Here is a 56,247-nt window from a genome sequence, read left to right on the forward strand (position 1 = left end):
CAAGGCTGAACGCCATAAGCATTGACGAAAAGCTCAGGGGAAAAAACCTTGGAAAACGGCTGCTTGGCCTCACAATCGCCGAACTTAAAAAATCGGATGTTGAAAAGGTTTTTTTGCTAGTCAAAAGGGAGAATGCCGTGGCAAAAAGCATTTACAGCCGCGTGGGGTTCAGGTTTGCGGGATTCCACGACAGCAAAATAGAAAATTCAACCGTGGAGCGCATGGAACTCGAACTCAGCCGGCCCGCGATTGCAAACTAAGCGGCAATAGCAGAACAAGGGATTCTGAAACGCATTTGCCAAAAAAATTGCCCAAGCCAAAAGGGGTCAATAGCTTTTCGCAAAATACGCCTTTTTTTCCGCGCGCTTTCCGCACACAACGCACTTTCCGCCGGAAGGCTTTTGGCCGAATGGGACGCAGCGGCTTGACGCGGTTGTTTCCGCCTTGATTTTTTCCTCGCAATCCCTTGACATGCAGAATGGCGCCAGAACCATTTTTTTTGCTTCAAGCGCCTTCACAAGTTCGGGGTGCGATGACGCTTCGCAGGTGTTTTCCTTCAAAAACCTTTGCGCGTTTTTGAGCAGGCATTCCTGCATTTCAGCAAGCGCTTTTTCCGCTTCCGCGGCGATGGCGGAGACGCTGACAAACTCTTTTTTGCCCGTGTCGCGCCGGACAATGACCGCCTGCTTTTTTGCCATGTCCTTGGGGCCGATTTCAATGCGCAAAGGAATCCCCTTCAGCTCCCATTCGTTGAATTTCCATCCCGGCGAATAGCCTTCGCGGTCGTCAAGAACCGGGTTGAGCGATGCGAGCTTTTTTTCAAGCTCCTTCGCCGCCGCCAGAACCTTTTCCTTGTCCGTGTCGAAATAAATGGGCACAATGACGCACTTGTTGAACGCAACATTTGGCGGAAGCACAAGGCCCTTGTCGTCGGAGTGCACCATTATGGTTGCGCCAATCAGCCTTGTTGTGAAGCCCCACGAATTCTGCCAGGCAAAATGGCTTTCCTTGTCCTTTCCGAGAAATGAAATGCCGAACGCCCTTGCAAAATTCTGCCCGAGATTGTGCGAGGTGCCCATCTGCAACGCCTTCCCGTCAGGCATCAGCGCCTCGATAGTGAAAGTCTGCTTTGCGCCCGCAAATTTCTCCGACTCGGTTTTTTCGCCGGTAATGACGGGAATTGCAAGCAGTTGCCCGCACAATTCCCGGTATTCCTCCAAAAACATCAGAGCTTCCTTCACGCACTCTTCCTCTGTTTCGTAGACGCAGTGGCCTTCCTGCCACAGGAATTCCCTTGTGCGCAGGAAAAGCTTTGTCTGCTTGACCTCCCAGCGCAGAATGTTGCACCACTGGTTGAGGCGCAGGGGCAAATCGCGCCACGAGCGAATCCACTTGGAATATGCGTCGTACATTATGGTTTCGGACGTCGGCCTGATCGCAACCCTTTCACCCGAGCCTTCCTTTCCCTCGACCCACGCAAGCTCGGGGGCAAAGCCTTCCGCGTGCTCGGCTTCCTTTGAAAAAAACGATTCCGGAATCAGCAAGGGAAAGTACGCGTTCAAAACGCCTTTTGCCTGGATGACTGCGTTGAATCGGTCCTGAATTTTCTGCCACACCATGTAAGCGCGCGGCCTCACAATCATGAAGCCGGCTACCGGCGCGTAATCCGCAAGCTCGGCCTTGAGCACGACCTCGTTGTACCAGTCCGAAAAGTTTTCGGACTTTTTTACGGTCATGCCCTCGGTGTTTTTAGCGTTCTCAGAAGCCTTGCCGCCCGCCATGGCTTTTGCATCGTTGCCGTGGATTTTTTCCTTTCCAGCCATTCCAATCACTTCAGGAAAAGCGTTCCGTTCTGCCTGCCAGAAAAAATTTTTCCAAGCGCGCCGGTTTCGCCTTTCGTAATGATTAGGGGAATCCCCTTTTTTAAAACGATTTTCGCGGCCTGCATTTTGGTTTCAAAGCCGCCCCTGCCCAAAGCGGATTTCCCTTTCAGCGATGCCCCGACTTTTGAAATGTCGGAAACCACTGGAATGATTTTCGCGTCGCCGTTCGTCAAGGGATTCTTGTCATACAGGCCATCCACATTCGTGAAAATTACAAGCAAATCAGCTTTCAGGTGCACTGCCACGAGCGCGGACAAAACGTCGTTGTCGGAAAAAGCCTTTTTCGATGCAAGCTCTTCGACAGCCACGGCGTCATTTTCGTTTACGACCGGCACTACGCCGAGCCTGAGAAGCTCCCCGAAAGTGTTTTTCAGGTTTTTCAAAGCTTTCCGGTTGTCAAAGTTGTGCTGGGTAAGCAGGATCTGCGCTATTTTAAGCCCCGGCTTTGAAAACGCCTTGCCGAATTCGCGCATCAGGATTTTCTGGCCCACCGCCGCAACCGCCTGCTGCAATGGAACGGGCATGGGCTTTCCGTTCAGGCCAAGCTCCTGCGCGCCCAAACCGATTGCGCCGCTTGAAACAATGACGAATTTCCTGCCATTGGCACTCTGCTCCGCAATGGTCTGCGCAAGGCCCTCCGCAAAAGAAAAATTGAATGAGCCGTTCTCGACCGCAACCTGCGTGCCAAGCTTGAGCACGACAAGCCTTGCGCCCGCAAAATCGTTAAACTTGCGCACAGTCATTCCCTCACCTGGCCGTGGCCTTCAACTATAAACTTCACAGAAGTCAACTCCTTCAGCGCAAACGGCCCCCTGCAATGCAGCTTCTGAGTCGAGATGCCCATCTCCGCGCCCAGGCCGAAAACGCCGCCGTCAGTGAAACGCGTGCTTGCGTTGGCGTAAACCGCCGCCGAATCAACGTTGGCCAGGAATTTGCGGATATTTTTTTCGTCCCCTGAAACAATCGAATCCGAATGGTGCGTGCCATGCGCATTGATGTGCGCAATCGCCTCGTCAACGCTTCCGACCTGCCTGACGGCAAGAATCAGGTCCAGGAATTCGGTATCGTAATCCTTCGCCTTCGCAGCCTTCACTCCGGCAAGGCCCTTAAGCAACGCCAAAGATTTTTTGTCAACGCGCAGTTCAACGCCTTTTTCCAGCAATGCCTTCGCAGCAACGGGCAGGAAAGACCGGGCAATTTTTTCGTGCACAAGCAGTGATTCCATGGCGTTGCAGACCGAGGGCCTCTGCGTCTTCGCATTCACGCAAATCCTGACAGCCGAAGCAGTGTCCGCGCTTTCGTCGACGAAAACATGGCATATTCCGGAACCGGTTTCAATTACGGGCACACGCGAATTTTCGACGACAAAGCTGATGAGCTTTGCTCCGCCACGCGGAATAATCAAATCAACCATGCCGCGCGCGTCGAACATTTTTTTTACCGCCCCATGCCCGGCCTCGCCGAACAATTGCACGCTGCCGTCAGGCAGGCCGGCTGAAGAGATTGCCTTGCGCATCACTTCAACGATTTTCCTGTTCGAATTTATCGTCGAAGACGAGCCGCGCAGAATGACCGCGTTCCCGGATTTCAGGCACAGCACCGCCGCATCAACCGCAACGTTCGGCCTCGCCTCAAAAATCATGCCAATCACACCCAAAGGCACGCGCACCTTTCTGATGTGCAGGCCGCCTTTCTGCGAGTAATCCTCCAAAACTTCCCCGACCGGGTCCGGCAGGACAACGATGTCATTGATTGAATCCGCAATCGCCGCAACCCTCTTTTCGTCCAGAGACAGCCTGTCAACCAGGGAATTCGAATCGCCCCGCTTTCGCGCAGCCCTGACATCCAGTGAGTTGGCCGCAAGAATCGCCTTTTCATTTTCCCGCAACGCACGCGCAACTGCCTTGAGCGCGCTGTTTTTTTGTTCCGTTGACGCCTGGGCCAAGGCAAAAGCCGCTTTTCTCGCGGCACGCGCAATTTTTCCGAACGTCATTCTCCCAGCTCCCTGGAACGCCTGACAGCCGCAAAAACCGCTTCCCTCAGCTTTTCACGCACGCCCGCATCCTGCAAAACCTTCAATCCGGCCTCGGTCGTTCCGCCCCTGCTTGCAACCATTGCAATCAAATCACCGGCGGACAGATTCTTTTCAAGCAGGATTCTGCCTGTGCCAAGCATTGTCTGCCCTGCAAGCAGCCGCGCCTCATTCTCGGACAGGCCGGATTCAACCGCGGCCTCGCAGAACGCCTGCATTGCAAACGCGAAAAAAGCGGGGCCGCTTCCGGACAAAGCCGTGACCGCGTCAATTTTTTCCTCGGCAACCTCGACGATTTTCCCGCAGCTGCCGAACAGGAATTCGACAAGCTTCCTGTCTTTCACCGTGGCCTTTCCCCCAAGCGAATAAGCTGCCGCCATCTCCTGCACAAGGCAGTTCACGTTCGGCATGACGCGCACGACACGCGCACCGGAAAGCCTCGGCTCGATGAACGCAATGCCTTTGCCCGCGCAAATCGAAATGACAAGATGCTTTCCGGAAACCGCCCCGGAAATTTCATCCAGGACTCCGGCAAGGTTCTGCGGCTTGACCGATAAAACCACGACAGACGATTTTCCTGCAAGCTCAACGTTCGACGAAACCGCATTGCACTTCACTGCTTTCTTGAACGCGCCAAGCCTTTTCGCGTCCACGTCGCTGGCAAGAATGTCCTTGGCATGGCACCGCTTGCCGGCAACAAAGCCTTTCGCCAGGGCCTCAGCCATTTTTCCCGCGCCAATGAAACCGATCTTCATCGCACAACACTTTGCATTCCATTGCTTTTATTTTTTTGCATGCATGGGAGAGAGGAGATTCGAACTCCTGTCGCTGCCACCCCAAGGCAGTATACTGACCAGGCTATACTACTCCCCCTCGCCGACACGTCCGCAGCCGATTTCGTCCGGCTGGTCCGACGACGGGTACACCGCTGCGCGCTGTACCCATCTGCGCTGTTAATTTGACTCATCACGCACCCTACAAAAACCCTGCACGCGTGGTATCGCAATGCGATACCACAAGGCTCCACACGCGCGAGCAGGCGCGTTGGGGCTGCCGGCTTCAAACGCAGGGGGCTCCGCCCCCTCGCACGCCCCTGAAACATTTAATACTGGCCTACTCGGCGTGTCGCATCGGCGGCACGCCTTGGTTTCGGCACACGCGCCCGAAAGCGCGTTGGGGCTGCCCGGATTTGAACCGGGGTCGCCAACTCCCAAAGCTGGTATCCTGGACCAGGCTAGACTACAGCCCCGAAAAGCGCCCGAATGGCTAAAGCAAGCCGAAAAATCTGATGGCTGCCAAAAACTCCGAAAATCAGCAAAGGTTTGCGTGCACGACTGGAAGTCGCTCACTTTGGCAGTTCATAAGCAAGCTTTTGCCGGGAAAAGTATTTAAAGCTTGGTTTGGGCAATTCATTTGTTATGCGCTTTGAAAAGGCCGCGGAAATGTTTGAAAGGCTGGAGAAGGTTTCCTCGCGCCTCGAAATGACCGCCATCCTGGCGGAAACGTTTTCCGAAGCGAAAGCCGAAGACGTGGACAAGATTGTTTACCTTTCACAGGCAAGGCTCGGCCCGGACTATAACACAAGGGAAATCGGCCTTGGCGACAGGCTCGTGCAGGAAGCCATAGCAAAGGCAAGCGGCTTTCCCCGGGAAGAAGTGGAAAAGCTTTACAGGGAAAAAGGCGACCTCGGCCTTGTAGCGGAGCACTGCCTTGCAAAAAAAAGGCAGAGAAGCCTTTTCTCCGAAAAGCTGTCCGTTTCAAAGGTTTTCGAAAACCTGAAACGCATTGCCGGTTCGGAGGGAAAAGGCAGCCAGGAACTCAAACTCAAGCTGCTCGCGGAATTGTTCAACAGTTCGACTCCGCTTGAAGCCAAATTCATTGCGCGCATTCCAATCGGAAACCTGCGCCTGGGCACGGGCGAGCCGACGCTCATGGACGCGTTTGCAATCACGTTCATTCCGGAAATAAAAAAGGACAAAAAGCTTCTGGCAAAATTCGAAGCCGAACTGAAGGAAAAGAAAGAGGAGAAAAGGGACGAGGAACTGGACCGAAAAATAAAGTTTTTCGTGCGCGAAAAAATCGAGGAAAAATTCAACGTGCACCCGGACATCGGGAACATCGCCAAAGTTCTGAAAGAGCACGGCCTTGCAGGACTGGAAAAAATCAAAATCACGCCCGGCGTTCCCATCCGCCCCACCCTGGCGGAACGGCTGCCGAGCGCGGAAGAAATCGTCAAAAAGCTCGGCAGGTGCGCCGTGGAGGGAAAGATTGACGGTTTCCGCTTCCAAGTGCACAAAGACGCGGATAATGTGACAATTTTTTCGCGTAGCCAGGAAAACATGACGCACATGTTTCCAGAAATCGTCGAAGCCGTGAAAAAGCAGGTCAAGGCTAAAGAGGCGATTTTCGAGGGCGAGGCCCTTGCATACAACGAGGAAACAGGGGAATACCTTCCGTTCCAGGTCACCATCCAGCGCAAGCGCAAATACGGTGTCGAGGAAAAGGCGAAAGAGTTTCCTTTGAGATTGTTTGCGTTTGACGTGATGATGGTTGACGGCAAAAACACAATGGAACTTCCATTCATTGAGCGCCGCAAAAAGCTTGCATCCATAATCGCGAAAGGCGGCACAATCGAACTGACACAAAGCATTGAAACCGATGACGCGGAAAAGATCGAGGCATTCTTCAATCTGTGCGTGGAAAAGGGGCTTGAAGGAATAATTGCCAAGGACCTGCATGCAAGGTACATTGCGGGCGCGAGAAAGTTTGCGTGGATAAAGCTGAAGCGCTCCTACAGGGGCGAACTGACGGATTCGATTGATGCCGTGATAATAGGTTATTACAAGGGAAAAGGCAAGAGGACGCAGTTCGGCCTCGGCGCCCTGCTTTCCGCGGTTTACAACAAGAAGGACGACTGCTTTGAAAGCATTGCGAAAATCGGCACGGGCATGACGGAAGAACAGCTTGTCGAACTGGAAAAAATGCTCAGCAAACTCAGGGAAAGCAAAAAGCCTGCGCGCGTCAAATCCGGGCTTGAGCCTGACGTCTGGGTTTCGCCGAAAATCGTGATTGAACTCGTCGCCGACGAAATAACGAAAAGCCCTGTCCATGAATGCGCGAAAAAGGAGTCCGGCGAAGGCCTTGCCCTGCGGTTTCCGCGCCTGATTTCAATCCGCCTGGACAAGAAACCGGAGGAAGCAACAACCACCAAGGAAATAGTCGGCTTGTTCGGGCAGCAGAAGCACGTGCAGTTGGATGAAAGGCAGGGCTGAAATTTGTTTCCGCTAAAGCTGTTTCGCAAACCTTTTCCAAAGGTTTCCGCTAAAGCTGTTTCGCAAACCTTTTTGCAAAACCTTCAGTTTTGCGAAACCAGCAGAATCTTCGATTCTGCTTGGGTTTCCAAAGGTTTCCGCGAAAGCTTAAATAATGCGGCAGACTAATTTTATCGCATGGCAGACACTTTGAAAATCGTGGTGGTTGCGATTGCCGCGGCCGCGCTTTTAGGCATTTTTGCCGCAACCTTCGGACCGCTTTTCAACAAGGACCAGGCGATAACCCTTGTCGTTGAAAGGCAGCTGACTGCTGCAGAGCAGAGGCTTGGCGTTGAAAACACCGTTGAAAACGTGGTCATAAAGCCGGATGAAACAATCCAGGCTAAAACCTACGAATCGGACAAGCGGAGCGTTGCATTCGAATGCAACAATCCGCAGGTTTGCTGTCCGAAAGGCCAGGCCTGCGGCAGGATTAAATGGGACGAGCGGAGCGTTGCGTTCAACGAATTCAAGGCAATCCGGACAAGCTCTAGGTGCGGCCTTGAAAACGGAATTTTTTTGTGCAAAATCTATCTCGGCCAGACGCCGGCGCAAATCGACCTGAATGTTTCAATCGAACAGGCAACGCTTGACCTTGGCGGGCTTTATGAAGGGAAATCCTCCGTGGAATTGGATTTGAACCTGCCGAAAAAGCTGCCGTTCATCGACCTCGCCAAGGGGGAAGCCCTGACACTCAGGATTCTGGTCAAAAATTCCGGCAGGACAATGCTGCCGTTCGCAAAAATCAGTGCGGAATTGTTCAGGAAAGAAACGCTTTACGGCCAGTTAAAGCTTGAAAAAAGCGACGGGCAGGCAACGACAACCGCAAACATCCTGCCTGATGAAGCGAGGGCGATCCGGCTGCAGGCGCAGATCAGAAGCCGCAAGCCCGGCGAATACGTCGTAAAAGTCAGGGTGGACGGCGAGGATGCGGGCTTCAGGGAACAGGAAATCCATTTCCAGGTCGTCGACTCGACGCCGAGCAAATGCGCCGCGGTTGAAGCCGAGGAAGCCGACGTGATAGAGGACATTGAAACCGGCAAATGCAAGTCATACCTCGAATGCAGCGAATGCAGCGCATCATACGAATGCGCGGACAGGTGGAAGGAAAAACTGCCCGAAACGGAAATAATTTCCGCGGATGCCGGGCATGCCTGGCAGATAATGCCCAGGCTCGAAAACGGCCTGTGCAGGGCGGATTACACTGAAACTCCTGAAGACATTAAGATGTTCTATGACGCGGAGCAGCTTGCGAAACTGCCTGAGAACGCGACGCCGGAAGAAATACAAAAGTTCAATTCAAGCCAAGTGTGGGTCGTGCCGATTGCCGGAGCGGCAAAAGTGTCCTTTGCCTACGGCGTGAAAAGGGCGCGCTATGCGGCAGGATACCATACCGGGGCAGACTTTTCGGTTCCGAGCGGCACGCCGGTTCTCGCGGCGGGCGACGGCATAATAACCGAAGTTTCTTCAGACAGCTCGTTCGGCAAATATGTGAAAATAAAGCACGGCAACGGCCAATACACTTTTTACGCGCATTTGAGCGAACAGCTCGTAAAAAAAGGCGATTTTGTCAGAGCCGGCCAGACAATCGGATTGTCCGGGGCAACGGGCAATGTCAGGGGGGCGCACCTGCATTTCGAACTGAGGAACGCGCCCGGCGGTTATTACGACAACACGAACCCGTGCGTGCTGTTCCCGCAGGTCCAGAATTGCGGCGCAAAATGAACAAAAAGCTTTTCGGGAACGTCAGGCAACTTTTTCTACAAACTCTGAAAGCGTTTTCTCGAATTTTTTCATGGACGCGATGCTTGCAAACTCGTCTTTCCCGTGCAGGTTTTTGCCGTCAAAGCCGAAGACCGCTACTGGAAAGTCGCGCGCGGAAAAAAAGCGCTGGTCGCCGGCGCCGTGCTCTTTCGCAAACGAAGCCTTTTTTCCGACATTCTTTTCAAAGATTTTTTTCAGCAGCAGAAGCCTTTCATCAGCCTCGTCAATTGAAAGGTTTGGCGTGAAGCGGAAAACCGAAACATTGACGCCTTTCAAAGGCTTTAATGCGCCGCGGATTTTTTGCACGATTTCATGCGGATTGTCATTTTCGGTGTAGCGGATGTCCAGCGTCATGCTGGCCTTGTCCGGCACCTTGTTGGCGGCTTCCCCGCCGGAAAAAATTCCGAGGTTGAGGGTCGGAAACCAGTTTTCGCCTTTCACCGAGGTTTTTTTGAACAGCTTTTTGATGCGCGGAAACGCAAGCAGCAGGCTTTCGATCGCATTTTCGCCGAGCCAGGGCTGCGAGCCGTGACAGGCTTTTCCCTTTGCCGAAACAACCAGGCGGATGACGCCTTTCTGCTTCGTCACTATTGCCGCATGAGAAATGTCAACCGACAGAACGAATTCCGGCTTCAATATTTTCGCCAGCCGTTTCGCGCCGTTCTCGCCGCTTGTTTCCTCGTCGGAAGTCAAAAGCAATGCAACCGATTTTGCCTTGCCCGCGTTCCGGAGAGCGTTCAGGCAGCAGGCGGCCTGCCCTTTCATGTCGCTTGAACCCCTGCCGAAAAGCCTTCCGCCTTTCACGAAAGCCTTGAACTGTTCCGGCTCCGCGGGCACAACGTCAACATGCCCGATGACAAGAAGCTTCGGGGCAAGCGTTTTTCCGGTGCAGGCGTAAAGGCTTTCAACGCCGTTGAAGGAAAACGTTCTGAAATAGAAGCCGCTGCCAAGATATGCCTTGCAGAAGGAAAGGCATTTTTTTATTTGAGCATTCTGCCCGGTAACCGTTTTGAATGCAATGAGCTTTTTTGCGAGTTCAACCGAAGGCAATGCTTTCAACCGGACACCAAAAAAAATCAGGGACAAATTATATTAAAAGAGTTGGTTAATTAGTCTTACAAGATGGCTGTCAAGGACCTGCTGAAAAAGCACGGGCTCAAAGAATCCGATCTGGTTGAAATAGCCAGTGGCAAAACCGTCCTGAAAGGCACGATCATTCCGAGCAAAAACCCGGAAATACTCGAACTGAAGCTTTCAAGCGGCTACAATGCAGGCATCATCGCAAAGGAAATTTCCGGGATAAAGAAGCTGGGCGAAGGCAAAAGCGTTTCGAAAGCCAAAACGCAAAGCTTTCCACAAAAACCCGGCCTGCCCAGAATCGCAATCCTGCACACCGGCGGAACGATTGCAAGCCGCGTGGACTACAGGACGGGTGCGGTCTTTTCAAGCTTCCAGACCGAGGACCTGCTGACGATGTTTTCCGAACTGCACGCAATCGCGAACATTTCATCCGAGCACCTTTCAAACATGTGGTCCGAGGACATGCGCTTTGACCATTACAAAATCATGGCGAAAGCCGTCGAAAAGGAAGTGAAAAAAGGCGTTGACGGAATCATCATCGCGCATGGCACTGACACGATGCATTATTCCTCGGCCGCATTGGCATTCGCATTGGAAAACGTTCCGGTCCCGGTCATACTTGTAGGAGCACAGCGCAGTTCGGACAGGGGCTCAAGCGATGCCGCCATGAACCTGGTCTGCGCCGCAACATTCATGGCAAAAACCGATTTTGCGGGAGTCGCAATCTGCATGCACCACTCCGCGTCGGACGACAGCTGTGCAATCCTGCCTGCATGCAAGACAAGGAAAATGCACACTTCCCGCAGGGACGCGTTCAAGGCGGTCAACGGAAAGCCAATAGCGCTTGTCGACTTCAGGTCAAGGAACGTCGAGTTCATCGAAAAAAATTTTGCGAAAAAGGGTGCCGGAAAGCTCGCTGTCAAGGACAAGTTCGAGGAAAAGACCGGCATTTTGAAGGCGCACACCAACATGTTCGCTGAAGAAATAGACTTTTACAGGAAGCAAAAATACAAGGGCCTTATCCTGGAAGGCTTTGCTCTTGGCCAGTTCCCGATTGCTGCGCCGAACCCGCAGGCGAAAAAAAACCTTGAAGTGAAAAAGGCGCTTGAAAAGCTCATCAAATCCGGCTGCGTTGTCGTTATGGCCTCGCAGTGCATTTTCGGGCGCGTCCATATGCACGTTTACGACAAGGCGGTTGACCTGCAGAACATGGGCGTGGTTCCGGCGGAGGACATGACATCCGAAACCGCGTTCATAAAGCTTGCATGGCTTTTGGGCAATTATCCGAAAAAAGAGGTTGCCGCCCTGGTCGGCAAAAATCTGCGCGGCGAAATATCAGACAGGACGGAATTCGAGGAACAATTTCCGGGGGACTGAAAATTGATTGACGAAACAAGGCTTCTGGCAATCGGCATTGCCGGCATTGCACTGCTGCTGCTTGCATTCGTTCTGGAGCACAGGAAAGGATTGCACAGGAAAGGCGTGTATTTCAACCTGCTCAATTTTGCCGGCTCGGAGCTGCTTGCATGGTATGCCTTTGAAAAAAGCGACATCGTTTTCCTTGTGCTCAACGCGGTTTGGGCGATGATTGCAGCATACTTCCTGCTGAAAATCCTTTGGGCGAAGCTCGGCAAGAGGCGCTGGGACCCGGACGACGTGATGGACGACGAGGGCCTGGAAAGGCTGCCGGGCGCGTAAAAAAAGTCAATCCCTTTCAACGACATGATAAGGCAGCTGGCTCTGCTCGCGTTCAAAAGCCTCAAGCAGTTCCCTTGCCTTGGCAAGGTCAAGCTTGGCCTCATCAGCCGCCTGCTCCAATCCCTTGCCCCGCCTCATTTTAGCTATAAGTGAAAAAAGCTTTCTTCCCTCGACAGCGCCCAAGCCAAGCCGCACCGTCAAATCAGCCCTCATCGCGTCAAGCACCGCGCCCTGCACGCGCTGGCGAACATATGCCTTCAGGCTTGCCTCGCTCTTTTCCCGGTCGGCTGCGGCCGCAATGCGATAAGACAGCAGCTCAACATCATTGCCGATTTCATCAAGCATTTCCGGCTGAACCCAGTATCTGCCGCCATACGCCCTCAGCGCGGTTCTGGCAAGCGGCATCACTGTTTCCGCCCTGACCCGTTCCTGGGGCATGGAAAGCTCAGGCAATGGTTTTGCGGGCTTTCGCTTAATCGGCGCCACATATGAATCATACTTGTCGCCCCCGATCGCTTTCCGGATTAGTTTTAAATCATAGACAACCGCCGGCACCGACACGCCAAGAATCCGTGCTGTTTCAACCGCGTTCCGCCCGTTCTTTAACTGCTCGAAAACCCGTACCCTGCGCAGACCGCGCTCTATGCCCTGTCCGGTTATTGCAGTTGGAGAGCGCTGTCCTTTCATGCGATTCCCAGATTCCAACAGATACTGGCTGACACGCCCCTCACTCACACCAAGCCTTTGGGCTATTTCAACATGCGTCATATGCTCGTTTGTGCTCATCGCGACCGCACGCGCCATTCTTTCCGCGGCAACCCGCCTCTGGCGCAAACGGCTGGCATTGTCAAACATTCCGCGCTTCCATGGCACGACGCCTCGTTTCAATCCGCTTAAATAATGGTCAACGCTACTCGGGTTAAAACCGGTTTCCGCTATGATTTCCGGCCTGGATTTTCCTTCCCGGGCAAGGTCGAAAACCCTGTTCATTTTCCAGGCCCTGGCCTCAACAGCTTCCCGGCTTGCAACACTGCGCCGCTTCATGCAAATAATAGACTCTTAAGAGATTAATAAAAACCGACCCAAACAAGTTTCAATTAAAAGGCTTTTCCTGCCAATTTTTTTCTGGTTTGCCGATGGAAACTGATTTGCAGAACCCCGGCCTGAAATGCGGCCTCGAAGTGCATCAGCAGCTTGACACAGGAAAGCTGTTCTGCAGGTGCCCGTCGGTGCTCAGGGACTACAAGCCCGATTTTTCCGTGAGAAGGAAGCTGAGGCCGGTCGCATCAGAACTCGGCGAATTCGACCTGGCCGCATTGGAGGCATTCAGGAAAAACCTCGAATTCGTTTACGAGGGCTACAACGACACGACCTGCCTCATAGAGCTTGACGACGAGCCGCCGAAAGCCGCGGACAAGGATGCGCTTGAAACGGTTTTGAAAATCTGCATCATGGCTGGCGCGGACATTCTTGACGAGGTCATTGTCATGCGCAAAACCGTGATTGACGGCTCGAACACTTCCGGTTTCCAGCGCACGATGCTCGTTTCCCTGGGCGGAAAATTGAAACTGAAAAACAAGGAGCTCGGCATCCAGACCATTGCTTTGGAGGAGGATGCCTGCAGGCCGTCGCAGAAAACCGGCAGCGAGGTTTTTTACAGGCTCGACAGGCTCGGCATTCCCTTGATAGAGCTTGCCACGGAGCCAGGCATAAAGTCGCCGGAAGAGGCCAGGGAAGCCGCATTGAAGATCGGCGAGCTTTTCCGCAGGACGTGCAAGGCGAGGCGCGGCCTCGGCACGATTAGACAGGACCTGAACATTTCGATTGCCGAAGGGGCGAGGGTTGAAATCAAGGGAGTGCAGAACCTTGATTTGATGGACGAATTCGTGCGAAGGGAAATCCTGCGCCAGCAGAATCTCATCGAACTGCGCGAACAACTCCTGATGCTCGGCGTTTCCGAAGAGGATTTTGCGCTTCCCCCTGAGGACATCACGCCTATTTTTGCCGGAACCAATTCGGGGCTGCTGAAAAAAAGCCTTGAAAAAGGCGAAAGCATTCTTGCAATCAGGTTCCCGAAAATGGTGGGCCTGCCGGGAATGGAACTGCAGCCGAACCGCAGGTTCGGCACGGAACTGTCAGACCATGTCAAGGCGAAAGCTGGGTTGCATGGCCTGATGCATTCCGACGAATTGCCCGCTTACGGCATTTCGCACGAAGAGGTTTCGGAAATAAGGAGAACGCTTGGCTGTTCCGAACACGACGCATTCGCATTCGTGGTCGGCCAAAAGGAAAAATGCGTTTCCGCCTTGCAGGCTGTTTCGGAAAGGTGCGTTCAGGCGCTGAAAGGCGTGCCCGAAGAAACGCGCAACGCATTGGATGACGGGAACACTTCCTACAGCAGGCCTCTGCCGGGCGCCGCAAGGATGTATCCTGAAACGGACATTGCGCCTGTCCGAGTTGACAAAAAATTGCTGAAAGAACTTGAAAAAGACCTGCCATTGACGGTTGAAGAGCGCCTGGACCTTTACAAAAAGCGCGGCCTGAGCGGCAAGCTTGCGAACGAAATGGGGCTTGACAATTTCGCGGCCTTTTTCGAATCATTGCTGAAAAAAGGCTTCAATGCAACAACCGCGGCAGTGTTCCTGCTCGAAGGCCTGACACAGCTGAGGCGCGAAGGCCTTTCCGTCGACGGCATTTCAAATGAAACGATTGAAAAAATTTTGTCGGCGGAAAAATCCGGAAAAATCCTGAAAGACGATCTGCTTGAAACCGCCCGAAGCGTGCTGCAGGGCAAAAGCCTCGATGGCGCGGTCAGGGAAAAGGCGGACGGCAAAGCGGGAAACAAAGAAATAGAGGAAGCGGTCAAAAGGATTGTTGAACGGAATGCCTTGCTCATCAAGGAAAAGGGAACCGGCGCGTTCGCCGCGCTCATGGGCGACGCTATGAAAGAGCTTGGCGGAAAAGCGTCCGGAAAGGACATTTCAGAGGCGTTGAAAAGGGAGCTGCGGAAAAATGCCGGAACCTGATTTCGAAAAGCTTGCGCGGAAATTCGACAAGAGCGCAATGCTTGCAAAGCTTGACGGTTTTCCGGAACAGGCAATGGATGGCTGGATGCTTGGAAAACGCTTCGGGGCGCCGGAAGCGCTGGCCGGAAAAAAATTCGGCAAAATATTTTTCCTCGGAATGGGCGGATCGGGAATAGCGGGCATGATTGCCAAAAGCCTGCTGGAAAAAAAATGCCCCATTCCCGCATTCCTGGCCGGAACGTATTCCCTGCCGGCTTTTGCGGACAAAAATTCGCTCGCAATAGCTTTAAGCTATTCCGGCAACACTGAGGAAACGCTTGCCTGCGCAAAAGACGCGAAGGAAAAGGGCATCGAAGTGATCGGCATAACCTCAGGCGGCCTGCTCGCAAAGGAAAACCGGCACAATGTAACCGTGCCCGGAGGGTTTCCGCCGAGAACCGCGACCGGCTACACGCTTTTCGCCTTGCTTGCAGTGCTTGAAAACCTCGGCATAGCAAACTTCGGCCCTGACGCGGAAAAAGCAATCGCCCTGGCCGGGAAGAAAAGGGAACTGTTCAGGACGCGCGGACAGGAAATCGGCAAAAAGCTTTTCAAAAAAATTCCGGCAATCTATTCAAGCGAATGCCTTGAACCGATTGCATACCGGTGGCACACCCAGCTCGCGGAAAACTCCAAGACGTTCTCGCATTGGGCTGTCCTGCCGGAACTCAACCACAATGAAATCGTGGGATACATGCCTTTCGAGGAAAAACTGTGCTTTGTTCTGCTCCGCTCCGGAAATGAGAACGCGCGCATGAAGGAAAGGCTTGACCTCACCAGACGGATTTGCGCAAAAAAAAGCCTTGTGGAAGAGGTTCTCGGCGGAGGCGAAACCAGCCTTGAAAGGAAAATTTCGCTCATGCTCATCGGCGATTACGCGTCATATTACCTTGCCCTGCTCAACGGCTTGGACCCCACGCCGGTTGAAAACATCTCTTTCCTGAAAAAAAGCATCAAGGAAAAAGGCTTTTTCTGAACAGTTCCTTAGTGCAGCCTGAAATGGAAGTTCCTGTGCTGTGCGAAAAAATGGTAGTATGCCGCGCCCGCGGCGATTGCCGCGAAGCCGGCAAGCATTACTTCAAGCCTGAGGCTCGCCATCAATGCAAGCGAGGCGATTATTCCAAACAGCGGCAGAACCGGGACATTGAAAATTGAAATCGGTATCCTGAAGCCCCTTTCAAGGTCCGGCCTTGAAAACCTGAGCCAGATGACGGAAAAGTTGACTATTATGAAGACCGCGAACAGCAGGAAATCCGTTGTTTCGGCGATGAATTTTATGTCACCTGAAAAAATTGACATCCAGGCCAGGCCCGTGACAAGGAAAACGGAAAGCCACGGCACCTGCGCCTTCTTGCTGACCATGCACAATTGTTCCGGCAAAGCGCTGCCCTTCGCCATGCCGAAAACAAGGCGCGAAAGCGACAGCATCAAAAGCAGTACAGTGCTGCCGGTCGACAAAAGCGCGAGCAAGCCGATTACTCCGAAAGCATTGGCACCATAAGCCTTTGCGGCCACGTCCGCCAGCGGAGCCTTTGACTCGGCAAGGCCATGCGCGCCCAGGACGCCCAAGGCCGAAAATGCGACCAGAATGTAGATGACAGTGCTTATCACGATTGCAAGCAGCAGGGCCCTTGGAACGTTTTTGCGCGGGTTTTTCGCCTCCTCGCTCATGCGCGTTATTTCCTCAAATCCCAGGAAAGCGAAAAAGACCAGGGCCGCACCGGACAAAATGCCGCCCGCCACAGGCTCGGATGGAATGATTTTAACGTTCCCGAAAAAAGGCAGTGAGATGGCGATTATCGCAAGCAGGCCCAGGACCTCAAGCAAGGTCAGGGTTATGCCGATGCGCATGGAAAACTTCACGCCAAACAACAGGACAAGGCAGCCGAAAATGATTATCAAAAACGCTGCCTGAAAAGCCGGAAAGCCGAAAACGCTTTCAAAGTAGCCGCCGAAGCCCAGGGCAACTGCCGCAATTGACACAATGCCCGCAATAGCCGTCATCCAGCCGGCAAGAAAGCCGAACCTGCGCGAAAACGCATGCCTTACATACTCGAATTCGGCCCCGGATTTCGGGAACATCGAGGAAAGCTCGGAATAGCTCAAGCCGGTTAAGCCTGCCACAATCGCGGCTATGACAAAGGAAACCCAAAGGCCGTCGCCCGCCAAAGCCGCGGCCTTGCCGATGAGCACGTAAATGCCCGCGCCCAGAATGACGCCGACGCCCATCAAAGTCAGGGACAAAAGGCCGAGTTGGCGTGAAAGCCTTGCGTCCCTGCACAACTTGTTGACCATAATGCCACCGGCAAAAAAAAGCAATCCAGCTTAATAATAAAAACACTCAACAGATATTAAATATGCGCTCCGAATCCGGGCAGGGCTCGCTTGAATATTTACTGCTTATCGGCGCGGCCGTCCTTCTCGCTGCAATCGCAATAATACTGCTGTCCGGCGCGGCACAGATGGGAAAGGAAAAAACCGAAAGCTCGGAGCAGGAGCTGGCAGACGCGAGCGCGCCGCTCAGGGCCCTGGCCACAGGCGAATTCGGCACGCCGACATTCCAGGGGCTCATATACCACTGCGAGTTCGATGATTCGCTGGAATGCGCGGATTTCGACAAAAACCCTGTTTTTCCAGGCCAGTCAGCCGGAACAACCTACGTGCCCGGCATAACGGGAAAGGGCCTTGTTGTTGATGACGCGCACGCCACAATCCTGGCGTACAATACTGCCGGAAACTTCCAATTGGAAGGCGGAACCGTACTAATGTTTTTCAAGCCGGCGTGGAACCCCCTTGACGGGAAAGCGCACACTTTTTTCGATTTGAGCAAAGGCGGAAAATACTTTTACCTGTCAAAAAGCAGTTCGAACAATGACGTGACAGCGGTGGAGAAAATTGTTTTCGGCCTTGAAACCTCCGACGATTCGGATTACAGGCTTTTCGCCGACCCCGCGAAAATAAAGCCGAACCAGTGGAATTTCATTGCCGCCACATGGAAATACGGTTCGGGCGGAAAAATGGTTGTCTACCTCAACAACGAAAAGATTGCCGAAGGCGACACTTCAAGCCAGGGACGAAAACTATCCGATCCGGGGCAAACGCACCCTGAAGGCCAGGTCAACAACGAAATGTTCGTAGGATACACCACAAACCTCTACAACAGCGGCCCGTTCAATGCCCAGACATTAGGCATAAAAGGAAGAGTCGAAGGCGAAATAGACGAACTCCAGATTTACAGGCGCCCGCTCATTGAAACCGAAATAAGGCAGATTTACAACCACTTCAACAAATAGCGGACAACGCCCAAGGCAAAAAAAAACTGCAATCACACCATCTTGCGCGCGCCCTTTTTCATCGAGCGCAAACACTTCTTGTGCCAATACTGGCCCATCCACTTCTTGTCCGAGCCGGAGCCGCCGCACAAGGAACAGGTTTCATTGTACTTGCCCCCGCCATCACCGCTTTCAGCATTGGCTTCATTGCCAGCAGGCTTTTTCTCTTCCGCGCCATCCGGCTTTTTGCCGAAAAGTTTTCCAAGCAGACCCATGCTAACCGGAAAAGAAAACGCATTCAGGATTTTTAATTATTGCGCATGCAAAGGCGAAAACTCATTCCGAAACTTCAACTTTGCCGGAAGCCTTTTTCACGCCCGAAGAAGGCCAATAGCTCGTGAAAGTGAATGCCTTGTCCGCTACGAATTCAACCGACTGCGATTTTTGCGCATCGCTTTTCCGGTATTTCACCGAAAAATAATCGCTTTTGATGTCAAGCCCGCCGTAGTATATGTCCTCGTCATTGAAATTGAAAGTTATCTTTACAGTCTCGCCCCTGCTCACGCTAATGGTTGAAGGGTCAAACCTGTGGTCGTCGGCGAGAATTGAAAACTCCTTTGTTTCAGGCGCGGGCTGTTCCACTGCAACAGGTTCCTGCACGACGGTTTCATCGCCGCCAGTTCCGCTTTCCGGCGCGGGCATCGCATCTTCAACAACAGGCTGTTCCTGTGCCCCCGCTTCGGGCGAAACGTTTTCCTGGATTGCCGGCTTTTCCGCTGCGGGCGCCTGCGCCTGCCCAGAATCACTGCCGGATTTTTCAGCCGCTTTCTGGCCCTGCGCGCAGCCGGACAACAGCAAAGCCAAAACAAGAGCCAACGCAAAAAAGGCAAAAGCGTTTCGAGAAAAATGCATGAATACAAAACCTGCAAAACCGTATTTAAGAATTTTTCCAGATTAGCCCTGGAGAGATTCGAACTCCCGTCTTCGGGTCCAAAGCCCGACATCCTTGGCCGCTAGACTACAGGGCTTCTAAACGCTCCAAATTCGCTTAAAAAGATTGTCTGGAAGATAGCTTTTATAAGTTAATTATGGGGGATTATTTCCTGCGGACAATGGGAGTGTAGCTTAGCCTGGTGGAGCACCCGACTGATAATCGGGCGGTCGGCGGTCCAAATCCGCCCACTCCCAAGCCCAGAACCTGTGCAAATAAATAATAGTTCGCCCTATTTTTTTCAGCTTGTGGTTTGCATGGCGGAATCCAAAAAGAAGGCTTACGTTGTCGACAACCTCAGCGTCAAGGATTATGGCAAAAGGCTTGAGCTGAGGCTTTCCGCAAAAAAACCGGGCAAAAAGAAGGCAAAGGAAGCCAAAGTGAAAAAAGCCCGGCCAAAAAAATCTTCATCCAGGGCCGCGCCAAAGCATTCGGTTGAGACTTTGAAAAGGCTTATAGCGCAAAAAGCTTCATCTCCAAAGCGGGGGGCGGGTCAGGAGTTCCCTAGAACTGGGGAGGGGGGCACCCCCTCCGCGGTTCGGCTGGAGGCGTTTCTGAAAAAGGTTGAAAGGCGCGTCAAGGCGGGCAAGGCAAAAAAGCCTAAAGCTTCTGCAAAAGCTGTTGCGAAGAAAAAAGGCAAAAAGCCCAGGCATCACAAGGCAAGGGTTATAGTTTTGATTGAATCTCCGCCCCAGCTGAAAAAGGAGAAGGCTGTCATCAGGCGCACGATTGGCGAGATTGTCGACAGGAAAGAGGATTATCTGCCGAAAGGCAGCAGGCTTGTCCTGGCAAACAACGACATTGCAAGGAGATGGCACCGCTTTTACCGCGCTTCCGGGGTTCCGGAGCCGTTCTGGTTTTTGTACAGCGTCATCCGCTCCGGAAAAGTCCAGCCTTCGCTTGGGCTCATAAACAATTATTACAGGATTTTCCCCTTCGATTTGGAGTCAAGCGAATTCAGGCATGAAATCATTGCAATCCGCGGGCGCGAGAGGATTGCGCCTTCGCCGGGAGTCCTTGACAGGAAACCCGAATCGGAAAGGGATTTGCATGATTTGGAGGAAGGCCTTGCCTTGCGCGAGGTTGTGAGGTTCAAGGAAGAACAGCAGCGCTATCCGGGCGAGGACGAGTTTGACAGGATTGCGGACAACATTGTCGAACAGCTGCAGAAATCCGCTTTGGAGCCGGAGAATGAAACCGAAGAGGAAAGCAAGGCGATTCTCGACGAAACCCCGAAACCCAGAAGGCACAGGCACAGAAAATAAAAGGGCGTTTTTTTGATGAAATTGCCAAAGCCGGTTTTTTTCGCTTTTGCATTGCTTGTCCTGCTTTCGGCGGTCTTCGCGCAGGTTTCTGTTGTCGAAGTGTCTCCGCAGCTGAAAGCCAAAAACCTTGAAATCGAAATAATCCTTTTGAACAAGTCGGATTCTGACGAACAGGCGCGCATAAGCTTTTTTTTCGACGGGCAGGTTTCCGACAACTTTGAGAAGATTCCTGGCCAGGGCACCAAAAAGCTGACTTATGAGGTGAGAAGCGTTTCCCCCGGCAGCGTGCTATTGGAAATTGAAAGCGACGAGAACAAAAACTTCGAGTTGATTGTGCCATTCGACCTCGCCGACGGAAAGGTTGCGGTGAAGGAAATTTCCTCGGAGGAAAAAAGCGCGTTGTTCCGCTCGCAGAAAGGCGAAACCGAAAACTTTGAGAAACTGAAAAGCGTTTTGCGCGGCTATCTCGGCGAAGGGTACGCAACAATAATCTTTCTCGCCCTTGTCTTCATTGCAATAGCCCTTGTCGTCGGCTTCAAGGCATTGAAAAAGGACGCCGATTATGCGAAAAAGGAAAAGGAAGTAAAATCAAACATGCTTCTACTCGGCGAATTGGACAAAATAAAGGAAAAAAGGGCAAAGGAAAATTAGCGGTTACCTGCGCCAAAAAAATTGGTCAAACATTATCCCAGACCTGGACAAAGTTGTCCACGAGCTCGTCGACAAAGCTTTCCCTGTAGCCTTTGAGGAGTTCGGCCGTGCCTACGGGATCTGAAATGAAATAGGCTATTTTGCGGCCGCGCTTGCGCTTGCCGACAATGCCTTTCGACAGCAGTTCGTTCATGTGCCATGAAACTGTTGAAGGGGACAATTCGCATTTTTTGGAAATCTGGTCGTTTGCCGCGCGCTTCTTTTCAATCAGGAAAAGGACTATCCTCCGCACTGTCGGCTTCCTGAGGAACGACATCAAAACCTGCTTGTCGCCAAGCTGCGGCCCCCTCACGGAATAAAACCTTGAGAACTTGCCGGTTTTTTCAATCCGCACAAGATGGTGGCGCTCAAGCACCTGTAAATGGTATTGCAGTGAGCCGACTGCCATTCCGCTCCGCCTCTGGAGCTCGCGGAAATGCAGGCCCGGGTTTTCCTCTATCGCCTTGTAGAGCCTGTCCCTGCTTTGCAGTTCCAGCGCCTTTTGGCCTTCGTCAACTGGTTCCGGCATTTTGGTCACTGCTTTTTGAGCACCGCGAAAAACAACGCAGCCAATATGAACAAGTCAAAAAGGCTCAGCGTGGTTTCGGACATGAACCTGCCCGGGCTGAAGAAAATGTCGGCCAGGGTGAGCAGGATTTTCAGCGAAAACAGGCCGAACGCGCCGGCGAGGAAAAAGAATTTTTTCGAGCCGGTTTTTTTCAGCGCAAGCCATGACAGCGCGAGAAGCGCGGATGAAAACAGCAAAACCACGAATTTGATGGGCACTTCCAGGTCGAGGGCAAGCTGAGTCACCGGCCGCAGGAAGTCCCACGCCTTGCTTTGCGCAAAAGCGGCGGACGACAGCAAAACCATGAAAGCAATCGGCAAAATTCTTTTCGACAAAAACATCAGGAATCCTCCGGAACAAATTATTCCAATTTTGATGCAAATAAAATGAACCAAAAAAAAGAAAAGGGCGGAGGAAGGGAAAAAAAGCCTTCCAGCCAGCCTTTTTGGGATTGTGAGGTGTCCAAAAAAGCAACCTATACATATAGGCTGCCGGGCGCTTATAAAGGAGTTTTGGTACAATTTATGCCCTGGTACAAAAACCGGAATTTGCCTATTTGAGCAGTTTGGCGAATTTTTCCCCGAGCTGCTTTGCGTCGGCCTTTCCGCGCAGTTCGCGCATCGCCAATCCGACCAGGAAGTTCAAGGCCTTTTCCCCGCCATTTTTGTAGTCTGCCGCGGCGGCAGGGTTTGCCGCGACAACCCTTGCTATTGCCGCATCAACATCCCCCGAGCCGGCGTCCTTCAGCAAATCGTTCTTTTTGAGGAAATCCAGCGGCTCGGCTTTTTCATTGACGTACGCAATCATCGCTTCCTTGGCGTTCTTTTCTGAAACTTTTCCCTGTTCGAGCAGGCGCAGTAGCCCCGCAATCTTGGCTGGTTCAAGGTTCAGCCGCTTCAGGTCTAGGCCCGAGCGGTTTGCGATTGCAAGAAGCTCGCGAGTCAGGAAAGAGGCTGCAAGCTTTGGCTCAACGCCTTTCGCTGTTTCCTCGAACAGCCTTCCAAGCGTTGCGTCGGATGAAAGCACTTTTGCCGTATAATCGTCCAATCCGAATTCCCTGCCGAAGCGCCCCGCCTTATTGGAATGCAGTTCCGGCAGGCCTTTCTTGATTTCATGCAGTTCCGCTTCCAAAACAACGGTTTTGACCAGGTCGGAATCAAAAATATAGCCGTAGTCGTCCTCGGTTTCCTTCAGCCTCAGCCTTTTCGTCACAAGGCCTTTCTCGTCAAACGACCTTGTTTCCCTTTCAACTTTTTTCCCCGCTGACAGAACCTTTCTCTGCCTCGCAATCTCGAATTCTAGGGCCTTTTCGACAAACCGGAAGCCGGAAATGTTCTTGACTTCGACGCGCTCGGAACCCTCGATTGAGGCGTTCGAATCGACTTTCAAAGTGTTCTTTCCCTGCTCGAAAACTTCCAGGTATTCGAGCATTTTGAGCAGTTCGTCCAGGAATTCGCGCGTTTCCTCCGGCTTTCCGAAATCCGGTTCCGTGACAATCTCGCACAGCGGAATGCCGGAACGGTTGTAGTCGATAAGGGAATAGGCCGAGCCGTGAATGCCGCCCTCGTGCACCAATGCCGCGGGATCCTCTTCCAGGTGGATGCGCCTTATGCGGATGGTTTTGCCGGATGGCAGCTTTACACTGCCGTTCTCCCCGACCGGAATCTCGAACTGCGTTATCTGGTAGTCCTTCGCCAGGTCGGGATAAAAGTATGTCTTGCGGCTGAAAAAAAATTCATTGTTGACCCTGCAGCCCAGTGCAAGGCAAAGCTTCAATGCAAAGTCGACGGCTTTCCTGTTCAGGACCGGCTTGCTGCCCGGCATGCCAAGACAGGTTTCACAGCAATGCGAATTCGGCTCAGCTTCGGCAGTGGAACAGCCGCAGAAAAGCTTTGACTGCGTGTCCAGCTGCACGTGCACTTCTAGGCCCATGACTGGCGCGGGCCCGGAAACCTGTTCAACCGAATAATTGTCAACTGCATTGAGCAGTTTTTGCGGCGCAATTATTATGCCCGCGGTTTCAATTCCGGCATTGAAGCTTATCTCATTGTTTGAAAACAATGGTTTGTCGAAAATTTTTTTCACGCCATCAATCACGGGCGGGACGAGGCCTACAACGCAGCCGGTGTGCTTTTCGACTTCCTCGGAACTTGCAAGCCGGACAAGCTTTGCATTCGCGATTTGCACCAGCCTTTTCTCGTCAACGCTCCGGTCACCGGACAGGACAACCAGCAACGGCTTTCCGTCCACGATGTACAGCAGGGTCTTGGCAATCTGCCTGAGCTGCACGCCCCTGACACGCGCACTGTCAACCGGTTTCCTGGCGGGCGCGTGCTCCAAAAACCTGAACTGCAGGCCTTTGCCTTCAAGCCAGCCTTTCACCCATGCGCCCTGCTTCTGCCCTTGCATAAATCATCCCTTCAGGTCAAATTTTTTGTAAAACGCTTCAGTGACTTTCCCGTTCGACGCGAAAACAAAGCTGTCGCCAGGCTTCCACTCCAATCCTTTTTCGTTCAAGACCTTTCCGCCGGCTTCCCGCACAATGACGGCGGCCGCGCAGATGTCCCACGGCTTGAGGCCGAAGCACCAGAAAAACTCGCTTTTCCCTTCCCCTACACTGCAGATGTCCAAGGCCGCGGAGCCAAGCACATGCAATGATGCAACCTCCGAATTGAATCTGCGAAAATTTTCAGTGTTCTGTAACGGCTTTCCGTAGCGCCTTCCCGGAAAACCCGTGCGGGCAAATGCATCGCCCATGCGCGAAATTTCCGACACAAAAATCTTTTTCGAATTCAAAAAAGCGCCTTTCCCCTTTTCCGCCGTGAAAACCTTTCCAAGCTGGGGCGCGAGCACCACACCCAAAACCGGCCGGTACGCTTCAACAAGCGCGACGCAAATGCAATGATGTTCAAAACCGCGCGAAAAATTGTGCGTGCCGTCAATCGGATCCACAACCCAAACTTTGCCGGAAAAATCGTCGTGCTTTGATGAAAACTCTTCTGCACAGAAAACCGCATGCGGAAAATCCTTTTTTATTACGGACATTATTTTCTTTTCAGCCTCAAGGTCTGCCTCGGTGACTATCTCCTTTTCGGTCTTCATGCGCGACACCGCGTTTCCAAAAAAATTTTTCACGATCTTTCCAGCTTCCTTCGCCGCCTTCAGCGCGGTTTTCATTTCAGTTGTATAAGTCACTTTACCGCCTCCGCGCTTGAAGCAAGGCTGAAAAGCGTTTTTTCCTGCAGGTGATTTGCCATGAGCATCATGCCGACCGGCAGGCCATTTGAGAATCCGGCATTGACGGAAACGTGCGGTATGCCGGCCAGATTCGCGGGAACCGTGCACAGGTCCATGGCATAGTTTTGCATCGGAGACAATTTTTCGATTTCAGAAAACTTGGGCGCAATTACCGGCATTGTAGGGCAGAGCAGTGCGTCGAATTCCTTGAAGGATTTCTTGAATTCCGCAATCAGTCTGGTGCGCACCTTCATCGCCTTGAGGTAATAAGCATCGCGGTAGCCGGACATCCTGGCAAACGTTCCAAGGATTATGCGGCGCTTTGCCTCTTCTCCAAAATGTTTGCTCCGCACTTTCGAAAAATATTCGTCGAAGTTGCCTTCAAGGCTTTCCTGGCAGCCGTAGCGGATGCCGCAGTATTTTGCGAGGTTGGTCGAGGCCTCGGAAACCGCAATCAGGTAATACGTGGAAACTCCGAACTCCGAGTTCAACGGCAGTGAAACCTCGCCCACTTTCGCGCCGTTTTCCTTCAGCCGGTCAACGCCCTGCATGACAACGGATTTGACTTTTTCGTCAATGCCTTTTCCGAAAAATTCCTTCACAAGCCCTACCTTCAATCCCTTCACGCTTTTTCCGGCGGCAGCCAAAAAATTTTCCGCGGGCTCGTTCAGCGAAGTCGAATCGTTTTTGTCGTGGCCCGCAATGCATTCAAGCATCAGCGCGGCGTCTTCGACGGTTTTCGCCATGGGGCCGATTTTGTCAAGCGAATTCGCATAATCCAGCAGGCCGTACCTTGAAACCCTGCCATAGGTAGGGCAAAAGCCGACAACGCCGTTGAATGAAGCCGGTGCCTCAATGCTGCCGCCCGTGCTCTCGCCGATTGAAACGTGCGCATGCTCTGTCAGGGCAGTGAAGCCTCCGCTTCCGCCGCTGCTTCCGCCGCACGACCGCGTTTCGTCAAAAGGGTTTTTTGGAACTTCAAAGCCGAGGCCTGTGTTCACGCTGAAAGTGCCGAAACCGAATTCGTCCTGCACGGTCTTACCGATTATGACTGCGCCTTCAACTTTCGCCCGCGCAATGCAGGCCGCGTCAAACAACGGCTTGTAGCCGGAAAGAATGCGGCTCCCCGCCCTAGTCTCAACGCCTTTCACGCACAGGCAGTCCTTCACTGAAACCGGCAGGCCGAAAAGCTTTCCTTTGGCCCCGCCATCCTTTCGCGCCTTGTCAAGCAGTTTTGCCTGCTCCAAAGCCTCTTTTTCGGAGACAACGCAGAAATGGCGGAATTTTTTGTTCGATTTTTTTATTTCTTCGAGGATTTTGTGCGTGTGCTCTTCAACCGAAACATTGCCACGCAAAGCGTCTGAAACGAATTCCCTTGCGGACTGCGGTTTCCTTGTTTTCAATCGCACCACGTTTGTTCAGCGGATTTTCGCCTTGAGGCCCTTCCACCACACGCCGTCAGACTTCATTGCCTCTTTGAAGATTTTTTTCGCGCTATCCGTTTTGAGTTCCTTTCCCGCGCGCTCAAACCATTCCACGCATTTTTTGTAGCCGTTGTCGAAATACTCTTTTCCCTGCAATGCAACTTCCAGAAGGTCAGCGTCCTTTGCAATTATCGCCTCAGCCGTTTTCTGCGCATTGAATTCCCGGAATAGTGCAAGCAGTCCCGTGCCGATGTCCTCCGGCAATTGTTCCGACTGGTGCCTTGCCGCAAGGTCTTCGGCTTCGGTCGAATCAATGTAATGCTGTGCGACCTTATGCAGATCGGTTACCCTCGCCTCGGGCATGTCATGGAAAACGCTCATTGCCGCGGCCTTATCCGCATCTGCCCCTTCAAGCTTCGCCAAAACGAATGCAATCAATGCCGTGCGGTGCGAGTGCTCGGCGATGCTTTCAGGATTGTCAATTCCGGCAACCCACCAGCCCGAGCGCTTCTTGTATTTCAAGGCGCCCGCCTCGAAAAAATAGTCCGCGATTTTTTTGTAGTCCGGCAATCACACCACCTTCGGGCCCCTGAAATAGCCGTCCTTTTTGTGCCTTGCGTTGGACAGCGCGTCTTCCTGTGAAAGGCTTTCCTCAACCTTGTCCTCGCGGAAAACGTTTTTAAGCGGCAAAGGCTGGAACGAAGGCTGCTCTTTTGAAACGTCGAGCGTGTCAAGCTTCGAGAATGCCTCAACGATTTCCTGCAGCTGGGGAAGGAATTTTTTCGCTTCCGCGGCGGTCAGGTTTAACCGCGCATTTTTTGCGACCTTCAGAAGAAGCGCATTGTCAACTTTCGGCTTTGGCATAGACAAAAGTGTAGCTTGAAAATGTTTAAAAACCAGAAACAGTCAGGCCTTATCCTTTTTGCCCGGAAGGCCTTCTTCGAGGTCGAGCTTTATGCTCAGCTCTTTGAGTTGCCTTGCACTGACTTCGCTTGGCGCGTTGTCCATCATTGAAATGCAGGCCTTGTTTTTCGGAAAGGCTATCACTTCGCGGATGCTTTCGTTGCCTGTAACCATTGCAACCAGCCTGTCAAGGCCGAAGGCTATTCCACCATGCGGCGGGGCGCCGTATTTGAAGGCTTCCAGCAAAAAGCCGAATTTTTTCTGCGCATCCTCCCGCGATATTTTGAGGATGTCGAAGATTTTTGACTGCAGTTCCTGCGAGTAAATCCTGAAACTGCCGCCGCCGAGCTCGACGCCGTTCACTGCAAGGTCGTACGCCATTGCCTTTGCCTTTTCCGGAGACCTGTCAAGCAAAGCTATGTCCTCTTTTCTCGGCGAAGTGAAAGGGTGGTGCATGGCATTCCACCTCTGCTCTTCCTCGCTCCACTCGAACATCGGAAAATCGGTTATCCAGACGAATTTGAAGTCATCGGGTTTCACAAGCTTCAGTTCATCGCGCAAATGCAGCCTTAACGCGGACAATGAATCGGAAACGATTTTTTCCGGCCCCGCGACAATGAGCAGGAGGTCGCCTTCCTTTGCCTGCAGTTTTTGTGCGATTGCATCCAGGATTTTTTTGTCAAAAAACTTTGAAACCTGCGAGTCCAATCCTTCCCTGGTGACCTTTGCAGTAACGAGGCCTTTTGCCTTGAAGACTTTCGCCGTTTCCTCGAGTGTTTTAAGCTGGGATTTTGAAAAGTTTGCGCAGCCGCTTGCATTGATGCCCTTCACTTTGCCGCCGTTGCGCAGAATGCTTTTGAATACCTCGAAATTGCCTTTGCCTGCTTCCTCTGAAATGTCCGCAAGCTCGAGGCCGAACCTTGTGTCCGGCTTATCGCTTCCAAACCTAGACATTGCCTCGTCAAAGGTCATGCGCGGGAAAGGCGTTTTCACGCCGATTCCGAGCGAGGTTTTCCAAACGGCTTTCACCATGCCTTCCATTATTGAAAAGAATTCCTCGCGCTCGGGAAACGACATTTCCAGGTCGATTTGCGTGAATTCCGGCTGCCTGTCCGCCCTCAAATCCTCGTCGCGGAAGCATTTTGCGACCTGGAAATAGCGGTCGAAGCCTGCAACCATCGACAACTGCTTGAACAGCTGCGGACTCTGCGGCAGGGCAAAAAACTTTCCGGCATGCACCCTGCTCGGAACAAGATAGTCGCGCGCTCCCTCCGGAGTCGACTTCGCCAGGACAGGGGTTTCGATTTCAATGAAGCCCAAAGCGTCAAAATAGTCCCTGACTGTTTTCACTACGCGGTGCCGCATAATGAGGTTTTTCTGCATTTCCGGCTTGCGCAAATCCAAATAGCGGTATTTCAGCCGCATGTCCTCGTTGACAGGAATCCTTGACTCGATCGGAAAAGGCAGTGCCTCGCTTTCGTTCAGTATTTCAACGGTGTCGGCGACGATTTCAATGCGGCCCGTCGGAATTTTCGGGTTTTCCGTGCCATTCGGCCGCTCCGCGACCGTTCCCTGCACTGAAACGACAAACTCGTCTTTCAGCTTTGCCGCAACTTCATGCGCCTTTTTGTTCACTTCGGGATTGAAGACGACCTGCGTTGTCCCGTACCTGTCGCGCACGTCAACAAAAGTGAGGCTGCCGTGGTCGCGCCTCGTTGCAATCCAGCCGTTCAAAACGACCTTCTTGCCCACGCTTTTTTCGTCAAGCCCGCCGCAGGTATGCGTCCGTTTCATGAAAATCCGACTACAATTTCTCGCAAAAAGGGCTTTTAAAGGTTTTCAGAGCGCGTGCCCGCGCGCACTAATGCCTGCGCTAAGCGAACTCCGCCATCGTCTTCTGGCCTTTCTTGGACAAGGGCCTTGCCGGAACCCCCAGCCGTCTTTGCACAAAGCCAGCGAATTCCTTTTCAAAGCCGTGCATTGTCAGAACGAGTTTCGGCGAGCATTGCTTCACGTATTCAAGCAAACCATTGAAGTCCGCGTGGTCGGACAACGGAAAAGTCTTGTCAAAAAAGCCCCTGTGCTGCCAGCCCGTGCAGAAAGCGGAAACCACTTTTTTGCCGGTTGAAAATTCCAGCGCCTGGAACAATTGCGGGCTTGCAAGCGAGGGCGGCAGGATCAGCACATTCGAGTCCTTGAGGTTGTGGTCAAGCTTCAGGTATTCACCGAGCTTGACGCCGCATTGCCCGTAAACCTCGTTGTTGCCGAAAACCGATTCGTGCACCAAAGGCGTCTGCTTCGAATAATTGTTCACGGTCGCAGTGAGTTCCTGCGCCTTGCCCGCCGCATACCCTGCCAGCACGACAAACCTGTTTTTTTCCGCGTTCTCGTCAACCCATTTTCCGATGTCCGCGTAAACCTTTTCCCTGTCGGGAAAAGAATACTGGGGCAGGCCGAAAGTCGTTTCCATCACCAGGACATCGGCCTTGAGCACTTCAGCGCCTTGCTGGATCAGGGAATCCTGAAATTTGAAATCGGATGTGAAGGCAATGCTTGAACCGTTTTCCATCAGCACCTGGCTTCCGCCGAGGATGTGGCCGGAGTTGTGCAGGCTCACTTCGAAGCCGTTTATGTCAAACTTTTTTTTGAAAGCCATTCCCTCAAGCCTTGCAGTGCCGGCTTTTTTGTAAATGTTTTTCACCAATGCAAGGGTTTCATTTGACATCAGGAAACGCGTTTTTTTGTTCAGGGAAACGTGGTCGGAATGGCAGTGTGAAATCACAGCCGTTTCCGTTTTCGGCGACCTGTGGGGGTCGATGACGAATTCCTTTCCCGGTTCTATGGCTATGCCGTTGTCGAAAACAAGCTGCATGTTGGAAGGCCTGGAAAGAATAGGCGCTTCCAAAATTTAAAGGCGACGGGCAAGGCGAAAAAAAAGCCCCGGACCGGCAGGCGCAAGAATTTAAACCAAAAAAGGCATTATTGTAACCGCTTTTGCGGGTTTTTGCATGGAATTACAGCTGTCAGAATTCGAGAACAGGCTTGTCGAAAAAATCAATGCTTTGCACGACGCAGTTTCATCCAAGGACTGGCGTTCCTTTGCCGCACAGGATTTTGCGCGCTCGCTCGGACATTCCGTTGCCGGCCTGCATGAACTGAAAAAAGTGTTCGAGGACACAGACTTTTATTTGAAGCACACGCAGAAGGACAGCATAGACTTTTCGCCGCTGTTTTTGGAGTTCGCGCGCACGGTTGGAGTGCTGGAGCGCAACCTCGAACTTGAAAGCAGGAAAAGCGAAATGCAAACCATTGTCAACGAGCTGGAAAAAAGCGGGGTGCCGGAACTTTACTCGTCAATGCAGGAAAAGGTTTTGACCATTCTCCTCAGGTGCCGCTATTTTGCGGAAAGGGTTTCAGTTGCGGCAAAAAAGGACGAACTGCCTGCGTTTCCCGGAAGGCAGACTTCCCAGCACCTGCTGGATTTGCTCAAAGCCAAGGAAACCGAATTGCAGGAAGTGAAGGAAAAGTTCGAAAGCATGCGCAAGAAAAGCTTTTTTGGAATGGTGCAGGAGGAAACTTCCGCGGACCTTGAAGCCGAAATCGCCGCGGTTGGAAGAAGGCTCGGCGTGCAGGCAAAAGAGCTTGAAACAGGCTTCAGGGAATTCAGGAAAAAGGTCGAGGCAATGCAGTTCGAGTTCACGGAGCTTGAAAGGAAGGCAAGCGTTTTGGATGAATCGACCGACGACTTCCTGGTGAAGCAATCCGACCTCATGACGCTACTGAAGAAGGAACGCGATTACGCGAAAAAAGTGATTGTCGACATTGAACATGAAACCATGAAGCTGCGCTCGCAGTATTCAAGCGAACTCATCCATTTGCAGGAAAGCAAGCTTGCCGCGAAACGCGAGGCGGAGGAAAAATTGTCGCACACCATAAATTCCCTGATCGAGGAAGTCAAGGAAAAAGACGAACTGCTGAGGCATTTCAGGGGCATTGTGTCTGAAAGGGAAAAAATGCTTTCCGAATCGGAAAACAAGAACAAGCATTTGCACGCGCACTTCCAGGCGGAAAAGCAGAAGCTGGAGGAAAAAATCGAAAGCCTCAGGGAAAAGCGCGCGGGCAAAAAGGCGAAAAAATAAATGCTAGGAAAAGAATGAAATGAATATCAGACGGAGGGATGAAAAATGCGCGAACCATCGGGAAGAAGGCCTTCTAGGCGACGCAGTGAAGGACAACCACCAGGCAGAAGTGGCGGCGATTCAGCAGGCAGAAAAGATTTGGCTAGGGCGTTTAGTATTGCTTTAGATGCTGGGTTTAACAGCAGGGATCCTTATTGGCGAGACAGATTCGCTGACAGGCTTGTGCAGTGGATTGCGAAGGGTACAATCACAATAAATGATATAAGCGAAATAGCCGATGAAGATATGGCTGAAAGAGTAAGAAAACGTCAAAGATAACCCTGACAACTTTAATTGTTCGCCCAAAAGCAGCCAGTGTCAAGCGATTTTCCACGCCAAGCGATAATTCAAAAAATTTTCTGCAAATCATCAAAACTGTCGCCTTTTCCCACAACTTTCGCCTTGCCTTTTTCCACGAAGATTTCTTTCGGCCTCGGCCTCAGGTTGTAAAGCGATGCCATTGCAAATCCGTACGCGCCCGCATTGAGGAAGGCAAGCGTCTGCCCTTCTTTCGGCACGGGCATTCTGCGCAGATGCTTTTTGCTTTCAGTGAAAACATCCGTCGACTCGCACAAATTGCCGGCGACCAAAAACTCTTTTGTTTCCGCAGAGTAAACGTTTTCGCACACCAGTAGCTCGTGGTAGCTGCCATACAATGCCGGTCTCGCCAGCGTATTGAAGCCGGCGTTGACGCCGATTATGGGAACGAATTTTTCCTCGACTGTATTGATTTCCGCCAAAAGAATGCCGGCATCGCCGACAACATACCTGCCCGGCTCGATCTTGATGCCCGCGTCAAGCCCCGATTCCTTCATTTTGGAACACAGGCCTTTTGCATACTCTTCAATCGGAAACGCCTTGTCCTCTTTCCTGTATGGAATGCCCGGCCCGCCGCCGAAGTCGATGAATTCAAGCTTTGCCTTTGTTTCCTTTTCAATCTGCTTTGCAAGCGCAATCGTCTTGTCAACGCCCTTCAAGAATACGGGCAAATCATCGCCAAGCCAGCCGGAGCCGAGATGCTGGTGCAATCCCGCAATCTTCATTCCGCTTTCAGCCGCAAGCCTGTAGGCTTTCAAAACATTGTGTTCCGGCACGCCGAACTTTATGAATTTGCCCGCGGTTATCACGTTCGGATTCAGGCCGATGCCCATTCCCTCGCCGGGATTCCACCTGCATGAAAACTTTCCCTTGTAGCCAAGCTTTGCCAGCCTGTGGATCTGCGAAACCGAGTCAACGTTAATTTGCACGCCAGATTTGATGAGCTGGCTGAAATCGTCATCGGAAACCGAAGTGCCCGTGAACAAAACTTCTTCAGCCTTGAAGCCGGCATTCAATGCAAGCATTGCCTCCTGCGGGCTCGTCGCGTCAACCTTAGCGCCTTCCGCCTTCAGGAGTTTGAGGATTGAAAGGTTAGCATTCGCCTTCATCGCATAATGGATGTCGAACTTCCCGTCGGAATGCTTTTCAAACGCTTTTTTGACGCGCAGGAAATTCTGCCTTATGCGCTCAGGATTGTAGGCATAAAGCGGGGTGCCGAACTCTGCGGCCAGGCCTGCTGCGTCAGCGCCCGCGAACAGGAGCCTGTTCGCCTTCACTTCCAAATGCCCTTCGCTTTCAAACCATTGCCTTTGCATCCAGCTCGCCCTCGAAAACCTTCTGCGCCGGGCCCTGCACCAGCACGTTCCCGTCCTTTCTGATCTTCAAATCCCCGCCCGGATTGCTCACTATTATCCAGTCACCCGCTTTCAGCGTTCCGGAGGCAATTCCCGCCAATACGATTGCAACGGAACCTGAGCCGCATGCAAGAGTTTCGCAGTCCCCGCGCTCGTGCACCCTCATCCTCACGTGCCTGTCCGAAACAATGTTCACAAACTCCGTGTTCGTGCGGCCGGGCGCAAAGTTTTTGTGGTATTCAATCTTGTGGCCGATGCGCTCCAAATCGATTTTGTCGACCGGCTGTCTGGTGAATATTACGGCATGCGGGTTGCCGACATTGACGAAATCGTAATTGAACTTTTCGCCATCGATTTCAATTGCCGAGTCCTTTGCCTCAACCTTCATGTCCCCGAAGAATTCGGTCTGCACGATCGCCAGGTTTTCCGCCTTGTCAAACGATATTATCTTTGCCTTGACTGTTTTCGTGTCCGTTTCGATGGAAAACTCTTTCTTCCCTGAAACAAGGAAAAATTCAAGCGAAACGCAGCGCAGGCCGTTGAAGCATTCCTCGGCCCTGCTGCCGTCTGCATTGAAAACCGTCATCCGGAAATCCGCCTTCTTCGACGGTCCCAGCACCAACACTCCATCAGAGCCGACGCCAAACTTTCTCTTCGAGAAAGCCTTGGAAAACGCTGCCTTCATTTCGTCCGGCAGCGCCTTCGCCTTCAATTCGTTGAGGACAATGAAATCATTGCCGAGACCGTGGATTTTTGAAAACTTTACGCGCATTGTGAACCATTCATCCGCATTGCATCAGTTCCATGACAGACATTTTATTCCGAAAGCCTTTTTGCCGCTTCTCTCACCCTTTCAATCTGCGGAACCAGCGCAAACCTCGCCCTGTCCTTTCCCGGATTCACGCCGCCGACGGTTTCGCTTATCAGGTTGCCCGGCACGGAGTTTATGCCCTTTTCCATGAGCAGCCACTCGCAGAATTTCTGCGGCGAGGAAAAACGGGCTGGAATTTTTGCCCACAGGAAAAACGTTCCCTCAGGCATCATGAACTCGCAGCCGATCGCATTCAGCGCGGGCGCGATTATGTCAAGCCTTTCCTTGTAAATCTTTCTCATTTCAACCGGATGCCTTTCATCGGAAAATGCCGCGGCTGACGCCGCCTGGATGAAAGATGCCACGCCCTGCACTGACTTGTCCTGTATGCGCTTGAAGGCATTGAGCAGAACCGGATTCTTTGACGCAACAAAGCCCGTGGCATAGCCTGTCATCATGCTTCGCTTCGACAAAGAATTGAGCACGATTGCGCAATTTTCACTTCCTTTGATTTCAAATATGCTGTGAGGCGGCTCCCCAAAATACAGGTCGGAATAGCATTCATCCGAGACAAGAACGATTTTGTTGTCGTTGCAGAAATCAACTGCTTCCTTCAGCTTTTCCTTTGCGTAGATTTTCGCCGTAGGGCTCTGCGGCGAGTTCAGGAACAAAATCTTCGACTTTTTCACGGCGCTTTGCGGAATGCTTTCGAAATCCGGCTCGAAATCGTTTTCGGGCAGGAGATTGTAATAGTGCGGGATCCCGCCCGCGATAATCGTGCCTGACGAGTAAGGAGGATAACCCGGATTCGGCACTATCGCGTGCTCGCCTTTTCCCGCGTCAATGAACAGCCTCGGAACCACAAAGCACGAATACTTGGCGCCATAAGTCGAAACAATCTCGTTGGCTGAAACGGAAACATTGAACCGCTTTTTGAGCCAGCCCGAAATGCTTTCGCGCAAATCGCCTGTTCCGGCAGTGACCGGATAGCCGGAACATTTTTCCTCGTCGACCGCCCTCTTGCAGGCATTGCGGACTATTTCAGGCGTGGCATCAGTGGGATCGCCTACGCCGAAGTCTATCAAGAACTCCTTTCCGAATTTTTTCTGCGCGAGTTCCTTGCCTTCGTCGACCGCCTTGAAAGGATAGGGCGCCTCAAGCAGCCTTTTAGCGTTCGGGTTGAGCCTGTCCTCAAACATGAAAAAACATTCCAAAACCGGTTTTAAGGATAGGGCACGGAATTGTTTAAAAAACCGTTTTCGCCGATCGCAGGCAACTGAATAACAATTAAATAAGCTTCAGTGGAACACTTTTAGCAATGGCAAACGGCACGATAAAAGTCGGCCTGATCGGCTTCGGCACGGTCGGGGCAGGTGTATACAGGCTTCTCACTGAAAAGAACGCCAAGCTCTCCGAGAGGATCGGCACAGGGCTCGAAGTGAAAAGAGTCTGCGTGAAAAACGGGTCGAAAAAGCGGCCGGTCGACATTCCAAAGGAACTGCTTTCAACCGATTTCAGGGAAATAATCTCCGACCCCGAAATCGACATTGTCGTCGAGGCGATCGGCGGCACGACCGACGCGAAAAAAATCTTTGACGGCGCAATCGCGAACGGCAAGCACATCGTTACAGCCAACAAGGCGCTGCTTGCCGAACAGGGCTACGGGATTTTCAGGAAGGCTAAGGAAAAAAACGTGCTCATAGGCTTTGAGGCGTCCGTCTGCGCCGCTGTTCCGATCATAAAGGTTTTGCGCGAAAGCCTTGTCGCAAACGACATTCAGTTCGTCCACACCATAGTCAACGGCACGTGCAATTACATTCTCACGAGAATGTCCGAGGACGGCATGGACTTTGCCCAGGCACTGAAGCTGGCGCAGGAAAAAGGCTTTGCGGAAGCCGACCCGAAACTTGACATTGACGGAAGCGATTCCGCGCACAAGCTGGTGCTTTTGGCCCTCACAGCGTTCGGCGCGCACATCACGGAAAAAGACATCCTGAAGGAAGGCATCACGCAGATAACGGAAAGGGACATAGAGTACGCGAAAGAGCTTGGTTACACTATAAAGCTATTGGCAATCCTGCACAACAACGCGGGAAAGCTTGAGGCGAGAGTGCATCCGACGCTTCTGCCGAAAGACCACATGCTTGCCGACATCCGCAACGAGTTCAACGCCATTCAGGTGAAAGGAGATGCGTGCGGCAGCCTGCTGTTTTCCGGAAAAGGGGCGGGCATGATGCCGACAGCTTCCGCAATGGTTTCAGACATAGTCGAAATAGCGAAAAAGATCGCACGGCATGCCGTGAGAAGCGAATCGATAAAGTTCGACTCGATGAAGCTTGAAGGGCTCGACGAAATGGAGACAAGGCATTACCTTCGCTTTACGGTCGTGGACGTTCCGGGTGTCATGGCAAAAATCTCCAAAACCCTGGGCGACAGCGGCATAAGCATTGCATCTATAATCCAGAAGGAAAGGTACGGCGAAGGCGAAGTAGTGCCGGTAGTGCTGACAACGCATGCCGCAAGCGAGAAAAAAATAGGCGAGGCGCTCAGGCAGATCGACAGGCTCGACTGCATAAAGGCGAAAACATTCAGGATAAGAATGATAGAATCATAAAAAGCCGGTTTCGTCCGGCTGGTCCGAAACCAAGGCTTATTGCCGATGCAATAAGCCGGGTAAGGCAATAGGCCATAAAAGCGCGCTACGAGATTCGTAGCAAAAAAGTAGTTTTTTAATGTTTTTCGTAAAGAGTATTTTGTGGTAAAATCGGGGTTGGTGCAATGAACATAGCCATAGTCGGTTTCGGCAAAATGGGCCAGCTTATAGGCCAGAAGGCGGAAGAGCTCGGCATAAACGTGGTTTCCACAATCGACCCCTCCGCAAAAGGCGCAAAGTTCACGGAAATTTCCGCTGAAAGCGTGAAGGGCGCGGACGCCTGCATAGACTTTTCTGTGCCCCAGGCGGCATTGCAGAACATCACCAAGCTCGCATCGCTCAGGAAAAACATCGTCATGGGCACCACGGGGTGGTATGAGCACACGGCAGAGGCAAAAAAAATCGTGGAACAATCCGGCATTGGCATGGTTTACGCCGGCAATTTTTCCCTCGGCGTCAACGCATTTTACCGCATACTTGAAAAGGCCTGCAACACAATGGACGGCCTGGGCGAATACGACGTTTTCGCTTACGAAATACACCACAACAGGAAAAAGGACTCGCCTTCCGGCACGGCCGAGGAAATCGGCAGGATAATTTCAAAAAACATTGCGCGCAAAACCAGGATTGCCACGGAAAGGCTTGACCGCAAAATAGAGCCCGACGAACTGCACCTCGCATCGGTGAGGGGCGGCTTCGTGCCCGGCACGCACACGGTCGTCTTCGACTCCGCATTCGATTCCATTGAATTGTCGCACATCGCAAGGACACGTGAGGGATTTGCCTTCGGCGCGCTCAAAGCCGCGCAATGGATCCGGGGCAAAAAAGGATTCTACCACATCAGCGACTGGATGAAAGAAACGCTCAAATGAGGCGGCCGGCAAAAAAGCAAAGCAAAGAGATTTTCAAAAACAAAAGCAAAAAACAAAAAAGTTTTGAGGTGAAACAAATCATGGCGAAAAAGCTCAAAGGCTGCTTTCCGGCGCTCATCACGCCGATGAAGGAAGACGGGGACAGGCTCAACCACGCCATAAACTGGGACTGCCTGAAAGAACTGATAGCATACGTGACTGAAAACGGCGTCACGGGAGTCGTGCCGGCGGGCTGCACGGGGCATGCCGCGGCAATGACGGTCGACGAGCAGGTCAGGCTCATAAAGTTTGCGCGCGAAAACACGCCTGAAAAATTCATGGTTTTGGCGGGCGACGGCAGCAACTGCACGCGCGAGGCAATCGAATTTGCGAAAAAAGTCGAAAGGGAAATCGGGCCGTGCATCCACATGCAGATTTCGCCTTACCAGAACAAGCCGACAATGGAAGGAATGTTCCAGCATTACGGAAAGATAGCGGAAGCAATCCAGGGCGAACTTGTGGTCTACAACGTTCCCGGCAGAACGGGCAAGAACATCGAGCCCGACACCACTGTCAGGCTGGCAAAAGAATATTCAAACATCATCGCAATCAAGGAAGCCTCCGGCAACATTGAGCAGATAAAAAAAATCATCGCCGAAACAAGCGACATGCCGTTCAGCGTCATTTCAGGCGACGACCCCCTGACGCTTGAAGTGATCAGGGCCGGGGGCACGGGCTGCATTTCGGTTGCCGCAAACATCGCTCCCGGGCAGACAGCCGAATACATCAGGCTTGCCCTTGAAGGAAAGTTCGAAGAGGCGGAAGCAATCGAAAAAACCCTGCACGGACTGTTCAAGGCAATCTTCATCGAAACAAACCCCTGCCCCACGCACTATGCATTGCGCAAAATGGGCTATGGCGCAGGCATTCCACGATTGCCTTTGGTGGACATCACCGCCAAGTCGAAGGCCGAAATGGACAGGGTTCTGGCCGAACTCGGAATCGCAAAATAAGGGCAAAATGGGAAAGCCAATAAATTCCTTTTCTTTCCCATTTAATCTATGATAATCGTCCTTGTGCGGCACGGCGAAACCGACTGGAACCTGCAGCACAGGATCCAGGGCCAGACGGACCTGCCGCTAAACCAAAACGGAATCATTCAGGCAGGCAAACTTGCGGAAAAGCTCAGGCGTTTCAGGTTTGACGCCATTTTTTCCTCCGACATGCAAAGGGCGCTGCAAACAGCGCAGGAAATCGCAAAATTCCACAATGGCACGCCGCTCGTCGCTTCAAGGCTGCTCAGGGAAAAAAGCTATGGAAAAGGCGAGGGAAAAACCCGCGAGGAAAACATGCGGGAATTTCCGGAATACTTCGCCCAATGCGAAAAAGACTATTCTTCGGCAAAGATGCCGGGCGGGGAATCTTTCGCGGAACTTGAATCAAGAGTGCGCGCCTTTTTTGACGGCACGGTAAACAACCAAAAACACGGGACGATTCTGGTGGTCTCGCATTCCGGCACCAGCAAGGCGATAAAGAAAATGTTCTTAGAAGGCCCGGTCGGACAGTCGGAACCGTTTCCGCAGGGAAGGGCATTTGAAATCGACACGATTGCCGGAAAAATCGCGGAAATTTAAACCGCTTCGACCCAGAAGAAAATTTCCTGCTCCTTTTTGCCGCCAGAAGCATAGGAAACCCTGACTGAAACCTTTTGCTTTCCGGCAGCGCCAAGCCTGATTGAAACAGGCTTTTCCTTTGAACCTCCGGGCGCAACGGAAAAGGCGCCGAACTCCAGGATTTTGCCCTCGGATAGAACCTCAAAATCGTATTTGATGCTTTGGCCCTCGTGATTGTTTACCGCAAACGCAAACGAAAAATCTTCACCGGCATTAACCTTTTCCGGCAGGGAGTCAAGCCGGAAAAAAACCTCGGAAAAAGGCTCGCTGCCGCGCTGCTGGGCAAGCATGAAAACCAGGAAAGCCACGGAAAAAAGCAGGACAACGGTTACGACGGCAAAAACCGGCAACGCATCCGAATCCGCCAAGCCCACAGAATCGCCGTCCGCCATGAGAACACCAAAAGCAAAAACTTATTTAATAAGTAATCAGTTTTATTAGATTAAAACCTTTTTGTAGGGGCAGTCAAAGGCAATGGTGCGAATATGGCGGATTTTGACAGGTTTGAACAGCCAGCCTATTCGGATGACTTGGGCGGGCAGGAAGAGGGGCAAAAGCCGCTGGACATTGTGACGAAAAACCTCGGCAAAATCATTGCAATAATCGCCGTGCTCGCCATAGCCTATTTCGCCTACGATTTTTTCGCCGGCAGCATGAGAAACATCACCATAACCGCGGTCGACTCCGAAAAAAACATTGTCGAGCCGGACAGCATGCAGTTGTCCGATGAATCAGGAAAAGCGGTTCTGCCTGGCGCAGGACAGGGCAATTCCTTCCGCGTGCGCAAGGGAACTTACACAGTCGCAATAACGGCGCAGGGTTTCAAGCCATTCCGCGACACCATCTCAATCGAGAATGACGGCGAAATACAATTGGTTTTGCCAAAAGACATCAGGGTTTCAATCGAAAGCGTCCTGCTTGACGAGACAAGCATCCGGGCCGGCCAGACCGTCGCCGGAACAATTTCGCTGGAAAACAAAGGCGACAAGCCCGCGGAAGTAGAGCTTTTGCTGCCGGAGCTTGACAAAAAGCCCATTGAAGGCGTCGAAATTTCAATCGAGCCTTCAAAGCTCTCCGTCCCCGCAAAAGGAAAAGCCGAAGCGGCAATTTCGATAACCATCTCGGATACAATCAAAATCAAGAACGCCGCTTCCGGCGACGACAAGCAAACTAAAATCCAGGTGCGGTTCACGAACTCAACCGCAACCCTCGCGTTCAAGGTTGTGCCCAAACTCAACATAGGTTTTGCAACGGCAAAAATCAGTTTCGGCAGGATGAGGGCAGGCGCGAACAGTTCAAAGGAAATCCAGATAAAGAACGGCAACAATTATCCCGCCAAAAACCTTTCGCTTTCGCTTGAAATCGCAGGCTCCGCGAACAGGGATGCCGAAGGCTGGTTCACTTTCATAAAAGGCCAAAAAATCGATTCCATTGATTCGAAGGGCACTTACTCCGACCAGCTCAGGGTCGACGTGCCGATAACCGCCAAAAAGGAAACCATCAACGGCCTCATAGTGCTGAGCGGTGAAAGCCTCGACAGGCCCATCAAGGCCGAGCTCCTGATTGAAATTGCGGACGAAGCGAAAATCGATTTGGCGTATTCGATTCAGACAAGCGTATACAGTGTGAAATGGCTTGAAGCCCAGCAGAAATACGAGGAAAAAACCGCGAGCTTCAGCCTGAAGAACGACAGCGACCTGGACATCCAGAACATACAGGTTTTCGTCAAAAACCCCGGCGACTGCACAGTCGAATGGCTCAAGCTGACAGAACCGCTCATAACCGAAATCAAAAAGGGCGAGACTAAAACAGTTTACTTCACGGCAAGCGCGCCCACCGGAGTGAGGGGCACGATAGAGGAAGTCAACGGCCAGAACTGCAGGCTCGGCTACAAGTACGAGAATCCCCTGACGCACGCCGACGAAGAGGAAGAAATCGACAAGCTGGTGCAAATCAATCCAAGCGGGTGAAAGACATGCCTGAAGACATGAGAATCCATCTGCTCAACCTCATAAACTGGGAGCGCGGAAAACACGGTTTGCCGCCATTACAGTTGGATGAAGGGCTTGCGCACGCAGCAAAAGCCCATTCGGAACACGACATAGACCAGCCGGGACTCGCCCACGCGCCGGAACATCTCCGCCCAAACGTGCTCGAGAACGTCGCTTCGTATGAGTGGCGCGGACCGCACAGTCAACCATTCGAGCCATGGCAGATAGCCGAAAAAATAGTCCAGCTGTGGATGGACAGCCCCAGCCACAGGGCAGCAATGCTTGACCCCCACATAACCCATGTCGGCGCCGACATCGCGCACAGGCACCTGGAAAACAACAAAAGAAAAATCCATGCAACCGCAAGATTCAGGTAAAACAGACGCTTGACGTTTTATACAAAATAGATTACTCGGCGTATTGCAACTGCAATACGCCTTAGTTTCGCTCCACGCAGCCGAAACTGCGTAGCCGTTGCGAAGCCGTTTTTGCGGGCTTTTTTCCAAAATCCTAAGGCAGATGGGTATTGCAATTGCAATACCCGTCGCGCACCAGCCGGGCGCGACGGCTAGCCCCGAGAGGGATTTGAACCCTCGGCCACTCGCTTACGAAGCGAGTGCTCTACCGCTGAGCTACCGGGGCGGAAACTGCAGTTCCGTGAAAAAAGCTTTTGCGCGTCGCCTCTTTTCCAAGGTTTTTTTGCAATGGCAAAAAAAGCTTGTGCGGAAAGGTTTAATTTGCTTTTTATATTTTGGAAAACCCGGCTTTGCCCGCTGAAAGCTTCCACAGCAGTTCCGGCAGGCTGTCAGCCTTGACGCGCTTCTGTTCCATTGAATCGCGTTCGCGCAAAGTTACGGTGTTGTCCTTCATCGTGTCGTAATCGATTGTTATTGCGTAAGGCACGCCGATTTCGTCTATGCGCGCGTAACGCTTGCCTATGCTGCCGCTTTCGTCGAACAGGATGTCGAATTCAAAGGCGTTGAGTTCGTTGAAGATTTCCCTCGCCTTTTCCAGCAGGCCGTCCTTTTTGACAAGCGGGAAAATGCCCAATGCGAAGGGGGCGATTTTTGCCGGCAGTTTCAAATAGATTCTTTCCTCCGGCCCGCGCTTTTCCTTCCTGAACGCCAGGTCGAGGCAAACGTAAAATGCCCTGTCAATTCCGGCGGAAAGCTCGAATACGTGCGGCAAAACTTCTTTGCCATCCTCTTTCACGCTAAGCGCCTGCCTGCTCTGCTTTGCATGGCCTTTCAAATCATAGTCGGTGCGGTAATTGCACGCCATGAGCTCAATCCAGCCCAAATCGGTTTCAACTTCGAAGTCCCAGGTTTCCTTTGCATAAAACGCCCTTTCATCGGCTTCAAGTTCGCGGAACCGCATTTTTTCAACCGGGATCCCGAGTTCGAAGTAAAATTGCTGGACCCTTGCAAGGTAATACGCAACAAGCTTTCCGGAAACGATTTTCTTTTCCGCCGCGTCCCTGCAGGAAATGGCGTGCGTTTTCCTGTCCTTTACAAGGCACAAATTGAGCTTGTAGCCTTCGGCCCCGGAAAAACCGTCAATGTCGTTTATTTTGTCGGGGTCGAAAAATATTTCGATTTCCATCTGGCCGAACTCGCGCGCCCTCAAAAGCGTGTTGCGCGGGGCAATCTCGTTCCTGAAAGATTTTCCGGCCTGGCCGATCCCGAGGGGGAGCCTGCCGCGCATTGTCTTGAACATTCTCGGAAAATCCAGGAAAATGCTCTGGCAGGTTTCAGGTCGCAGATAGCACGGATTGTCGCCTGTCGCGCCGATGTCGACTTTCATCATCATGTTGAATTTGCGGACCTGCGAAAACTCCCTGCTTTTGCATTTCGTGCATTCCACTGAATGCTTTTTTATGAGCGCGTCAAGCTCGGCGGTTGCAAGGCTTTCCGCGACCAGGCCGTTGATTGCTTCCGCGATAAGCCTGTCAGCCCTGAACAGCGAATTGCACTTTTTGCACTGCACTATGGGATCGTTAAAACTTTCAAGGTGCCCCGATGCCTTGAAAACGTCTTCCGGCAGAATCTGCGAACCGTCGATTTCGAGAAAGCCTTCCTTTTGGACAAGGCGCTTTCTCCACAAATCGACTATTTTGCGCCTGATCGCAGCGCCGGTCGGGCCGAATTCCCAGAAGCCGCTTGGCGCGGAAGAGTAAATTTCAGCGGCCGGATAGAACAAAGAACGGCGCAATGCAAGGTTTACGAGTTCCTCTTTTGCCATGAAAACCAACGAGGAATTTTTGCTTAAAAGCCTTTTTAAACAATGCCTTCAAATAGGTAGTAGGCTGGTTTCATGGCAATCGAAGGCAGGCATGACAGGGTATCGCAGTTAAGGGACAGGCTTCTCAAGAAGACCAAAGGGCAGATCCAGGAAAGGTACGAGGAAAACGATATCCACATAATCAGGGCAATCGGCGCTGTCGAAGACCTGGAATCCATTTTCAACCTGCTTGCCGAAGACGCAAGGGAATGGTATGGTGTGCATTACCCGGAACTGGAGAGGCTGACCGGAAGCAACGCAGAATTTTTGAAGCTCGTCGCAGACCTCGGCGACAGGAAAAACTTCGATTTTACGAAAGTGCTTGAAACCGTTGCCGAACAGGAGAAAGCAACCGAAATTTCGGAAAAAGCCAAGAACTCTATTGGCTCGGCGGTAAGCGGGGAAAAAATGGCCCTGATTTGCAGTTTCGCAAAAACCGCGCTTGAAACATTTGAAAGGAAAACCGGGCTTTCGGCTTTTGTAGAACAGCAGATGCAGGAAATGGCTCCGAATTTTTCAAAAATCGCAACTCCCCTGCTGGGCGCAAAAATCCTCGCCGCGGCCGGTGGCATGAAAAAGCTCGCATTGATGTCGTCTTCGACAATCCAGGTCATCGGCGCGGAAAAAGCATTGTTTGCGCACATCAAAACCGGGAGCCCTTCCCCCAAGCACGGCCTGATATTCAACCACCCGCTTGTACAGCAGACGCCGCGGGACAAGCGCGGAAAAATTGCCAGGGCTTTGGCCGGCAAGCTTTCGATTGCCGCGCGCATAGACTATTTCGGAAAAAGGCAGGCTTCAGCCGAACTGGAAAAAGACCTCGGGAAAAGGGCTAAGGAAATCGAACAGCTGAAGCCCAAGCAAAAGCCGGCCAAAAGCTTCAGCGAAAAGCCACGCGCTTTCGGTGACAGGCCGGCGGGGTTCGGCTCACGGCCAGGCGGATTCGGGCAAAGGCCGCGCGGGTTTGGCCCAGGAGGCGGCTTTGGCAGAAAGCCCGGCGGATTTTCAGGAAAGCCAGGAAGGTTCGGGAACAGGAATGCCGCAACACACGCAAGTTTTGGCGGAAGCTCATACGGACGCCCGCGCATGCGGCCGGCGAAAAAAAGCCGCTGAATTTTCCTTAAACAAACCATGCTTTTTTTGGTGGTTGCCTTGGATGAAATTTTTGAAGGCGTTTTCTCGGACAACAGGAAAATTTTCACCAAAACAATGGAGAGGGAAAGCGTTTACGGCGAAAGGCTCGTCGAAGACGGGGGGTGCGTTTACCGCGAATGGGTTCCGTTCAGGAGCAAGCTTGGGGCAGCGATAAAAAACGGCCTCAAGGAACTGCCCGTCAAAGCCGGCTCGAACGTGCTTTACCTTGGAAGCTCCGAGGGCACGACGCCGAGCCATGTTTCAGACATCATAGGCGAAAAAGGCATTCTTGTGGGCGTTGAAATCAGCGAAAGGCCCATGAAAAAATTCATTGCAGTGTGCGAGTCAAGGCAGAACGTGCTTCCCGTGCTGGCGGACGCAAACAAGCCGCAGGATTACGCGGAATACCTTGAAGGCGTTCCCGTGGACGTGCTGTACCAGGACATTTCCCAGAAAAACCAGGCGGAAATATTCAACAAAAACGCGAAAGCATTCCTCGCAAAAGGAAAACACGGCCTCATTGCAATCAAGGCGCGCAGCATTTCGCAAAAGAACAGCGTGAAAAAAATTTTCGAGGAACAGGTTTCCGAACTCAAAAACGAATTCGAAATAATCCAGGAAATCGCTCTCGAACCATTCGAAAAAGGGCACCTCATGGTTTTATGCAGGAAAAAGTGATTCGATGAAAGAATTGAGAAGGCAATTCCTGCATTTCGCTTTCGGCTCCGCAATCCTTGCATTGGTGCTGGTGGCCGGGACAAGCGTTGCGCTCCCGGCAACAGCCACAATGCTTGCGGCAGGCATTGTCCTGTCATGGGTTGTCTCAAAGGGCGCGGATTATCCGCCCGCCAAGGTTTTCCTGAAACTTGCCGGCAGGAAAGCCGAAAAAAGCATGCCCGGAAAAGGGGCAATCTACCTCTTCCTGGGCGCAACGCTTTCAATGCTGCTTTTCTACTCGAACGAAAAAGCAGTCATCACCGGCCTGACCGTGCTTGTCTTCGGCGACTCCATTGCAACAGTCATAGGCAAAAGATTCGGCAAAACCCGCATAGCAAACAACCGCACACTCGAAGGAACAGTTGCCTGCATTGCGGTTTCATTCCTCGCCCTGCTGTCATTCCTCAATCCATTGCAAGCAGCGGTTGCAGGCATTGCAGGCGCAATCTCAGAATTTTTGCCGATAGACGACAACATCACAATGCCGGTTTTTGCGGCGGCAACAATAGCCTTTTTATTGTAACGCGGGACAAAAACTTAAACCACCTTCACGTTGTCAAACGGGTTTTGGGCGGGTAGCTCAGCTTGGATAGAGCAAGTGCCTCCTAAGCACTAGGTCGTGCGTTCGAATCGCACCCCGCTCGTAGCCGGTTTCGTCCGGCTGGTGCGCGTTGAGGGGCCTCGCTTTGCTCAGCCCCTCTGCCTGCGGTTTGTGGATATTTCCAGCCACAAGCCCAAAAACGCCCATTTTATTCGTCAAAAGGCTGAAAAAAAGCCTTTTTTCCGCGTTTTTCTACGCAATCAACGAAATCCTTTTTAACTGCTTCCGGCTTTTATAACTTTAATGGAAAAACTTGCCACAGCAATCGCCGGCGAAATCTGCATGTCAAAGGACCCCGGCGGAAGCATGAAAAAATGGCGCGAAATCTTCGGGGTTTCACAGACCGAACTGGCACAGCACCTCAAAGTGAGCTCTTCCACGATTTCAGACTACGAGGGTGGCAGGCGGAAAAGCCCCGGCATAGGCGTGGTAAAGCGCCTGGTAGACTCCCTGATTGCCATTGACAGGAACCGCGGCGCCAAGGTTTCAAGGCAGCTTGAAAAAGACTTTTCCCCGAAAGAAAGCCCTTTCGACACGCACGAATTCTTCGCGGCAGTGGACGGAAAGGAATTCCAGAAAAAAATCGGCGGGGAATGCGCGGCAAACTCCCTTCGCCTCAAGGAAATGCAGATTTACGGTTATACTATCATCGACTCCATCAAGGTCATACTTGACGTGCCAGTGCACGAGTACATGCAATTGTACGGCAAAACTCCGGACAGGGCGCTCATTTTCGAGCACGTTGAAAGCGGCCGCTCTCCCCTGATTGCGGTCAAAATCGGCAGGTTCAGCACGGACATGAAACCGTCAATCGTGGTATTGCACGGAAACCTGACGCCGCAGACAGTCGACCCGATTGCAATCAAAATCGCGGAAGCCGAAAAAATACCATTGCTGCTGACAAACAAGCCGATAGAGGAAATCAAGGCAGAACTGCAGAAATTCGAAAGCTGAAAATCATCTGCCTGAATCCAGCAAGGACAGAAGGGCGTACACCGCCTCATTTTTCGGAACCTTGACGCCAAGCAATTCCGCCTTTTTCACTACAAAGCCCGAGAAAGCCTCGAACTCCAAACCCTTTCCGGCTTTCGCATCCTCAAACATCGATGTGCCCGCGCCTTTGAAATGCGGCTTGAAAACGAAAAAGCGGTCAAGCTCGCTTTCACGGATTTTCACTCCGCTTTTTGCCGCAACAGCAACTGTTTCAAGCATCAAATCGCGCACAAGCCCAATGGCAGCAGGATTTTCAAAAACCCCGTCAAGCGTCGCGCCTGACAGCGCGGTAACCTGGTTGAAGCCCGTGTTCCAGCAGAATTTCAGCCACTTGTCCTTTCGGATGTCCTTTGAAACCTCGAAAGCGATGCCGGCTTTTTCAAAAACGCCTTTCACGAATCTGACGCGCTCAGATTCCTTTCCGTCAGGTTCGCCGAAAACCGGTTTTGCGGAACTGAAGCATTCAATGCAGCCCGGCTCCGGAATGCGCGCGCCGATCCACGTGAAGGCCGGCAGGCATTTTCCCTTTCCGAGGACCTTTTCGATTTTTTGCCCGTTATCCAGGCCGTTCTGCAACGACAGGAAAACCGTTTGCCTGCCGACGAGGGGCTTTGCCTGCACTATCGCTTTTTCCGTTGCATGGCTTTTCACGCAAAACAAGACCAGGTCGCATTCGCCCACGCTTTTCGCGTCATCAGAAAAAACGCCTTTCGCGACAAAATCGCCGTAAATGCCCCTGACCTGCAGGCCATGCTTTTTCATCGCCCGCAAATGTTCGCCGCGGCAAATGAATGCGACGTCAAAACCCGCTTTTGCAAGCATTGCGCCGAAAAAGCCGCCCACAGCGCCCGCGCCGAAAACCCCGACCTTCAATTTAGCACCGCCGAAACCACAAATGCAAAAAAAAATTCCGTTCAGACGCGCACGCAGTAGGTCATGCGCTTTTTTTCCTTGCCCGTCTTGTCGATGCCGACCAGCTTTGCGGCATGTGAGTAAGAGGAATTGAATTTTCGCGAAAGCGCCTCCGCAACTTTTTTCGCGGTTTTCTTCGAGCCGATCAGGAAATCCACGCCGCCGCGCGCCTTTTTTATCGCGGCAATGCCGGCCAGCGGGGAATTGTCGGAGGCGACCAGGAACTGCACCAATGCAACAAGCTCCTGCTCTTCCTTTTCGGTTTTGCCGGAAAACCTGAGCTGCAAAATAGCCTCATGGTAGTTTGATGAAAGCTTCATGCACGAATCGCACATGGCATTCCTGAAAACAACCGGCACTGCCGACTCCAAAAACAGGGGCTGAGATTCAATGAAGCCTTTCACTGAAAACGACGCTTCCATTCCTTCCGCTGAAGGCTCGCCGAATCCAACCGAAACAGCCGCCTTGTCAAGCCTGCCTGCCTTCGCCTTTCCCGCAATGAAATCCCTGAACGCAACGGATTGCAGGGAAATCCACCTGCCCTGCGCCAAGGCCAGGCCGCAGCGCTTGCATACCTCGACAATAAGCTCCTTCGGAAATTCGACTGCCTTGTTTTTTGACAGGAAACAGGTCCGGCAGAGGCTGCCGATGAAAGGCCCGGCCGTGCCGCCGCATTCCGGACAAAACCTCGAAGTTTTTAACATGCAATCAGCCCTTGGATGTGCTTTCGCCCAACCCGAATTCCAGATAAAATACGGGATTCAAAACAATGATATATGTTGCTGTAATGCCCGTCAAAAGCCTTGAAAGCACAAACAATGCAAGCGCTGCAGGGCTGCCCAGAAAAAACGCGAAAACGTACGACAAAAGCGAAAGGCACAACTGCAAAAAGGCCGCCTTGGAAACATTGCCGATGTTTTTCCCCGAAAGAGAAACGCCGCGCCGGAGAATGCCAAAAACACCTTTTTCCTCAAAAACCGAAACCGGGCCGACAAGATAAAACGCCACAATCAGGCAAAACACGACAAGCATGGAAAGGCCGATGAAAAGCCATGCAAGCCAGGCATTCTGCAAAGCGATTGCAAAGGAAATGCCGGCAGAAAACGGGATGGCGAGAACCGCTGAAACCGCAACCGTGAAAAGGTTTGCCGAAACAACCGGCAAAAGCCTCGGCCTGACCGCCTTGAACGCGGAAACAAAGGAAATTTCCCTGCCGGAAAAAAACATTTTCGCAAGCTCGGAGTACATTGCGCTGACAACAATGTCGACCAGCAGGACAAAAAGCGAAAACGCAAGCAATGCAAGCAAGGCGGGAAAAACCGCGTTGATTTCGGTTTTCGGCAGTTCGCCGGACGCCACGGCCAAAAGCGTCTGCATCGCGGACACCGTGCCCAGAATCGAAACACCGTACAACGCCGAGACAACGAGCTTCGGCAAAAAAAGTTTTGGATGCAAAAACAGCAGCCGCAAAGAATCAATCATCACGTCGACAAAGCGCATGCCACGAGGCTTCGGAATCCCCTCATCAAGGACCGGGCGCACGCCAAGCGCGCGGCCCCGTTGTTTTGATAAAGCCCGTTTATCCATAAAATCAAGCGCGTTGCGGCCAAAAAGACGGTCGTGCTGGTGGTGGCAAGTCAGCCGGTCAGGCAAATCTTTCTTCCAAGCTCCGGAATGATTGCTTCAATGCCCAGCTCGGACTCGATCTTTTCCTTGAAAACCGGCATCACTTTCTTGTCGCCGTGCACCAGAAGCACTTTCTGCGGCGACCATTTCTTCAAGGCCTTCAGCATTTCAGACTGCGACGGGTGCGCGGAAAAATCGAACTTTTCAACCTTGCAGACCGCCTCCACAAGCTCGCCGTCAATCGGAATCCTGCCGGTTTCAAGCAGAATCCTGCCGGGCGTCTCCTCTACCTGGTAGCCCGTCAAAAAAATCTTGGAATTCTCGTCATTGATCATTTTCGGCAGGTACTGGTAGACGGGGCCGCCCTGCATCATTCCGGCGGTGGTTACGACAACGCTCGGCTGCTTGAAAACGCGCTTGCGCCACGAATCATTCTTAATCCACGTCGCCTTGTGCAGAGCCTTCTCCAAGGCCTTGTGCTCCTTCAGGTATTCTGCATGGCGCAGGTAAACCCTTGAAACTGTCTGGCACATGCCGTCCAAAAAAACCGGAACCGCAACATTGTATTCCGCGAGAACGTCGATTATCTCCTGGCTCCTGCCCACCGCGAAAGCCGGAACGACCGCCCAACCGCCGTGGTTGACGACATCGATGACGCCTTCAACAAAAGCCTTTTCCGTTTCCTTTCTCGGCGAATGCTCGCGGTCGCCGTAAGTCGATTCCGTGACAACAAAATCCGCCTTGCCAACGCCTGCAACGTCAGCTCCGGCATGCAGCCTCATTTCGTCGACGCGGTAATCGCCGGTGTACAGGAACGACTTGCCGTTCGAAAACGAAAGCTTTGTCAGGGCGCTCCCGACAATGTGCCCTGCGTCAAAAAACTCCATTGAAACGTTCTTTGTGATGTCAAGCTTCCTGCCGTACTCCACGGAAAAAGTGTACCTTTCCGCCTGCCTGATTTCATCTTCCGTGAACTCCGCTTCCAGGGCCTCGGCATCCGCAATCTTCAAAGTGTCAAACCACAGAATGCGCGCAATGTCCAAGGTCGGGGGGGTCATGTAGGAAAGGCAGTTCGACTCCATGAAAAGCTTCGGTAAATGCCCCGAATGGTCCAAATGCGCATGGCTTATGATTGCGGCATCAAGGTTGATTTCAACCGGCAAAGGGTATTCGACGCCATGCGGCGTAAGCTTGACTCCGCGGTCGAGCAGAATCTTGTCCCCCGCGTCAACCAGAAGCGAACTCCTGCCAACTTCCTGGCACGCGCCAAGGCCCGTGAAAAAAATGTCGCGCATAATCAAAACCAAAAACCCCGCAAAACAAAAAAGAATCGCATCAAAAAAGCACCGGAATCAAACAAATTAAAAAAGAAAAAAATAAAAATTGCCCGCTCACGCGCGGGCCTTAAGGAACGACTTTAGCGCCAGGGCCAAATCGTATTTTTTCTCGATCGTGACGGAATTTGAGACTTTGGAGTTGGTCAAAGCATCAAGCTTTGCCAGCACGGTCGTCATGACAACGAATGAGAATGCTATGCCCAAGGCAAACACAGTCCTCTCAAATGCCACGATTGGAATCAATGCAACCCACTGCTGCGCCGTCATCGGCACGGTCCAGACCCAGATTGCCCCGCCGACAGCATGCGCCGTGAAAGTCGCGCCAAAGCTTTTCATCAGCAGATTGTTCGGGAAAAACTTCGCGATTATCGGGATTGCCCAGTACAGGCTGAAAAACCAGGCCTGCCTTCCGACAGGATGCAGCATGAACAAAGCCATTGCAATGATCGGCACTGCAACCGAAAGGTTCCGGAAAGCCTTTTTGCCGTGCGTCCCGAAATAATATGCGGCGAACAGCATGGGTGTCAGCCTGAGAACGTCAAGCAGGCCCCAGGCCTTTCCGAAAACAACGGCATTGCCGATTTCAGAAATCAGCACTGCGCCCGCGCCCACTATCGGGCCGAGAAAAGAGCCCGCAATCGGGCCGAACAACTGGAAAACCGTGAAAAACTGGTTCTGCGCGCCGACAAGCGCGGAAAAATTCACCTGCTGCGCAGCCAATGCGATTGCCGCGAACAGCAAAACAAACAAAACCTTGGATTTCAAAGAGCCACGAGACAAAAACCCACCCCCGAAGAAAGGCCAGAATGAAAGCAATTGGGCGGCTTAAATATTAAAAAGCAATCGGTGGCCCCGTTCACTGGCCGCAAAAAGACACGACAAAGCAGAAATCTGCCATTCGCCGGCGCCCGTCCCGCAGCATTATGCCGGCCAATGCAGATGGAAGCCTTACCCGAAAGTCAAAATCCTGTCGGATTCCTCAACAAGCCTAAGCAAATCCTGCATTGTTGAAACCGGGCAGATTTTGCTTTCATTCTTTTGCCTCAATTTCAGGCAGGTTCCGCAGGCCAGTATTTTGCCGTTTCTTTTTTTGAATGCGTTAATCGTTCTCTGAACATCAAACCTGCGGTCTTGAATAGTTTCGCATTCCACGCCTTTGCCGAGAAGAAAAATTTTTGCATGGTGTTTGTTTTCCAGTGCTTCCACTCCCAACCTGAATGCGTTCCACGCCGTTTCCGGGTCGCTTGAATTCAGTATTATTGCGAGCTTCATTTCAAATCACTTTGAGTTGTCAACTATTTCCTTGATGTCCTGTTCTGCTTCAAGGGCGTCCTCTTCGCTTACGTCCGGAAAGAACCGTGAAATCATCGTTGGTTTCATGCCCGCGATTTTCACTTTCCCTTTTTCCTCCAGAACATTTATCTTGCATGGCATGCAAAGAGAGACTAACCTGTTTTTGTTCAAAAATTTGTTTGCATGCTTGCCTGAACAAATCTCGATGATTTTCAGTGGTTTTTGCTCAAATCCTTTTGCAGCCAGCCGCTCTTTCACGTCATACACCTGGAACAGTACCCAGCCTTTATGGTCAACCGCCTTCAAAACCGATACAACTGCCTCGTCAAAACCCTTGCCGGTTTCAACTACATATGCAAAATCCGCTAATTCCATTTTTCGTCCCCCCCCCTCGAACCCAAAACACTTTTTCGTTGGCCTGCTGGAAACTCAATTTTTTGCCGCCTATTCGCGGAATTCATCTGGTTGCCGCCCTGAGAATTCTTCCAGTGTCTTCCAGCTGCTCCAGCAAAACCGCCCTTATCAGGTTGCAGGCCTTAATCATTTTCCTGTTGGCAACTTTGTAGCTGACCGTTGTGCCATGCTTTCTGGCAACAACAACGTTTCTCTGCCTCAAAACAGCCAAATGCTGGGACAAATTCGCCTGCCTGATTTTCATTAAGCCCTCGAGCTCGGAAACCGTTTTTTCACCCTCGCTCAGCAGGCTCAGGATTTCCAGCCGCTTCGGGTCGGCAAGCGTCTTGCAAAGTTCGGCGTGCAGACCGAACAAATCAGCATTCATATATTCAAATATACGAATATAACTTTTTAAACGCATCCCAGGCCGCCACGCCCGGCCGGTGCGCGCCCGATTCCGCTGCGCTTCATCGGGCTGGCTCGCTTCGCTCGCAACTGCAATTTGCCAAAATTACCTTGTAACCCCGCTTTCCCTTGCCGCCCGCGCAACCGCCTTTGCGATTTTCGGGACAACGCCCTTGTCCACGGCATTCGGCAGAATGTTTTCCCTTGAAGGCTTCCCCGCTGCCTTCGCCAGTGCCTTCGAGGCCGCCATTTTCATTTGCTCGTTGATTTCCGTTGCTTTCGCGTCAAGCGCGCCCCTGAACACGCCGGGAAAAGCGAGAACATTGTTTATCTGGTTTGGAAAATCACTTCTGCCAGTGCCGACAATGAAAGCGCCCGCCTTCAAAGCCTCATCAGGCATTATTTCCGGAACAGGATTCGCCATCGCGAAAACAATCGGCTTTTCGTTCATGGACCGGATCATTGCAGGAGTCATCAGGCCCGCCCTTGAAACCCCGATAAAAACATCCGCTCCCACAACCACTTCCGCAAGTCTTCCCTCGGCATTGTTCGGATTGGTCAGCTTTGCAAGCTCCCGCTTTGCGCCATTCAGGCCGGCCCTGCCATTGTGGATCGCCCCGACACTGTCAACCAGGATTATTTCCCTGACTGGAACGCAGACATTGTCATCCATTCCAGTACAATGAAGCCAGCGCGCGATTGCGGTGCCCGCGGCTCCGGCACCATTGACCACAATTTTCAGGTCCTCAACCCTTTTGCCTGCAACCTTCGCCGCATTCAGCAACGCGGCATAAACGACTATGGCTGTGCCGTGCTGGTCGTCATGCATGACCGGAATGCTGACACGCCTTTTAATTTCACGCTCGGCTTCAAAGCATTCCGGCGCTGCAATGTCTTCAAGGTTTATGCCGCCAAAAGTCGGCGCAATCGCAACTGCAACATCCGCAATTTCCTTCGCGGAAGAAGCATTCACAACAATCGGCACGGCATCAATGTTCGCAAACTCCTTGAACAGAACAGCCTTTCCCTCCATCACCGGCAGAGCCGCTTCCGGCCCGATGTCGCCAAGGCCCAGAACAGCCGAGCCGTCGCTCAAAACCGCCACAGAGTTGCCCTTCCAGGTCAAATCAAAAATCGCTTTTTTGTCCAAGGCAATCTGCCTGCACGCCTCAGCCATGCCGGGAGTGTAGACAACGCTCAAATCGTGCCTTGACTTGACCGGAACCTTTGACTGCACCGAAAGCTTGCCCCTCAGCTTCTTATGCAATGCAAGCGATTCGGCAAAAATGTCGGAAGGCATAAAAACCAACAAAGTTGGAATACAATCGTATGTTTACTCCGGTTAAAAAAGATTACTCTTTCTTCGTCTTCGCTGCATTGCCTGAAACGAACCTGAACGCCGAATAAACCGCGCTCACCGCTTCCCCCACCCCGACAATCGCCTGCTTGAACGCGGTGTCCACAACGTCCCCTGCAGCGAAAACGCCTTCAACGTTCGTGGAAGACGAGCGGTCGATTATTATTTCGCCATGCCCGTTGGTTTTCACGCCGAGGCCGGCTGCAAGCCCGGACAAGGGAATGTGGCCGATTGCCATGAAAACCGCGTCCAGTGCAAGCTCTTTTTTCCCATTGTGCGGCTTGTCTAGGACAACGCTTTCCAAAAACTTTCCGCCCTTGAACGCAGTCACATTCGTGTTGCAAATTATTTCAACATTTGAAAGCGCTTCCAACCGCTCCATGTTTGAAGGCTCTCCGCGCAGTTTGCCGCCGCGGTAAATAATGAAAACTTTCTTCGCATAGCGCGCAAGCACGATTGCTTCCTTCACAGCTGAATCCGAGCCGCCGACAACAGCGACTTCCTTGCCCTTGAACAATGCGCCGTCGCACAAAGCGCAGAACTGAATGCCCTTGTTCCTGAATTCCTTAGAGCCGGGAACGTCAAGCTCCTTCACTTTCGTGCCGGTGGCAAAAATCAGGGTTTTCGCGGAAAAATTCCCTTCGTCGGTTTCAAGCGAAAAATTGCCGGCAGTTCCCTTCACGCGGGAAACATTCGCCTGCACGGTTTTTATGTGCTCCTTGTAATCCATCGCATGCTCTTTCAGCTTGTCCACGAGTTCCTGTCCCGACAGGCGCTTGAAGCCGGGATAGTTTTCAACAATGTCAGTCCACAGGATGAGGCCGCCGAGATTTTCCGACACAAGCAGGGTTTTGAGTTCAAGCCTGCCGGAATACATGGCCGCGGCAAGGCCTGTGCAGCCCCCGCCGATTATCGCAACGTCGAAATTTTCAGTTTTTTCTTTACCGCCGGGCAACAAACCACCACAGAACAAAGAAGGCAAAAAGGTTAAAGCGCTTTTCTCAGTTGAGGCCAAGCGCCTTTTTCAGTTCCGGCTTGTTGAAACCGACAATAATCTTGCCGTCAACGTCAATCACCGGCACGCCGGTCTGGCCGCTCTTCTCGATTATCTCATGGACCCTCGCCGGGTTTTCGGACAGGTTGACGTCCTCGAACTTTATTTTCTTTTCCTTGAGAAAATCCTTGGCCATGACACAGTAAGGGCAGGTCGTGGTCGAATAAACTACAACATTCTTCGCCATAAAAAAAACGCCTCCAAAATTTATTCCATAAATAATTGCCCGCGCAGGGTTAATATTGTTAGCTTTTAACACTTAAAACCCTGGTTTAATGTTGCCGGCCACAATGGCAAATGCAGGGGTTACGCCTTTTTCAGCGCCTCCGCAACAGCCGCATCCAGAACCGAAAAATCGCTTTCGCCCACCAAAGCCTTGCCTCCGATGAAAAACGTCGGGGTGCCGTAAATGCCCGCTTTCTTTCCCTCGGCAAGCGTTACATCAACAATCGCCGAACCATTTCCGGCAAAATAGCATTCGCGCAGTTTCTTCTCGTCAGCGCCTGCCTTGGACGCCAGGCCGAAAATGAATCCGATGCCCTTCTGCCTGAATTCATCCTGGTTGTCAAACAGGGCTGTTGCAAACTCAATGAACTTTCCCTGCGCGGCCGCGCACGCCGCAATTTCTGCGGCAGGCCTGCTGAAAGGATGGTTTTCAAGCGGAAAAAACTTCCAGACAAAATGAACCCTGCCGCCATAATTTTCAATGAGCTGTTTTGTCGCGGGCCACGCCTTTTTCGTGTAAGGGCACGAAAAACATCCGAAAATGAAAACCGTTTCATTGGCATCCGGGTTGCCGAGGGAAATTCCCTCAATTGCAGTGGGCACGGCAAGGCTTTCCGGCGCCGGAGCTGCGGCAGACGAACCATTGCCGAATGCCGCATTGTAAATGCAGAAGCCGCTGCTGTCCGGGCCGTTGCAGTTCCCGTAGGCCCAGAAGTTGTAGGCGCCCCAGGCCGAAAGCGCGATGCTTGCAATCATGAGCAAAGTGAAAAACCAGGACAATGCCTCGAAGTGCTTGAAAACAAACCTGCCGAGGCCCTCATGCTTTTCGAGGATTTTCGCGGAAATCCTCATTTTCATTTTCCTGTCAAACGAAGTATTGCATTTCCGGAAAGTGATGCGCCTG

General features: G+C 52.1%; 57 protein-coding genes and 6 tRNA genes (2 of these 63 cut by a window edge). 24 read left to right on the plus strand and 39 right to left on the minus strand.

Going from position 1 to position 56,247, the window contains the following annotated elements:
- Positions 1-260 carry the 3' portion of a GNAT family N-acetyltransferase gene (locus tag HY394_04905; protein MBI4053349.1) on the plus strand. The gene continues 196 nt to the left of window position 1, outside the view, so the window shows 260 of its 456 coding nt (coding positions 197-456); its start codon lies off the left edge, out of view; it ends in the stop codon at positions 258-260.
- Positions 261-326: 66 nt separating this feature from the next.
- Here the strand turns inward: HY394_04905 and HY394_04910 are convergent, their stop codons facing one another.
- The 6 genes from HY394_04910 to HY394_04935 form a co-directional block, all read right to left on the minus strand.
- Positions 327-1,781, minus strand: a complete 1,455-nt coding sequence (locus HY394_04910) for a proline--tRNA ligase (GenBank protein MBI4053350.1) — start codon at positions 1,779-1,781, stop codon at positions 327-329.
- A gap of 47 nt (positions 1,782-1,828) precedes the next feature.
- The gene (gene proB / locus HY394_04915; GenBank protein ID MBI4053351.1) at positions 1,829-2,626 is read right to left on the minus strand and encodes a glutamate 5-kinase; all 798 of its coding nucleotides are present in this window, start codon (positions 2,624-2,626) and stop codon (positions 1,829-1,831) included.
- Positions 2,623-3,876, minus strand: a complete 1,254-nt coding sequence (locus HY394_04920) for a glutamate-5-semialdehyde dehydrogenase (GenBank protein MBI4053352.1) — start codon at positions 3,874-3,876, stop codon at positions 2,623-2,625. Before HY394_04920 ends, proB begins: the two co-directional genes overlap by 4 nt.
- A complete protein-coding gene (gene proC, locus HY394_04925; GenBank protein MBI4053353.1) occupies positions 3,873-4,670 on the minus strand; it encodes a pyrroline-5-carboxylate reductase in 798 nt (265 codons plus the stop codon). Before proC ends, HY394_04920 begins: the two co-directional genes overlap by 4 nt.
- 44 nt (positions 4,671-4,714) lie before the next feature.
- Positions 4,715-4,788, minus strand: a tRNA-Pro gene (locus HY394_04930).
- Between the two features lie 301 nt (positions 4,789-5,089).
- Positions 5,090-5,164 (minus strand) — tRNA-Pro (locus HY394_04935).
- A 169-nt stretch (positions 5,165-5,333) separates the two neighbouring features.
- Here HY394_04935 and HY394_04940 point away from each other — a divergent pair.
- Together HY394_04940 and HY394_04945 are read left to right on the plus strand one after the other, a co-directional pair.
- Complete coding sequence (locus HY394_04940; protein ID MBI4053354.1) at positions 5,334-7,187, plus strand: ATP-dependent DNA ligase; 1,854 nt, start codon at positions 5,334-5,336, stop codon at positions 7,185-7,187.
- 177 nt (positions 7,188-7,364) lie between these two features.
- The gene (locus tag HY394_04945; protein MBI4053355.1) at positions 7,365-8,951 is read left to right on the plus strand and encodes a M23 family metallopeptidase; all 1,587 of its coding nucleotides are present in this window, start codon (positions 7,365-7,367) and stop codon (positions 8,949-8,951) included.
- A 21-nt stretch (positions 8,952-8,972) separates the two neighbouring features.
- Here the strand turns inward: HY394_04945 and HY394_04950 are convergent, their stop codons facing one another.
- Complete coding sequence (locus tag HY394_04950; GenBank protein MBI4053356.1) at positions 8,973-10,049, minus strand: M20/M25/M40 family metallo-hydrolase; 1,077 nt, start codon at positions 10,047-10,049, stop codon at positions 8,973-8,975.
- Between the two features lie 63 nt (positions 10,050-10,112).
- Between HY394_04950 and gatD the strand changes: the two genes are divergently transcribed.
- Complete coding sequence (gene gatD, locus HY394_04955) at positions 10,113-11,447, plus strand: Glu-tRNA(Gln) amidotransferase subunit GatD (GenBank protein MBI4053357.1); 1,335 nt, start codon at positions 10,113-10,115, stop codon at positions 11,445-11,447.
- 3 nt (positions 11,448-11,450) lie between these two features.
- Positions 11,451-11,768, plus strand: coding sequence for a hypothetical protein (locus HY394_04960; protein ID MBI4053358.1), 318 nt, complete (start codon positions 11,451-11,453; stop codon positions 11,766-11,768).
- Between the two features lie 6 nt (positions 11,769-11,774).
- On the opposite strand, the gene HY394_04965 is transcribed toward HY394_04960, so the two are convergent.
- Positions 11,775-12,812, minus strand: a complete 1,038-nt coding sequence (locus tag HY394_04965) for a hypothetical protein (GenBank protein MBI4053359.1) — start codon at positions 12,810-12,812, stop codon at positions 11,775-11,777.
- 92 nt (positions 12,813-12,904) lie between these two features.
- Between HY394_04965 and gatE the strand changes: the two genes are divergently transcribed.
- The gene (gatE, locus tag HY394_04970; GenBank protein ID MBI4053360.1) at positions 12,905-14,794 is read left to right on the plus strand and encodes a Glu-tRNA(Gln) amidotransferase subunit GatE; all 1,890 of its coding nucleotides are present in this window, start codon (positions 12,905-12,907) and stop codon (positions 14,792-14,794) included.
- Entirely contained in the window at positions 14,781-15,809 is a 1,029-nt protein-coding gene (locus tag HY394_04975; protein MBI4053361.1) for a bifunctional phosphoglucose/phosphomannose isomerase, read from the plus strand. Before gatE ends, HY394_04975 begins: the two co-directional genes overlap by 14 nt.
- Before the next feature lie 8 nt (positions 15,810-15,817).
- Here HY394_04975 and HY394_04980 read toward each other — a convergent pair whose 3' ends face one another.
- Positions 15,818-17,128 (minus strand): amino acid permease, encoded by a 1,311-nt coding sequence (locus HY394_04980; protein ID MBI4053362.1) that lies wholly within the window; start codon positions 17,126-17,128, stop codon positions 15,818-15,820.
- A gap of 62 nt (positions 17,129-17,190) precedes the next feature.
- Between HY394_04980 and HY394_04985 the strand changes: the two genes are divergently transcribed.
- On the plus strand, positions 17,191-18,126 hold the full coding sequence (locus HY394_04985; GenBank protein ID MBI4053363.1) for a LamG domain-containing protein: 936 nt from the start codon (positions 17,191-17,193) through the stop codon (positions 18,124-18,126).
- A 32-nt stretch (positions 18,127-18,158) separates the two neighbouring features.
- Here the strand turns inward: HY394_04985 and HY394_04990 are convergent, their stop codons facing one another.
- The 3 genes from HY394_04990 to HY394_05000 form a co-directional block, all read right to left on the minus strand.
- Entirely contained in the window at positions 18,159-18,380 is a 222-nt protein-coding gene (locus tag HY394_04990; protein MBI4053364.1) for a hypothetical protein, read from the minus strand.
- A gap of 61 nt (positions 18,381-18,441) precedes the next feature.
- Entirely contained in the window at positions 18,442-18,981 is a 540-nt protein-coding gene (locus tag HY394_04995) for a hypothetical protein (GenBank protein ID MBI4053365.1), read from the minus strand.
- 79 nt (positions 18,982-19,060) lie between these two features.
- A tRNA-Gln gene (locus HY394_05000) sits at positions 19,061-19,133 on the minus strand.
- Between the two features lie 86 nt (positions 19,134-19,219).
- On the opposite strand from HY394_05000, the gene HY394_05005 reads away from it, so the two are divergent.
- The 3 genes from HY394_05005 to HY394_05015 all read left to right on the plus strand — a co-directional run bounded on the left by HY394_05005 (position 19,220) and on the right by HY394_05015 (position 21,012).
- Positions 19,220-19,293 (plus strand) — tRNA-Ile (locus tag HY394_05005).
- 60 nt (positions 19,294-19,353) lie between these two features.
- Positions 19,354-20,361, plus strand: coding sequence for a hypothetical protein (locus tag HY394_05010; protein ID MBI4053366.1), 1,008 nt, complete (start codon positions 19,354-19,356; stop codon positions 20,359-20,361).
- A gap of 15 nt (positions 20,362-20,376) precedes the next feature.
- On the plus strand, positions 20,377-21,012 hold the full coding sequence (locus HY394_05015) for a hypothetical protein (GenBank protein MBI4053367.1): 636 nt from the start codon (positions 20,377-20,379) through the stop codon (positions 21,010-21,012).
- Positions 21,013-21,037: 25 nt separating this feature from the next.
- Here HY394_05015 and HY394_05020 read toward each other — a convergent pair whose 3' ends face one another.
- The 9 genes from HY394_05020 to HY394_05060 all read right to left on the minus strand — a co-directional run bounded on the left by HY394_05020 (position 21,038) and on the right by HY394_05060 (position 30,055).
- Positions 21,038-21,580: a winged helix-turn-helix transcriptional regulator gene (locus HY394_05020; GenBank protein MBI4053368.1), complete on the minus strand. Its 543-nt coding sequence runs from the start codon at positions 21,578-21,580 to the stop codon at positions 21,038-21,040.
- Positions 21,581-21,585: 5 nt separating this feature from the next.
- Entirely contained in the window at positions 21,586-21,924 is a 339-nt protein-coding gene (locus tag HY394_05025; protein MBI4053369.1) for a hypothetical protein, read from the minus strand.
- A 247-nt stretch (positions 21,925-22,171) separates the two neighbouring features.
- A complete protein-coding gene (gene gatB / locus HY394_05030; GenBank protein ID MBI4053370.1) occupies positions 22,172-24,028 on the minus strand; it encodes an Asp-tRNA(Asn)/Glu-tRNA(Gln) amidotransferase subunit GatB in 1,857 nt (618 codons plus the stop codon).
- A 3-nt stretch (positions 24,029-24,031) separates the two neighbouring features.
- A complete protein-coding gene (locus tag HY394_05035) occupies positions 24,032-24,814 on the minus strand; it encodes an inositol monophosphatase (protein ID MBI4053371.1) in 783 nt (260 codons plus the stop codon).
- On the minus strand, positions 24,811-26,268 hold the full coding sequence (gatA, locus tag HY394_05040; protein ID MBI4053372.1) for an Asp-tRNA(Asn)/Glu-tRNA(Gln) amidotransferase subunit GatA: 1,458 nt from the start codon (positions 26,266-26,268) through the stop codon (positions 24,811-24,813). Before gatA ends, HY394_05035 begins: the two co-directional genes overlap by 4 nt.
- Positions 26,269-26,274: 6 nt before the next feature.
- Positions 26,275-26,850 (minus strand): HD domain-containing protein, encoded by a 576-nt coding sequence (locus HY394_05045; protein ID MBI4053373.1) that lies wholly within the window; start codon positions 26,848-26,850, stop codon positions 26,275-26,277.
- Positions 26,851-27,144, minus strand: a complete 294-nt coding sequence (gene gatC / locus HY394_05050) for an Asp-tRNA(Asn)/Glu-tRNA(Gln) amidotransferase subunit GatC (GenBank protein ID MBI4053374.1) — start codon at positions 27,142-27,144, stop codon at positions 26,851-26,853.
- 42 nt (positions 27,145-27,186) lie between these two features.
- Positions 27,187-28,977 (minus strand): aspartate--tRNA ligase, encoded by a 1,791-nt coding sequence (gene aspS / locus HY394_05055; GenBank protein MBI4053375.1) that lies wholly within the window; start codon positions 28,975-28,977, stop codon positions 27,187-27,189.
- A gap of 79 nt (positions 28,978-29,056) precedes the next feature.
- Entirely contained in the window at positions 29,057-30,055 is a 999-nt protein-coding gene (locus HY394_05060) for a hypothetical protein (GenBank protein ID MBI4053376.1), read from the minus strand.
- Positions 30,056-30,191: 136 nt separating this feature from the next.
- Here HY394_05060 and HY394_05065 point away from each other — a divergent pair, with 136 nt between their 5' ends.
- Both HY394_05065 and HY394_05070 read left to right on the plus strand, forming a co-directional pair.
- On the plus strand, positions 30,192-31,322 hold the full coding sequence (locus tag HY394_05065) for a hypothetical protein (GenBank protein ID MBI4053377.1): 1,131 nt from the start codon (positions 30,192-30,194) through the stop codon (positions 31,320-31,322).
- A 45-nt stretch (positions 31,323-31,367) separates the two neighbouring features.
- On the plus strand, positions 31,368-31,640 hold the full coding sequence (locus tag HY394_05070; GenBank protein MBI4053378.1) for a hypothetical protein: 273 nt from the start codon (positions 31,368-31,370) through the stop codon (positions 31,638-31,640).
- A 68-nt stretch (positions 31,641-31,708) separates the two neighbouring features.
- Here HY394_05070 and lysA read toward each other — a convergent pair whose 3' ends face one another.
- Genes lysA through HY394_05085 form a run of 3 tightly spaced genes read right to left on the minus strand, consistent with a single transcriptional unit; the run spans position 31,709 to position 35,044 of the window.
- Positions 31,709-32,995, minus strand: a complete 1,287-nt coding sequence (gene lysA, locus HY394_05075) for a diaminopimelate decarboxylase (protein ID MBI4053379.1) — start codon at positions 32,993-32,995, stop codon at positions 31,709-31,711.
- The gene (dapF, locus tag HY394_05080; GenBank protein ID MBI4053380.1) at positions 32,976-33,806 is read right to left on the minus strand and encodes a diaminopimelate epimerase; all 831 of its coding nucleotides are present in this window, start codon (positions 33,804-33,806) and stop codon (positions 32,976-32,978) included. The genes lysA and dapF overlap by 20 nt, the downstream gene beginning before the upstream one ends.
- A gap of 44 nt (positions 33,807-33,850) precedes the next feature.
- Complete coding sequence (locus HY394_05085) at positions 33,851-35,044, minus strand: pyridoxal phosphate-dependent aminotransferase (GenBank protein MBI4053381.1); 1,194 nt, start codon at positions 35,042-35,044, stop codon at positions 33,851-33,853.
- A gap of 119 nt (positions 35,045-35,163) precedes the next feature.
- Here HY394_05085 and HY394_05090 point away from each other — a divergent pair, with 119 nt between their 5' ends.
- From HY394_05090 to HY394_05105, 4 genes are all read left to right on the plus strand, one after another.
- On the plus strand, positions 35,164-36,459 hold the full coding sequence (locus HY394_05090) for a homoserine dehydrogenase (protein ID MBI4053382.1): 1,296 nt from the start codon (positions 35,164-35,166) through the stop codon (positions 36,457-36,459).
- A gap of 164 nt (positions 36,460-36,623) precedes the next feature.
- The gene (dapB, locus tag HY394_05095; GenBank protein MBI4053383.1) at positions 36,624-37,370 is read left to right on the plus strand and encodes a 4-hydroxy-tetrahydrodipicolinate reductase; all 747 of its coding nucleotides are present in this window, start codon (positions 36,624-36,626) and stop codon (positions 37,368-37,370) included.
- Between the two features lie 80 nt (positions 37,371-37,450).
- A complete protein-coding gene (locus tag HY394_05100; GenBank protein ID MBI4053384.1) occupies positions 37,451-38,362 on the plus strand; it encodes a 4-hydroxy-tetrahydrodipicolinate synthase in 912 nt (303 codons plus the stop codon).
- Positions 38,363-38,410: 48 nt separating this feature from the next.
- Positions 38,411-38,983, plus strand: coding sequence for a histidine phosphatase family protein (locus HY394_05105; protein ID MBI4053385.1), 573 nt, complete (start codon positions 38,411-38,413; stop codon positions 38,981-38,983).
- Here HY394_05105 and HY394_05110 read toward each other — a convergent pair.
- Entirely contained in the window at positions 38,980-39,414 is a 435-nt protein-coding gene (locus tag HY394_05110) for a hypothetical protein (protein MBI4053386.1), read from the minus strand. The two genes, HY394_05105 and HY394_05110, sit on opposite strands and share 4 nt — an antisense overlap.
- A gap of 93 nt (positions 39,415-39,507) precedes the next feature.
- Between HY394_05110 and HY394_05115 the strand changes: the two genes are divergently transcribed.
- Both HY394_05115 and HY394_05120 read left to right on the plus strand, forming a co-directional pair.
- On the plus strand, positions 39,508-40,992 hold the full coding sequence (locus tag HY394_05115) for a hypothetical protein (protein MBI4053387.1): 1,485 nt from the start codon (positions 39,508-39,510) through the stop codon (positions 40,990-40,992).
- A gap of 5 nt (positions 40,993-40,997) precedes the next feature.
- Positions 40,998-41,390: a CAP domain-containing protein gene (locus tag HY394_05120; protein ID MBI4053388.1), complete on the plus strand. Its 393-nt coding sequence runs from the start codon at positions 40,998-41,000 to the stop codon at positions 41,388-41,390.
- 193 nt (positions 41,391-41,583) lie between these two features.
- On the opposite strand, the gene HY394_05125 is transcribed toward HY394_05120, so the two are convergent.
- A tRNA-Thr gene (locus tag HY394_05125) sits at positions 41,584-41,655 on the minus strand.
- A 102-nt stretch (positions 41,656-41,757) separates the two neighbouring features.
- A complete protein-coding gene (locus HY394_05130; GenBank protein ID MBI4053389.1) occupies positions 41,758-43,254 on the minus strand; it encodes a glycine--tRNA ligase in 1,497 nt (498 codons plus the stop codon).
- 72 nt (positions 43,255-43,326) lie between these two features.
- Here HY394_05130 and HY394_05135 point away from each other — a divergent pair, with 72 nt between their 5' ends.
- From HY394_05135 to HY394_05155, 5 genes are all read left to right on the plus strand, one after another.
- Entirely contained in the window at positions 43,327-44,406 is a 1,080-nt protein-coding gene (locus HY394_05135) for a C/D box methylation guide ribonucleoprotein complex aNOP56 subunit (protein ID MBI4053390.1), read from the plus strand.
- 18 nt (positions 44,407-44,424) lie between these two features.
- Positions 44,425-45,105: a fibrillarin-like rRNA/tRNA 2'-O-methyltransferase gene (locus HY394_05140; protein ID MBI4053391.1), complete on the plus strand. Its 681-nt coding sequence runs from the start codon at positions 44,425-44,427 to the stop codon at positions 45,103-45,105.
- 4 nt (positions 45,106-45,109) lie between these two features.
- The gene (locus HY394_05145) at positions 45,110-45,667 is read left to right on the plus strand and encodes a hypothetical protein (protein ID MBI4053392.1); all 558 of its coding nucleotides are present in this window, start codon (positions 45,110-45,112) and stop codon (positions 45,665-45,667) included.
- Between the two features lie 46 nt (positions 45,668-45,713).
- A tRNA-Arg gene (locus tag HY394_05150) sits at positions 45,714-45,788 on the plus strand.
- Positions 45,789-45,988: 200 nt separating this feature from the next.
- Complete coding sequence (locus tag HY394_05155) at positions 45,989-46,699, plus strand: helix-turn-helix domain-containing protein (protein MBI4053393.1); 711 nt, start codon at positions 45,989-45,991, stop codon at positions 46,697-46,699.
- Positions 46,700-46,702: 3 nt separating this feature from the next.
- Here HY394_05155 and HY394_05160 read toward each other — a convergent pair whose 3' ends face one another.
- From HY394_05160 to HY394_05215, 12 genes are all read right to left on the minus strand, one after another.
- The gene (locus HY394_05160; protein MBI4053394.1) at positions 46,703-47,611 is read right to left on the minus strand and encodes a 2-dehydropantoate 2-reductase; all 909 of its coding nucleotides are present in this window, start codon (positions 47,609-47,611) and stop codon (positions 46,703-46,705) included.
- 41 nt (positions 47,612-47,652) lie between these two features.
- Positions 47,653-48,354, minus strand: a complete 702-nt coding sequence (locus tag HY394_05165) for a hypothetical protein (protein MBI4053395.1) — start codon at positions 48,352-48,354, stop codon at positions 47,653-47,655.
- A gap of 4 nt (positions 48,355-48,358) precedes the next feature.
- Entirely contained in the window at positions 48,359-49,192 is an 834-nt protein-coding gene (locus tag HY394_05170) for a hypothetical protein (GenBank protein ID MBI4053396.1), read from the minus strand.
- 95 nt (positions 49,193-49,287) lie between these two features.
- Positions 49,288-50,571 (minus strand): MBL fold metallo-hydrolase, encoded by a 1,284-nt coding sequence (locus HY394_05175; protein ID MBI4053397.1) that lies wholly within the window; start codon positions 50,569-50,571, stop codon positions 49,288-49,290.
- Positions 50,572-50,667: 96 nt separating this feature from the next.
- On the minus strand, positions 50,668-51,393 hold the full coding sequence (locus HY394_05180) for a hypothetical protein (GenBank protein MBI4053398.1): 726 nt from the start codon (positions 51,391-51,393) through the stop codon (positions 50,668-50,670).
- 168 nt (positions 51,394-51,561) lie between these two features.
- Complete coding sequence (locus HY394_05185; GenBank protein MBI4053399.1) at positions 51,562-51,885, minus strand: DsrE family protein; 324 nt, start codon at positions 51,883-51,885, stop codon at positions 51,562-51,564.
- Positions 51,886-51,891: 6 nt separating this feature from the next.
- Complete coding sequence (locus HY394_05190) at positions 51,892-52,281, minus strand: DUF302 domain-containing protein (GenBank protein MBI4053400.1); 390 nt, start codon at positions 52,279-52,281, stop codon at positions 51,892-51,894.
- 82 nt (positions 52,282-52,363) lie between these two features.
- A complete protein-coding gene (locus HY394_05195) occupies positions 52,364-52,687 on the minus strand; it encodes a winged helix-turn-helix transcriptional regulator (GenBank protein ID MBI4053401.1) in 324 nt (107 codons plus the stop codon).
- Positions 52,688-52,813: 126 nt separating this feature from the next.
- Positions 52,814-54,007 (minus strand): NADP-dependent malic enzyme, encoded by a 1,194-nt coding sequence (locus tag HY394_05200; protein ID MBI4053402.1) that lies wholly within the window; start codon positions 54,005-54,007, stop codon positions 52,814-52,816.
- 52 nt (positions 54,008-54,059) lie between these two features.
- Positions 54,060-55,019 (minus strand): FAD-dependent oxidoreductase, encoded by a 960-nt coding sequence (locus HY394_05205; GenBank protein MBI4053403.1) that lies wholly within the window; start codon positions 55,017-55,019, stop codon positions 54,060-54,062.
- Between the two features lie 46 nt (positions 55,020-55,065).
- Positions 55,066-55,305 carry a glutaredoxin family protein gene (locus tag HY394_05210; GenBank protein MBI4053404.1) on the minus strand — a complete coding sequence of 80 codons (240 nt, stop codon included), beginning with the start codon at positions 55,303-55,305 and terminating at the stop codon, positions 55,066-55,068.
- A gap of 119 nt (positions 55,306-55,424) precedes the next feature.
- On the minus strand, positions 55,425-56,247 hold the 3' portion of the coding sequence (locus HY394_05215; protein MBI4053405.1) for a DsbA family protein. 95 nt of this gene lie beyond the right edge of the window; the window shows 823 of its 918 coding nt (coding positions 96-918); its start codon lies off the right edge, out of view; the stop codon is at positions 55,425-55,427.

Source organism: Candidatus Diapherotrites archaeon (genome assembly GCA_016205145.1).
GTDB lineage: Archaea > Iainarchaeota > Iainarchaeia > Iainarchaeales > JACQJH01 > JACQJH01.

Excerpts from the sequence above, each read along its gene's own strand:
- HY394_04910 (MBI4053350.1), bottom strand. The coding sequence starts at position 1,781 with ATGGCGGGCGGCAAGGCTTCTGAGAACGCTAAAAACACCGAGGGCATG.
- proB (MBI4053351.1), bottom strand. The coding sequence starts at position 2,626 with ATGACTGTGCGCAAGTTTAACGATTTTGCGGGCGCAAGGCTTGTCGTG.
- HY394_04920 (MBI4053352.1), bottom strand. The coding sequence starts at position 3,876 with ATGACGTTCGGAAAAATTGCGCGTGCCGCGAGAAAAGCGGCTTTTGCC.
- proC (MBI4053353.1), bottom strand. The coding sequence starts at position 4,670 with ATGAAGATCGGTTTCATTGGCGCGGGAAAAATGGCTGAGGCCCTGGCG.
- HY394_04940 (MBI4053354.1), top strand. The coding sequence starts at position 5,334 with ATGCGCTTTGAAAAGGCCGCGGAAATGTTTGAAAGGCTGGAGAAGGTT.
- HY394_04945 (MBI4053355.1), top strand. The coding sequence starts at position 7,365 with ATGGCAGACACTTTGAAAATCGTGGTGGTTGCGATTGCCGCGGCCGCG.
- gatD (MBI4053357.1), top strand. The coding sequence starts at position 10,113 with ATGGCTGTCAAGGACCTGCTGAAAAAGCACGGGCTCAAAGAATCCGAT.
- HY394_04965 (MBI4053359.1), bottom strand. The coding sequence starts at position 12,812 with ATGAAGCGGCGCAGTGTTGCAAGCCGGGAAGCTGTTGAGGCCAGGGCC.
- gatE (MBI4053360.1), top strand. The coding sequence starts at position 12,905 with ATGGAAACTGATTTGCAGAACCCCGGCCTGAAATGCGGCCTCGAAGTG.
- HY394_04975 (MBI4053361.1), top strand. The coding sequence starts at position 14,781 with ATGCCGGAACCTGATTTCGAAAAGCTTGCGCGGAAATTCGACAAGAGC.
- HY394_04980 (MBI4053362.1), bottom strand. The coding sequence starts at position 17,128 with ATGGTCAACAAGTTGTGCAGGGACGCAAGGCTTTCACGCCAACTCGGC.
- HY394_04985 (MBI4053363.1), top strand. The coding sequence starts at position 17,191 with ATGCGCTCCGAATCCGGGCAGGGCTCGCTTGAATATTTACTGCTTATC.
- HY394_04990 (MBI4053364.1), bottom strand. The coding sequence starts at position 18,380 with ATGGGTCTGCTTGGAAAACTTTTCGGCAAAAAGCCGGATGGCGCGGAA.
- HY394_05010 (MBI4053366.1), top strand. The coding sequence starts at position 19,354 with ATGGCGGAATCCAAAAAGAAGGCTTACGTTGTCGACAACCTCAGCGTC.
- HY394_05015 (MBI4053367.1), top strand. The coding sequence starts at position 20,377 with ATGAAATTGCCAAAGCCGGTTTTTTTCGCTTTTGCATTGCTTGTCCTG.
- HY394_05020 (MBI4053368.1), bottom strand. The coding sequence starts at position 21,580 with ATGCCGGAACCAGTTGACGAAGGCCAAAAGGCGCTGGAACTGCAAAGC.
- HY394_05025 (MBI4053369.1), bottom strand. The coding sequence starts at position 21,924 with ATGGTTTTGCTGTCGTCCGCCGCTTTTGCGCAAAGCAAGGCGTGGGAC.
- gatB (MBI4053370.1), bottom strand. The coding sequence starts at position 24,028 with ATGCAAGGGCAGAAGCAGGGCGCATGGGTGAAAGGCTGGCTTGAAGGC.
- gatC (MBI4053374.1), bottom strand. The coding sequence starts at position 27,144 with ATGCCAAAGCCGAAAGTTGACAATGCGCTTCTTCTGAAGGTCGCAAAA.
- aspS (MBI4053375.1), bottom strand. The coding sequence starts at position 28,977 with ATGAAACGGACGCATACCTGCGGCGGGCTTGACGAAAAAAGCGTGGGC.
- HY394_05060 (MBI4053376.1), bottom strand. The coding sequence starts at position 30,055 with ATGCAGCTTGTTTTCGACAACGGCATAGCCATAGAACCGGGAAAGGAA.
- HY394_05065 (MBI4053377.1), top strand. The coding sequence starts at position 30,192 with ATGGAATTACAGCTGTCAGAATTCGAGAACAGGCTTGTCGAAAAAATC.
- HY394_05070 (MBI4053378.1), top strand. The coding sequence starts at position 31,368 with ATGCGCGAACCATCGGGAAGAAGGCCTTCTAGGCGACGCAGTGAAGGA.
- lysA (MBI4053379.1), bottom strand. The coding sequence starts at position 32,995 with ATGCAAAGGCAATGGTTTGAAAGCGAAGGGCATTTGGAAGTGAAGGCG.
- dapF (MBI4053380.1), bottom strand. The coding sequence starts at position 33,806 with ATGCGCGTAAAGTTTTCAAAAATCCACGGTCTCGGCAATGATTTCATT.
- HY394_05085 (MBI4053381.1), bottom strand. The coding sequence starts at position 35,044 with ATGTTTGAGGACAGGCTCAACCCGAACGCTAAAAGGCTGCTTGAGGCG.
- HY394_05090 (MBI4053382.1), top strand. The coding sequence starts at position 35,164 with ATGGCAAACGGCACGATAAAAGTCGGCCTGATCGGCTTCGGCACGGTC.
- dapB (MBI4053383.1), top strand. The coding sequence starts at position 36,624 with ATGAACATAGCCATAGTCGGTTTCGGCAAAATGGGCCAGCTTATAGGC.
- HY394_05100 (MBI4053384.1), top strand. The coding sequence starts at position 37,451 with ATGGCGAAAAAGCTCAAAGGCTGCTTTCCGGCGCTCATCACGCCGATG.
- HY394_05105 (MBI4053385.1), top strand. The coding sequence starts at position 38,411 with ATGATAATCGTCCTTGTGCGGCACGGCGAAACCGACTGGAACCTGCAG.
- HY394_05110 (MBI4053386.1), bottom strand. The coding sequence starts at position 39,414 with ATGGCGGACGGCGATTCTGTGGGCTTGGCGGATTCGGATGCGTTGCCG.
- HY394_05115 (MBI4053387.1), top strand. The coding sequence starts at position 39,508 with ATGGCGGATTTTGACAGGTTTGAACAGCCAGCCTATTCGGATGACTTG.
- HY394_05120 (MBI4053388.1), top strand. The coding sequence starts at position 40,998 with ATGCCTGAAGACATGAGAATCCATCTGCTCAACCTCATAAACTGGGAG.
- HY394_05130 (MBI4053389.1), bottom strand. The coding sequence starts at position 43,254 with ATGGCAAAAGAGGAACTCGTAAACCTTGCATTGCGCCGTTCTTTGTTC.
- HY394_05135 (MBI4053390.1), top strand. The coding sequence starts at position 43,327 with ATGGCAATCGAAGGCAGGCATGACAGGGTATCGCAGTTAAGGGACAGG.
- HY394_05140 (MBI4053391.1), top strand. The coding sequence starts at position 44,425 with ATGCTTTTTTTGGTGGTTGCCTTGGATGAAATTTTTGAAGGCGTTTTC.
- HY394_05145 (MBI4053392.1), top strand. The coding sequence starts at position 45,110 with ATGAAAGAATTGAGAAGGCAATTCCTGCATTTCGCTTTCGGCTCCGCA.
- HY394_05155 (MBI4053393.1), top strand. The coding sequence starts at position 45,989 with ATGGAAAAACTTGCCACAGCAATCGCCGGCGAAATCTGCATGTCAAAG.
- HY394_05165 (MBI4053395.1), bottom strand. The coding sequence starts at position 48,354 with ATGTTAAAAACTTCGAGGTTTTGTCCGGAATGCGGCGGCACGGCCGGG.
- HY394_05175 (MBI4053397.1), bottom strand. The coding sequence starts at position 50,571 with ATGCGCGACATTTTTTTCACGGGCCTTGGCGCGTGCCAGGAAGTTGGC.
- HY394_05185 (MBI4053399.1), bottom strand. The coding sequence starts at position 51,885 with ATGAAGCTCGCAATAATACTGAATTCAAGCGACCCGGAAACGGCGTGG.
- HY394_05190 (MBI4053400.1), bottom strand. The coding sequence starts at position 52,281 with ATGGAATTAGCGGATTTTGCATATGTAGTTGAAACCGGCAAGGGTTTT.
- HY394_05195 (MBI4053401.1), bottom strand. The coding sequence starts at position 52,687 with ATGAATGCTGATTTGTTCGGTCTGCACGCCGAACTTTGCAAGACGCTT.
- HY394_05200 (MBI4053402.1), bottom strand. The coding sequence starts at position 54,007 with ATGCCTTCCGACATTTTTGCCGAATCGCTTGCATTGCATAAGAAGCTG.
- HY394_05210 (MBI4053404.1), bottom strand. The coding sequence starts at position 55,305 with ATGGCGAAGAATGTTGTAGTTTATTCGACCACGACCTGCCCTTACTGT.